The sequence below is a fragment of the Streptomyces sp. NPDC051173 genome, assembly GCF_040689515.1.
Taxonomy (GTDB): Bacteria; Actinomycetota; Actinomycetes; order Streptomycetales; family Streptomycetaceae; genus Streptomyces.
Genome location: NZ_JBFBBD010000013.1, coordinates 1 through 56,913, shown reverse-complemented (window position 1 = coordinate 56,913; position 56,913 = coordinate 1). Strand labels below are relative to the sequence as shown.

Sequence of the window (56,913 nt, the reverse complement as noted above, 5' to 3'; positions counted from 1 at the left end):
TCGCGGTCGGTATCGACATCGCCTTCTGGCTCGTGCGGTGGGCGGTCGACGCCAAGATGATGTTCGGCAACGGCGCGTTGTGGGTGCTTCTGGGCTATGCGGTCATCGCCGTCACGCGCCGCACCGGCCGGGAACGAATCCTGCTGCTGAAGGGCGTCGGCCTGGGTCTGCTTCTGGTCGCCGGCCGCAAGACCGGTGACACCTGGCTGCTCATCACGTCGAAGACCCGTCCGACGGTGCTCGACCAGTACGTGGCGACCGCCGATCACGCACTGGGAAATCCGTCGTGGGTGGTGGGCCGGATCGTCAAGGCCACCGGTCCGGTCGGCGACCACATTCTCGACTATGTCTACATCCAGCTCGCGGTGGCCGCGGTCATCGTCGCCCTGTACCAGCTGCGCAAGGTGGCGAGCGAGCGCCGCTTCCCGCGCCATCATCTGGTGCGCACCTTTCTGGTGATCGGCCTCCTCGGCCCGGGTATCTACATGATTTTCCCGGTGGTCGGACCGATCTTCGCCTACGGCGCCGACGGCAGCCACTGGGCGGTGGCCGACCTGTGGCCGAACACGCCGCCGCAGCTCAACGCGCCGCACCATATGCCATTCGACGAGATCACCCCGCGCAACTGCATGCCCAGCCTGCACACGGCGTGGGCCACTGCGATCTTCATCCATTCCCGCAAGGGCCCACGAATTCTGCGATACGCAGGCGCCTTCTGGCTGATCGCCACGCTCGGCGCGACGCTGGGATTCGGCTACCACTACGGCACGGACATCATCGCCGGCGTGGTGTTCACGCTCATGATCGAGGCAGCTCTGCGCTCGCTCGAACGTGGCTGGGACCGCTCGGGAACCCAGTTGGTCGCTTATGGCGCAGCGGTCTTCACCGCGCTCTTGGTGTCGTACCGCTATCTGCCGATGGAGATGGCCGAGTACCCGTGGGTGTTCGGACCGCTTCTCATTCTGGCGATGGCCTCCGTGATCTACGGCTACGTACGGACCACCAAACTCTGGGAATCGGAGAAGCCGAAGGTCCCACCGGCGCGGCAACCGGAACCACAGCTCGAACTGGTTTGATGCGTGTTGCGTCAGGTTGCGATCCGAGCGCTTCTTGAGTGAGGCCAGGGCATTGAACGCGTGCGAGTGCAGGCCTTCGCAATGCTCTTGAAGAGGCTGTGGGAGCGGGGCGGCAACGGCGACGGGGCCGCCCCTCCCGTCAGCCACTGGTCGCACTCTGAGGATCAGCGAACCCACGCCGACCTGTACAGCAGCAGCGGTCTTGAGATCAACGGCACCTGAAGAGCACGACGAAGGATTCCGTGAACAAGAGCGATCTGATAGCCATGGCACCTTCGATCGCGGCCGCTATGGCCGCAGCCGATGCGAACCCCGAGGTTCAGCTGACCCAGACCCTTTACCGGGCCGCACTCGTCTCCAGCTGGGGCATCCCGGCCGGAGTGAGGGTCCTGGAGGTCGGTTGCGGGCAGGGCGACATGACGGCCGTTCTCGCTGAGGCCGTCGGCCCGCAGGGCCGGGTTGTCGCCGTCGACATCGCGGACTCTTCGTACGGCACCCCGGTCACCTTGGGGCAGTCGGCGGAGCACCTGAAGGTGACGCCGCTGGGATCCCGCATCGACTTCCGCTTCGGTTTGGACATCCTCGACGAGGCAGTCACCTTTCCCGACAACGGGTTCGACTACGCCGTCCTGGCACACTGCTCCTGGTACTTCGCCTCCTTGGAACAACTGCGGGAAGCCCTCACCCGGGTCCGTCGCTGGGTGCGGAACCTGTGTTTCGCTGAGTGGGACCTCGCCCCGCGCTCGGCTGATCAGCTTCCCCATCTGCTGGCTGTCCTGATCCAGGGCCAGATTGAGGCGAGCGGTTCGCGGGGCGAAGACCCTGGACGTGGACCTGCTGATGGTGGTCGCCGCGATCGGTGCGGCGGCGATCGGGCAGGTGCTGGACGGTGCGCTGCTGATCGTCATCTTCGCCACCTCCGGTGCTCTGGAGGCGATCGCCACCGCCCGCACAGCCGACTCCGTACGCGGCCTGCTCGACCTCGCGCCCGCCACGGCGACCCGCATCGCGGATGACGGCGGCGAGGAGGCCGTGCCGAGCGCGGAGTTGAAGGCCGGCGACACGATTCTGGTCCGGCCCGGCGAGCGCATCGGTGCCGACGGGCGTGTGCTGGACGGGGCGAGCGAGGTCGATCAGGCCACCATCACCGGCGAGCCCCTCCCGGTCGTGAAGGAGTCCGGGGACGAGGTGTTCGCCGGCACTCTCAACGGCACCGGCGCGCTGCGGGTGAAGGTCGAGCGCGACCCTTCGGACTCGGTGATCGCCCGGATCGTGGCCATGGTCGAGGAAGCGTCCGAGACCAAGGCCCCCACTCAGCTGTTCATCGAGAAGGTCGAGCAGCGGTACTCGATCGGTATGGTCGCCGCCACGATCGTGCTGTTCGCCCTGCCGTTGTTCTTCGGCGCCGCCCTGCAGCCGAGCCTGCTGCGGGCGATGACCTTCATGATCGTCGCCTCCCCATGCGCGGTCGTGCTCGCGACGATGCCACCGCTGCTGTCGGCCATCGCCAACGCCGGACGCCACGGCGTGCTGGTCAAGTCCGCCGTCGTGATGGAGCGGCTCGGTCAGGTCGACCAAGTGGCGCTGGACAAGACCGGAACCCTCACCGAGGGCACCCCACGCGTCACCGACATCCGCCCCCTGCCCGCCTCCGGCCTCGACGAGGACGCCCTGCTGACCCTCGCGGCCGCCGCGGAGCACCCCAGTGAGCACCCGCTGGCCCGCGCGATCGTGGACGCCGCCCGCGCCCGGAGCCTGAAGATCCCGCTGGTGTCCGAATTCGCCTCGGCCCCCGGCACGGGTGTGACCGCCACCGTCGACGGCAATGCCGTCGCTGTGGGCAGCCCCGCACGCCTGCTCAACGGGCGGGACGGCCTCCCGGCCGCCGCAGCGGCGGCGGAGCTGGAACAGGCGGGCCGTACCGCGGTACTCGTCCAGCTCGACGGCACCCCCGTCGGCGTGCTCGGGATCGCCGACCGTCTGCGTGAGGAGGCCGCCGCCACCGTCACCGCGCTCGCCGTGTTGACGGGCTCCGCGCCGGTGCTGGTCACCGGCGACAACCCACGCGCCGCCGCACGCCTTGCCGACGAGGTCGGTATCACCGACGTCCGCGCCGGCCTCCTGCCGCAGGACAAGGTCGGCGCCGTGCGGGAGATGGAACAGGCGGGCCGGAAGGTGCTGGTGGTCGGGGACGGCGTCAACGACGCCCCGGCGCTGGCCGCCGCCCACACCGGTATCGCCATGGGCCGCGCCGGTTCCGACCTCGCCCTGGAAACCGCCGACGCCGTCGTCGTCCGCGACGAACTGGCCACCATCCCCGCCGTCGTCAGCCTCTCGCGACGAGCCCGCGAGCTGGTGGTGCAGAACCTGGTCATCGCCGGGACCTTCATCACCGGCCTGGTCGTCTGGGACCTGGCCGGCACCCTCCCGCTGCCGCTCGGCGTCGCCGGCCACGAGGGCTCCACCATCATCGTCGGCCTCAACGGCCTGCGTTTGCTGGCCGATGCCGCCTGGCGCCGCGCCCGCGACGAAAACGGCCGGTGAGCCGCCGCGACAACCGCCAAGCTGCCTCCGCCGTGGCGGAGGCAGCCCGCCGCACGGCTACCGTCTGCCGCGGCTGCCGCTGCGGCATCCTCAGGGTCCCCGGTGTCGACCACACCTGCCGCCTCGCACGCTGCGCTCACTGGCCAGGCTCAAAGGGCGCCTGCCCCTCCCTGCCTGTAGCACGGTTCGAACACGGCCGCGGTGCCGAGTCCACTCACTGGTCACGTGAGTTCACCGTCGTCCGCCGAGGCCGGGGCGACGGAGCGTGTCCTGCGTGTCGGCCGGCAGCCGGGCCGGCACGGTCCTGCTGCCGCTGGCTCCGGTGCTGTACGAGAGCGCCGACCGCTGACGGTCGTGAACGATCCCCGATCCAGGTGGTCACCGACCCATCGGGCACGGCCTGGGAGCACGGTGTCTTCGACGCTGACCGGCACCAGCTGGGGTGCACTCGCCTTCCACCGGGTGCGGCGGTGGCGGGTGTTGAAGCGGACATCTTCCGCTTGGGCACGGCCATGGGAACGGACTTCCGTAAGTGGCGCGTGCGTGTGGTCACGCTGCATGAAAACGGAAACTGTTGCCAAATGCGGCTCGCGCGGCGCTGTTGTGTCGGCAGGAGCACTATGGAAGTCCGGACGGCCTGATCACGAAGTGCCGGTGGGAGTCCGTCGATGGCGCGTGGAGGTTTGCGGATCTACCTCGGGGCCGCCCCCGGGGTGGGGAAGACCTACGCCATGCTCGCCGAGGGGCAGCGTCTGCGCTCCCAGGGCGCCGATGTGGTCGTCGGTCTCGTCGAGCCCCACGGGCGGCGGTTGACGGCGGCCATGGCCGAGGGGCTGGAGACGGTTCCACGCCGTGAGCTGGTCCACCGGGGAGTGGCGTTCACGGAGATGGACCTGGACGCGGTACTGGCCCGACACCCTCAGATCGTCCTGGTGGACGAGCTGGCCCACACCGATGTGCCCGGCTGCCGCAACGCCAAGCGGTGGCAGGACGTGGAGGAACTACTGGGTGCCGGCATCGACGTCGTGACCACGCTCAACGTCCAGCACCTCGAATCCCTCAACGACGTGGTCGAGCAGATCACCGGCATCAAGCAGCACGAGACGCTCCCCGACGAAGTCGCCCGCCGTGCCGACTTGATCGAACTGGTGGACCTCCCGCCGGAGCTCCTGCGCCGCCGCATGACACACGGCGACATCTACCCACCGGACCGTATCGAGGCATCCCTGACGCACTACTTCCGTGTCGGGAACCTCACCGCTCTGCGTGAGCTGGCCCTCCTCTGGCTCGCCGACCGGGTGGAGGAGGGACTCCAGCGCTACCGTGCCGAGCACGGTATTTCCGCTCCCTGGGAGACGCGGGAACGCATTCTGGTCGGTCTCACCGGCGGCCAGGAGGGGGAGACCCTCATCCGCCGTGCTGCCCGGATCACCGCGCGGACGCCCGGCAGTGAACTGCTTGCCCTCCACGTCGTCCCGGGCGACGGCCTCGCAGCGAGCAGCCCGGCGGCTCTGGACGACCAGCGCTCGCTCGTGGAGTCGCTGGGCGGCAGCTATCACCAGACCACGGGGGACGATGTCGTCGAAGCCCTGCTGGAGTTCGCCCGAGCCGAGAACGTCACCCAGATCGTGCTGGGCGCGAGCCGTCGGGGCAGGCTCTCGGCCCTGCTGCGGGTGGGTGTGGGCAGGCGCACGATCCGGGGCTCCGGACCCATCGACGTGCACATCGTCACGCACGAGGAGGCCGCCGGATCGTCCGTCCTGATGCGGCTGCCGCATCCGGTCCGGGGCACGGGCCGACGGCGGTACTGGTTCGCGATGGCCGGTACCGCCGTGCTGCTGCCGGTCTTGACGCTCGTTCTTACGGCGCTGCGCGACCGCCTCGATCTCTCCAGCGACCTGGTGGTCTATCTGCTCGCGGTCGTGGTGGTCGCCCTTGTCGGCGGACTCTGGCCCGCGCTCGTCGCGGCGGTCGCCGCAGGGCTGCTCGCCGACTACTTCTTCACTTCACCCGTGCACTCTCTGGACGTCACACACGGAAACGAGATCCTTGCGCTCGTGGTCTTCGTCGTCGTGGCCGTACTGGTCGGCACGGCAGCGGGTACGGCCGCCGGACGCACATGTCAAGCGCTCCGTGCCACATCGGAGGCCCGGGCACTGAGCCGGCTGGCGGCGGCGATGATGCACGGGCAGGAGCTGCCGGCGCTCGTCGAGCAGATCCGGGAGAACTTCGGCCTGGTGGCGGTCAGCCTGCTCGAACGGGATCCGGAAGCCACCACGACGCCGCGCTGGTTCGTCGTCGCCAGCGCCGGCGACCGGCCGCCCGAGCGGCCGTACGAGGCCGACCTCGAAAGTCCCGTCGACGACGACCTCACGTTGGCCGCTCGCGGTCACGGCTTGAGCGCCGACGACCACCGGATCCTCGCCGCGTGCGCCGCGCAGCTCGGGGTGGCGTACACCCAGGGCAGGCTCGCCCGGCGGGCCGCCGAAACGGACACACACATCGCCGCCGAGCGCACCCGGGCAGCACTGCTCCTCAGAGCGGGCCGTGACCTGCGGGCCTGCCTGGGGGCCGCCGACGAGCCCCTCGGGCGGTTGCGTGACCACACCGGGTACCTGGCTCGGGAGGAGGTCCAGCTCCTGGACGCCGCCCGGTCGTGGGTGCACCGCGCCGAACGGCTCGTCACCGATCTCGATGTCCTGAGCCGCTTGCACGGCGGAGCGCTTGATCTCTGCCTCCGCCCGGTCGAGCTCAGCGAGGTATTGACCACAGCCTTGGACGACTTGGGCCCCGGCGGCCATACGATCGTCCTCGACCTGCCGGAGGACCTGCCGGACATGATCGCCGACGCGGTTCTCCTCACCCGCGCGCTGACCGCTCTCGCGGCCGACGCGCTGAGGCACAGCCCACCCGCCTGCCCGCCCGTTCTCGCGGCCGAGCCCCTGCCCGACAGGCTGGCCGTCCGCGTGACCGACGGCGACGGTGAGCCGGCCGCGGAGGCGGATGCCCGCCGCACCGCCCCCGTTCCCGGGGCGCCCGGCGCACGGGCCGACAGCATCGCCCAACGGCTCTCCAAAGACCTCGTCGAAGCCATGGGCGGCACACTGACGTCGGCCGACATCGCCGGGAGGGCCTTCTCGGTGACGCTCGTTCTCCCGACGGCCGCCCGTCGCCCGGAATCGGCTTTCGAGTCCCGGGAGTGAGCCGCCGCACGCCGCGTGCCGGCTGTTGGTCAATCCCGGTCGACCATTCAGCAGGATGCGTACGTCCAATTGGAGGATATGTGTCGCGCATCCGCGTGGACATGTCCGATTGCATGGCCGGACGCGGCACGATCGGTGCGGTATCCGGTTCCGCAGCATCAGGTCGGTCAAGGAACGGACATGCCTCCTGAGGTGAGGCTTCCATGACGCTGTACGCGGGATCTGCGTGCCATCCGCCGAACCGGGGTGACCGGTGATGGACAAGGGAGCCTGGCCCGTGCGGGTGTGGATCGGAACACCCCATTGCATGCGATGCAGGCCGCAATCAAGTTCCGGTGCCAGTCATCAGGGGCGTCAAGGACTCTTCCCCGGTGGTGTCCTGGGAGCTTCGCCACCGGCACCGGATTCAAGTGATCCTCTCCGGTCGGGGTTGATTCCCCATGCCCCGTTCCCGGCCGGCGAGAACCTTTCTCCGACATTCTCCTCACGAACCAATGGGGTGCATCGCCCATGACGGATCTGGCGTTCGTCGTTCTCATCTTCCTGGCGTTCGGGCTGATCTCTCTGGCAGTCAAGGGGGTTGAGCGACTGTGAGCGCGGAGAACGTCATCGGCCTCGTCGTGGCCGCGTGCCTGATCCTCTACCTGGTGCTCTGTCTGATCTTCCCGGAGAGGTTCTGAATGAACGACACCCTCGCGGGCTGGCTGCAGATCCTCGCGCTGGTCGTCGCTCTCGCCCTGTCCTTCCGGCCGCTGGGTGACCACATGGCCCGCTGCCTGACATCCAGCAGGCACCTGCGCGTCGAGCGGGTCATGTATCGCGTCGGGGGCGTGGGCGCGGATGCCGACCTGACCTGGCCGGCGTATCTGCGGAGCGTGCTGGCGTTCTCGCTGGTGTCGATGGTGTTCCTGTACGCGTTCCAGCGGCTGCAGAACCATCTGCTGCTGTCACTGGGCATGAAGCCGGTCACCCCCGACCTGTCCTTCAACACTGCCGCTTCCTTCGTCACCAACACCAACTGGCAGTCGTACGCAGGCGAGTCGACGATGGGCCACCTGGTGCAGATGGCGGGACTCGCGGTGCAGAACTTCGTCTCGGCGGCCGTCGGCATCGCGGTGGTCGCCGCCCTCGTCCGGGGCTTCACCCGCAAGCGGACGGACCGGATCGGCAATTTCTGGGTGGACCTGACCCGGATCGTGCTGCGCGTTCTCCTGCCGATCTCGTTCGTCTTCGCGATCGTGCTCGTGGCGAACGGCGTGATCCAGAATTTCCACGGTATCCAGTCCGTCACCACGATCGCCGGTGCCCACCAGGACATCACGGGCGGGCCTGTCGCCTCACAGGAGGCCATCAAGGAACTGGGCACCAACGGCGGCGGTTTCTACAACGCCAACTCCGCTCATCCCTTCGAGAACCCCACTGCCTTCACCAACATCGTGGAGATCTATCTGCTGCTGGTGATCTCGTTCTCGCTGCCGCGCACCTTCGGCACCTTGGTCGGCGACCGGCGGCAGGGTTATGTGATCGTCGCCGTCATGGCTGTGCTGTGGACGGTCTCCGCGGCCTTGGTGACCGCCAACGAGCTCCACATCGTGAGCAGTTCCGCGGGCCATGCGGCAGGCGCGATGATGGAAGGCAAAGAGCAGCGGTTCGGTATCTGGGCTTCCGCGCTGTTCGCCGTGTCCACCACACTGACCTCCTGCGGTGCGGTCAATTCCTTCCACGACTCGTACTCGCCGGGCGGCGGCGGACTGTTGATCTTCAACATGATGCTGGGCGAGATCGCCCCCGGAGGTACTGGGTCCGGCCTCTACGGAATTCTCGTCCTCGCGATCGTCGCGGTGTTCGTGGCCGGGCTCATGGTCGGCCGTACGCCTGAATACCTGGGGAAGAAGCTCGGCAGCCGCGAGATCAAGTTCGCCTCCCTCTACATCCTCACCACGCCCGCCATCGTGCTGGTGGGCGCCGGTATCGCGATGGCCCTGCCGGGGGAGCGGGCCGCGATGACCAATACCGGTCCGCACGGCTTCTCCGAGGTTCTCTACGCTTTCACCTCCGCCGCCAACAACAACGGCTCCGCCTTCGCCGGGCTCCAGGCCAACACCGTCTGGTACAACGCGGCCCTGGGACTGGCCATGATCTTCGGCCGGTTCCTGCCCATGGTGTTCGTCCTGGCGCTCGCCGGGTCGCTGGCACGGCAGCGGCCGGTGCCGGTCACGGCGGGCACGCTGCCCACGCACCGCCCGCAGTTCGTGGGCCTGCTGACCGGCGTGATCCTCATCGTCGTCGGCCTCACCTACTTCCCGGCGCTGGCTCTGGGCCCCCTCGCGGAAGGGCTGCACTGATGCCCCTCGCCATGGCCGAACCTCCGGCACGGCCGGAGGGCTCTCCCTCTCCGCGCCCGCCGCGCCGGGTCTCGGGCGGGCTGCTGGACCCCGGACAGCTGCTGGCCTCCTTCCCGGACGCCGTACGCAAACTCGATCCACGCGTCATGGTCCACAACCCCGTGATGTTCGTCGTCGAGGTCGGCGCCGTGCTCACCACGCTCTCGGCAGTGAAGAATCCCGGCGTCTTCGCGTGGGTCATCACGGTCTGGCTGTGGTTGACCACGGTCTTCGCGAACCTCTCCGAAGCGGTGGCCGAAGGCCGGGGCAAGGCCCAGGCCGACACCCTGCGGCGTACGAGGACACACACGGCGGCCCGCCGTGTCATGGAATGGCGGCCGGGTGTCACCTCGCTGCAGGAGGAGGAAGTCCCCGCCGTGGAACTACGGTTGGGCGATCATGTCGTGGTCGAGGCCGGGCAGATCATTCCCGGCGACGGCGATGTCGTCGAAGGCGCCGCGTCTGTCGACGAGTCGGCGATCACCGGTGAGTCCGCGCCGGTGATCCGCGAGTCGGGCGGTGACCGGTCGGCGGTCACCGGCGGCACGAAGGTGTTGTCCGACCGCATCGTCGTCAAGATCACCTCCAGGCCGGGGGAGACCTTCATCGACCGGATGATCGCCCTCGTCGAGGGTGCGGCCCGGCAGAAGACACCGAACGAGATCGCGCTGAACGTCCTGCTGGCCTCGCTGACCATCGTCTTCCTGATCGCGGTCGTCACACTGCAGCCGTTCGCGACCTTCGCCGGCGCCGAGCAGAGCATCGTCGTCCTCGTCGCGCTCGTCGTCGCCCTGATCCCGACGACGATCGGTGCGCTGCTGTCCGCGATCGGTATCGCCGGCATGGACCGGCTCGTCCAGCGCAATGTGCTTGCCCTGTCGGGGCGCGCCGTCGAGGCGGCCGGGGACGTCAATACCCTGCTGCTCGACAAGACCGGAACCATCACCCTCGGCAACCGCCAAGCCGCCGAGTTCCTGCCCACGGGCACGGTGAGCGCCGAGGAACTCGCGGACGCCGCCCAGCTGTCCTCGCTCGCCGACGAGACGCCCGAAGGCCGCTCCATCGTCGTCCTCACGAAACGGCGGCATGCGCTGCGAGCCCGTACCGAAGGGGAGCTGGCGCAGGCCGAGTTCGTGCCGTTCACCGCGCAGACCCGGATGAGTGGTGTGAACGTGGGCGGGCGCCGCATCCGCAAGGGTGCGACAGCCGCTGTCACCAGATGGGTGGAGGATGCCGGCGGCAGGGTGGGCGACGAAGTGCACGACACCGTCGAGCGGATCTCGGAGAGCGGCGGCACCCCGCTCGTAGTGGCCGTGTCCGACGAGGACGGCGCTCGCGTGCTGGGTGTCATCCACCTCAAGGACGTCGTCAAAGAGGGCATGCGCGAGCGGTTCGACGAGCTGCGCCGGATGGGCATCAAGACCGTCATGATCACGGGTGACAACCCGCTGACGGCCAGGGCCATCGCGGAAGAGGCGGGTGTGGACGACTTCCTCGCGGAGGCGACGCCCGAGTACAAGATGGCGCTCATCAAGCGTGAGCAGGCCGGCGGCAAACTCGTCGCGATGACGGGCGACGGCACCAACGACGCGCCCGCGCTGGCCCAGGCGGACGTGGGCGTGGCCATGAACACCGGCACCTCGGCCGCCAAGGAGGCCGGGAACATGGTGGACCTGGACTCCAACCCGACCAAGCTCGTCGAGATCGTCGAGATCGGCAAGCAGCTCCTCATGACCCGCGGTGCCCTGACGACTTTCTCCATCGCGAATGACGTCGCCAAATACTTCGCGATCATCCCCGCGATGTTCGCGAGTGTGTATCCCGGTCTGGACAAGCTCAACATCATGCGGCTGCACAGCCCGACCTCGGCGATCTCCTCCGCGATCATCTTCAACGCACTGATCATCGTCGCGCTGATCCCGCTGGCCCTGCGCGGGGTGCGCTACCGCCCGTCGTCCGCGGCGGCACTGCTCGGCCGGAACATCTGGCTGTACGGGCTCGGCGGGCTCGTCCTGCCCTTCCTCGGCATCAAACTCATCGACCTCCTCGTGCAGTTCGTCCCCGGCCTCCGCTGACGGCATACAGAAGGCGACCATCATGCTCCTCCATCTTCCGCCCGTGTTCCGGCGGTACCTGTCCGCCCTGCGCATGCTTCTGGTGTTCACCGCCGTCACAGGCATCGCCTATCCGCTGGCCGTCACCGGCATCGCGCAGCTCGTGTTCCCACGGCAGGCGAACGGCTCCATGGTCGAGGACGCCGGAAAGCCCGTCGCCTCAAGCCTCTTGGGGCAGAACTTCGCACTCCCGAAGGAGCACCCCGGCGACCCCCGGGAGCCGCTGCGGCCCGACCCCAAGTGGTTCCAGCCCCGCCCCTCGGCTGCCGACGCGGGCAAAGGAGCGGGCCCGTACGACCCGGCCGATTCCAACGCCTCCAACCTTGGCCCCAACGACCGCGAACTGGTCACGACCGTCGAGGCACGCCGCGTGGCTGTGGCTGCCTTCGACGGCACTACCCCGCGATCGGTACCCGCCGACGCCCTCACAGCGAGCGGCTCCGGTCTCGACCCCGACATCTCCCCGGCCTACGCGTACGAGCAGGCGGCCCGCGTGGCCAGGGCCCGTGGCCTGGCCCCGGAACGCGTACGCGCGCTCGTCGCCCGCCATGTGCAGGGCCACGACCTCGGGTTTCTCGGTCAGACGCACGTCGATGTCGTGGAGCTCAACCACGAGCTGGCCGGGCTGGGATAGCACGGACGCTCAGTGGCCGACGTGGTGGGCGGAGTCGAGGACGGCCTGGAGCCAGTTCGGCTGTCCGATCGGTGCGCCGAGGCGTGCGGGTGGTAGCGCGAGGGTGTCGATGAGGGCGGGCAGGTGGGCGTGGACGCCGGCGAGCGCGCGGGGACGGGCGCTGTGGACGAGCCGGCCCTCGTCCGGAGTCAGGTCGGAGTGCTCGAGGTGCCAGCCGAGATCCTCCTCGATGCTGTCCAGGCTCAGGAGCTGGTGCAAGGCGGCCAGGGCAGGCTCATCGGGGGAGCCCGTCAGGGCGGCGGCCTGGTGGTGGAACCGTTCGAGAACCACCCGCTTGGTATGGGCGACGGCAAGGTCGACGAGCCCGGGGAGCAGAGGGTTCCACACGGCGAACTCATCGGAGGCATGACGACGGGGGCCGCTGTCGGCACTTGAGGTCTCGTCGAGCCGCCGTGCCAGATCCGTATGAAGGCGGCTTTCGCGAAGGCGGGCGAGGCTGACGGCGGTGCCGGGGTCGGCCACGTCGAAGGGGCCGGTCGGCAGCCCCGCTGCCGGCGGCGCGGGTTCGGCCAGCAGCGACTTGCCGGCGTCGAGGTGGATGAGCAGGGTGTCGCCCGCGGCCGCGTGGAAGATCCGTGCGAGGTCCTCGTAGTCGGTGATGCGGTTCATGGACAGCACGCCCTGTGCGCCGCAGCGTTGCCGGCACACGGCGGCGACCTGTTCCAGAGTGCGGGAGGTCCATGCCTTGGCCAGGGCGAGATCGCGGTGGGCCGCGCTCCAGGGGGCCCAGGTGGGCGGGGTGTCGCCGGCGGCGGGTGGCCTGCTGTGCGCCCCTCGTGCGAAGCGCTCGCGCTCCTCGTTGACCAGGAACGTCGCGGCGTAGGCACGGGCGAGGGCGCTGTAGAGGGCCTCTTGCTGGGTGCGGTATTCCAGGACCGGCAGCTTGGGCGCGAGCCGTCCCATGGTGGTGCGCCCGCCGGAGTAGCGCAGCGCGATGGCGACGGCGGCCCGGGCGGCCGCGGCCTGACCGGTGGCCGCGCCGACGGAGGCGTGGGCGGAGGCCAGGAGGGAGCGGACGAGCCGGTGGCCGCTGCCTCCGAGGGGGTCCTCGAAGCGTCCGGCATCGGTGATGTCCGCGCTGTCGCGCAGCCAGCCGTCGTAGGGGACCGGGGTGCCGTCGAAGCTGATGACGGCGTAGTCGAGCGGGACGAGGGACGTGGGTGGAAGCGGGGTGATGCGGACGCCGGGAGCTGTGGTGGCACCATGCCGCAGGCGCACGGCGAAGGGGAAGACGCCCTGCGCGCGGTCGTCGACGAGCAGTCCGGCGTAGACCACGGCGATCCTCGACCGGCCGGATGAGCCGGCTGGCGCCATGAACTTGGCCGCTTCGGGGTCTGGGGTGTGGAGGGTGAAGGTGCGGCTGGTGTGGTGGTAGCGGGCCTCGGTGGCCGGAGCGAGGTGGCTGCTGCCGTTGCCGAGTTCGGTGATGAGGATGCCGCCGACGGCGTCCATGCGGTCGAGGTCCTCGGTGAGGGACGCGAGGTGCTCGCCGGGCCGTCCGAGCTCGGCCAGCGTGCAGGTGACGACCGAGAAGTGGACCAGCGCCGTGAGGAAGAGACCGGGGTCGACGGTCGCGGCCCACTCCAGGGCGGTGAGCAGGCGCGACCGGTCACGGTGCAGGGCGAGGCTGCCGCCCGCGTCGAGTCCGAGAGCACGCAGCCTGCTGTACGTCTGCTCGTGCCGGGCACCGGCCGAGCCGGTCAGGGGAGTCCGGTCGAAGCAGGGCCGGTCGAGCAGGCGGTCGAGCCGGGTCAGATGGCGCAGACGGTCGCCGTGCAGCAGGTGCCGCATCGAGGCGGGTCCTGCCGTCTCCGGACCGGGGTCCGTCACGGAGCGGCCCGCTGGGCTTCCGGCGCAACACGAAGCGGGCTGTCGGCCGGTGGGCCGGGCAGCACGGTGGTGTCGAGCTTCCCGGCCTGCGCGGCGGGGTGTGCCGAGCGCTCCAGGGTGCGCGTGGCCTGGGCGTGTTCGACCGCGAAGATGTGTGCGGGGTCGAAGGCGTGCAGGCGCACCCGGCAGTTGACGCAGACGCGGTCGCTCTGGCGGACCGTCACCTCGGCTGCCAGTGGGATGCGGTGGTCCTCGGGGGGCCCGGTGATCCGCAAGGTGCCGTCGAGTTCGGCGGGGAGCGGGAAGACGAACCTCTCGAAGTCCGTCTCCAGGCCGTGCATCACGGCGTAGCGGTCACCGTGGCCGGGAAGGGGCGTGGTGAGTTCCGCGACGGCCCAGGTGATGAGCTGGGTGCATGCCTCGATCAGCAGCATGCCGGGGACGTGCTGCTGATCGGCCGTGTGATCACGGATCATCTCGGTGTCGTTGGGCACGGTCAGGCGGGCGCCGAAACGGCCGTCGGTGGCCCAGGCGTCCCCGATGAGGACGTTGTCCTGGGCGTGTTTGAGTACGCGATGGCGCGGGACGGGTCTCGGGGGGTGGTGGGTGTCCACGGGGCGGGCACCGGCACCGGTCTCGGCCATGCGCGCGCACAGGTCGGCCCAGGTGTTCTCGTCGATGCCCAGGCCCGGCACCACAGTGGGCCGAGTGCCGGGCTCCGGAGTGTGCCACGCGAGCCGGTCGCGCAGTTCTCCGGCGGTGACGACCTGGGGGTGGACGGTGGCGCGGGAGAAGGATTCCCCCACCACCCACAGGATCCGAGGTGTGGTCATGGCGTTCTCCTGAGCAGGTGCGAGGCCTGCGGTCGTGGCTCACGGACGGACGGAAAGGGGGAAGGCGAACGGTGGCCCGTGCGCGCTGAGTTCATCCGCGCAGCCGCCCGTACCGGTGCGGCCGGGCGCAGGCCGGGCTACGGGACGTACGCGCCCGCGGGGAGCGGGCTGCGTGCGGGTCTGGTCGTTCCGCTCCACGTCAGGACCGTGCTGCCCCAGGTGAGTCCGGCACCGAACCCGACCAGCAGCACCCGGTCACCCGCCTTGATCCGGCCCTCGGCCGCGGCGTGGGCGAGGCCGAACGGCAGCGATCCCGCGCCGATGTTCCCCACCTGGTCGCCGATCACCACCAGTCGGTCCGGATCGATGCCCAAGGACTCTCCTACGCCGCGCAGCAGAACAGGGTTGGGTTGGTGTGTGACCACCACATCCACTTCTCCCAGTGTCAGGTCCGCCTGTTCGAGCGCGGTCGCCACGGCCCTGGGCACGATGTCCACGATGAAGTCGCGGACGGCGCGCCCGTCCATGACGATGTGGTGCCCCCCGTCGGTGAGCGTGGCGGCCGAGGTCGGCCGTCGGCTGCCACCGGCCGGGATGAGGACGTCACCGGCCCGGCGGCCGTCGGAGCCGAGCGTGATGGCCCCGAAACCCTCACCGGCGGATACGGGTCCCATGACAGTGGCCGCCGCTCCGTCGGCGAAGAGCACGGCCGTGGGGCGGTCCGCGGTGTCGACGAACGGCGAGTAGACCTCGCAGCCCACGACCGCGGCGTACTGTGCGCCCGGGTCGCCGAGGAGCCAGTCGCGCGCGACGCGCGTGGCGAAGAGCCAGCCCGAGCAGGCCGCGGAGACGTCGAAGGCCACGGCCTTCCGCGCGCCCAGTGATGCCTGCACCCGGCACGCCGTGGAGGGGCCCAGTTCGTCGGGCGTGGAGGTGGCCAGGACCAGCAGGTCCAGCTGCTCGGCTGCGATACCGGCGCAGTCGAGCGCCTCACGGACCGCCTCGGCGGCGAGGTCCGACGCCGCCTGGCCCGGTCCCGCGATGTGCCGCTGCCGCACGCCGGTACGTTCGAGAATCCACTCCGGGCTGATCCCCGCACGAGCTCCCACCTCGGCATTCGTGCGGACCGTTGGCGGAAGGAACGCGCCCGTCCCCAGGATTCCGATGCGGTGTTCCATGGTCTGACTCTCCTTCAGCGGTCCGCCACGACGAGTGGACCAGCAGCACGCCGCAGGCGCCACCCGGCTCATGCCGGATGCGGCCATCCGGGCCTCTGGGTCGAGCGGAGCACCGTGCGGGCGCGCCGGCGGGACAGGAGCCCCGGTGCGGCCTCCCTCCTTGGGAGCTCTCGCGTTGCGAACATCCACGACCGAACACAGCATGACTAATTGTCGATAAAGACTCGCTTGCTGAGAGGTGGACGTGAGCCCCGACGCCTCTGGTGATGCCCGCCGCTCCGTCACCGTCAGCCTCATCGGCACCACATTGGTCTGGTACGACTTCTTCCTGTATGTCAGCGCCTCCGTGCTGGTCTTCAACCACCGGTTCTTCCCCTACCTGACACCTGTCGCCGGCACGCTCATGTCCGTGGGGCTCTACGGGGTCGGCCTCGTGGCCCGCCCGGTCGGCGGCGTGCTCTGCGGCCACCTCGGCGACCGTCACGGCAGACGCCCGGTCCTGGTGGCCACCCTGCTGCTCACCGGCGCCGCCACCGGACTGATCGGTGTGCTGCCCGTGTACGACCGGATCGGGCTCGCCGCCCCGCTGCTGCTGGTGGCACTACGGATGCTCCAGGGTCTCGGCCTCGGAGGCGCGTGGGGAGCCGCAGCCGTCGTCTCACTGGAATGCGTCCCACCGGAGCGCCGGGGACGCGTCTCCAGCTGGGCCCAGACCGGGGCACCGGCCGGGAACCTGCTGGCCTTCGGCGCGATGACGGCCGTATCGGGGTCGATGACGCCTGAACAGTTCGTGACCTGGGGCTGGCGGCTGCCGTTCCTGTTCTCGGCGGTGCTGGTGGCCGTGGGACTGTGGGCCCGCATGCGCATCGAGGAGACCCCTGTCTTCCGGGCGCTGTCCTCGGCCGGAGCCTGCCGCAAGCGGCCGGTCGTCGAGCTGGTGAAGGACCATCGGGGCAGGCTGCTGACCGCCGCGGCCGTGGCAGTGGGTGCGGACGTCGCGCTGTTCACGTTCTCGTTCGGCTACGTCCTCACCTTCCTCAACGTCGCGGGAGTGCCCTTCACCGCCCTGCTGGCCCTCACGGTCCTCAGCCCATTGGCCCTGATCGTGATGATCCCTCTCTTCGGCCTCCTGTCCGACCGCTGCGGCCGGCGTCGCGTCTGCCTGGTCGGCACGGCGGCCACAGCGGTGTGGGCCGTCGGGTTCCTTCCCTTGGTCCGCACCGGCTCGCTGCCGGTCCTGGTGGTGGCGTACCTGTTCGCGCTGATGGCCTTCGCGGCGATGTACGCGCCCCAGGCGGCCATCGTCGCCGGGCTCTTCCCCAGTCACCTGAGGCTCAGCGGCACGACGACCGGATATCAACTGGCCGGCCTCCTGGGCAGCACACTCGCCACCCTCCTGGCCACCAAGGCAGCCGGCTGGTTCCACACCCCCGCCGCTGTCCCCGCCTATGCCCTCGCCGCGCTCCTGGTCAGCGGCGGGGCACTCCTGATCACTCGCCATGCACCCGAAGGAGCAGACCTATGAAACGTCTCTGGCGGCTCCCGGCCGTCGCTGCGGCCGTCGCCCTCTTCACGGCACTCGCTCTCTACGACGTCTCGTCCGCGGGTGCGCCCACGGTCATCACCTGCGACAACACATGGACGATGAACTTCTCTCCAGCCCTGGCCGTCACACCGCAGAACGGCGTGACGGCCAAGGTCGGCGATCCGAACGGCGCACTGCGCAAGTGCACCGGCGATGCCGCCATGACCATGGGCGACTTCGTCGCCGAAGGCGTCGGCGACAACGTGACCTGCACCGTCGGCAGCTACACGAACAAACCCGGCACATCGCAAAGCGTCACCTGGAACGCCCAGGACAACCAGCCCACCAGCGCCTACACCTGGAACATGAGCCCCATCGGAGACCTGCTCAGTGCCCAGACCCCCCTCAACGGCGGGATCACCGAGGGCCGGTACAAGGACGCCACCTGGACCATGGCCATCGACGCGCTCCGATCCAAGATCGACCTCACCGACTGCAACAGCCCCACCGGCCTGAAGTCCATCAGCGTCGCCGGCACCTTGGTCATCACACCCGCCTCATGAGCCCGACCGTGGCGGAGCGGTGATCTTTGGAAGTGTCCCGTCACCGGATGCGGTAAGGATCCAACAGGCGGTCGAAGACGGTGAGTTGGGGTGACTCGATTCCCCCACGCGCGCCACCAGGACGGCGACGACGTCACCACCGGCCGCGCGGCCGATGATCCGGCTGCCCCGCTCGACCGGCGTACGCGGGTCTCACCGTGCAACGGACCTGCTCATTGCGGGCACCATCTCTGGTTGATCGTGCCGTTGCGGGGCCAGGTGATGACTTTGGCGCCCTTACCGGCGCCGTGCCCGCCACCAGCGCCGTCCAGGTAATACCCGGAGTCGCCGTTCTGCCAGGTGTCCATTTGCCACCAGTGGCCGTCGCTGCAGTTCGACGGTGGTGCGGCGGGCCTGGACCCGCTCGCGTGAGCCGGAGTCGCTCCCAGAGCGAGCAGCGCCGTCATGGCGGCGACTGCCGGTTTCGGGTGGATCCTCACAGAGTTCCCTCCCGCGACAGTGTCGGCATGTGCATGGCACGGTGTAGTCGTCGTGTGAATCCGCGTCAATCCCACGGTGCGGGCACGTGAGGTTCCGGGGTGGCCGACGACTGGTCATCGGCCGCAGAGTCAACGGGCATGGCTGACCTGCGGCGAGATGAACGCTCGGTAGGTTGCGCGGCCCGGGACGCCCTCTGGGCGGAGCAGGACCGCCTCGAACGGCTGTCGGCCGGCCAACCGGGTCCCACGATTGCCGCAGCGTATCCACACGGTCAACTGCTACAGTTGACGGAGCGTTAGTCGCATCGGCGTTGTGCGGTGCGGAGCAGGGTGATTCGATCAGACCTGCTCGTTGTCGTCATCGACCGTGGGCGGAGCGTCGGGCTACCAAGCCGGTCTCGTGGCGGTCGGCGAGACGGAGTTGAGCCCAACGGACCTCTGCGGCAGGCCGGACGTGAAGTCCGGGAAGAAGCCGGTCTCGTCGGTCGGGCTGCCGGCCGTCGGTGACACACCTCTCGGCCAGGAACCCCTTGCGGTATCCGATCCGTGTTCCATACCGAACCGATCGACTCGGCGCCTTGTGCCGCAAGCAAGCGAAATCATCACCGCCCATTGGTTGGCTCACCGGATCCGGCGTCATCGCCCGCCATGCCGAACCTGCGCAGCATCGCCTCGACTCGGCGTTCGGCCAAGAACATCGACAGCCCAATCCACCGAATACGTGAACTCGAACGCTGCCTACGAAAGGAACCACACCATGAAGAACCCGACTCGCACCACCGACGGCCCCGAGCGCCAACTGCTGGAGTACATGCTCGACCACACTCGGGCCGAGCTGATCGACACGGTGAGCGGTCTGTCCGAGACAGAGGCTCGCCGCCGTCTCGTCCCGTCCATGACGACGCCTATCGGGCTGGTCAAACATGCCGCGTTCGCTGAACGGAACTGGTTCCAGCGTGTCTTGGCAGGGTTGCCGGACTCCGAATGCGACGGTGCGATGGTGGGCGAGGCCAGTTTCGTGGTCGGTGACGACGAGACGGTGGCCGACGTGATCGCCGAATTCGAGCGCGCCAGCGCCCGCGCACGAACGATCGCCGCGGACATCGACCTCGACGCCATCCGACAGCATCCCCTCTTCGGCACCGTCAGCCTGCGATGGATCTACCTGCTCATGATCCAGGAATTCGCCCGCCACGCCGGCCACGGCGACATCCTGCGCGAGCAGACCGACGCCGCCCACCGGACGTGAGCCGGACCGCCAACTACCTGCGCGGGGTACAGGAGATGGCCCCGGTCGGCATGGCCGACGCCTTCGCCCAGATCACCGGCTGGCCCGCGCTCGTCAACCTGCGGCGAAGAAGGTCACCGAGCACTTCTCAGGTGCGGTCGGCCGGTTCGGCGATCAGCGCGGTGCCGATGCGGCGGAAGCCCGCCCGGGTGTAGACGCGGGCCACGTCGTCGTCGCCTGCCGAGAGGAAGACGGTCTTTGTGCCCAGGCGTTGCCGGGCGTCCGCCACCAGTGCCGCGGTGACCGCGAGGGCGAGACCGCGCCGTCGTTCGGTCGGCAGGGTGCCGATGCCGACGATCTCGCTGACGGAGCCCACGGGCTGGTGCTGACCCGAGCACAGCACCGTACCGTCGCGCAGAGCGACGGCGAGCACGGATACGCCGTCCTTGATCCGTGCCGCGACACGTGCCACCGAGCCGTCATCGGTCAGGGCGGCTGCTTTCTCGGCCAGCTGTGCCGGTCCCGTGGTACCGATGCCGGTGCCCGGTTCGGTGAAGGCGAGATGGGCGGCGGCGAGTGCGTCGGCGAGCATCGGGTCGTCCGGGCCGACAGTGCGGACCGTCACGCCCTCAGCTGTCACGGGGCCGGGTACGTCCGGGCCGAGCACCATCAACGGGTGTTCGTGCACGGCCAGTCCGGCCGCTTCGGCAGCGGTACGGAGGGACGGAGTGGTCTCGGCGACCCACTCCAAGCTCTCGGGCACCCCCAGTTCACGCTGCCGCGCGCGGACGCGGGCCACGTCCTCTGGGCCGACGGTGCCGGGCCCGCCGAAGGCCGGGCGGGCGTAATACGGCCAGCTGCCCCGGCCCTCCTGCACGAACAGGGTCAGCGGTCCGAAGTCCTCGGCCCGCGCACCGGTGCGGGGGACTGCGTCGTAGTACGCCTCGAGCTGGGCGAGCTGGTCGGAGAGCATGGTGGCATCCAAGCAGCCGCAGGTCGCGGCGCGCGACCGCATTCTTTGCTGAGGCCGGGGGCGGGCCGGAACCGACGGTTTCGAAGTGAGCCGGCGTATCCGGCTGTCTCTCACCCCCGGCGACTGATCGTTTCGCTACTGCTTGTCGCGCGCGGCGAGCCGTTTGGTGATCTCGGTCTTGACCGTCTCGTGCAGCTCGTCCGACGTGAAGCCCAGGCTGTGCAGGATCTGGGCGGCCGGGCTCTCCTCGGTGCGGATCAGGCCCAGCAGCATGTGTTCCGTGCCGACCCAGTCGTGGCCGAGGTCGGTCGATGCGCGGCGTGCCTGCTCGATGGCCTCCTTGCTCTCCGGCCGGAAGGCGATGTGACCCCGCAGCGCCTTCTCCCCGGCCGGCGGCATCGCTTCCTCGACCGCTTCGCGGATGCGCTGCTCCGAGCCGGCCTTCGCCACCAGGATCTCGTACGCCAGGCCCCGCGGCTCGCCGAGCAGGCCGAGCAGGATGTGTTCGGTGCCGATGAAGTCGTGCTTGTGCGTTCGGGCGGCCTCCTGCGCCAGCACGATGCTGTGCCGGTTCAGGTTGGTGAACCGCTCGAACGCGGCCGGCGCGTGGCGTTGCTGGGCGGCCTGTTTGGACACCCCGATGGCGTCGCCGATCTCGGTCCACGACGCGGCGGCCTGCCGGGCCTTGCTGACGTAGTGGTCGACGAGCTGGTCACCGAGATCGGACAGTGTCTGGGCGCGAAGTCGCGCCTCGCTGATGCGGGCCAGTTCATTGGCACCGGGAAGTTCCTCGTCGAGCCGGGCGATCAGGTCGGCGAGGCTGATGTCGAGTGGGCTCATGCGTCAATTTTAAGTTGACGATCTTGGGTCGTCAACCTGTAATTGACGATCGTTCCGGACCGGCCGGCTGTCTCCTCGATGTCCGGTTCGCCGTCAGGCGCGGCAACGCAGCATCTTCAGTGGGGGATTGGTGAGGAGGTCCTCCCAGAAGTCCGCGCCGAACTCGCGCACGCCGGCGTCGGACACCTCCAGCGGTACCCAGGTCACCTCGTGGAATCCGGCTGCACGCAGGCACTTTTCGTAGACTTCGCGGCGCGGGCAGGCGCCGACGAACGAGATCGGTGGGTCGAGCAGTGCCGTGACCCGTACTCGCGGTCCGGTCTCGATCTCCTCGCCGGTCGGCTCGCAGAGAAAGCCGTACTTGGCCAACGGCGGCCCGTCGAAACGGTAGTCGGGTGTCTGGGCGAGCACGAAGAACTCGGCGCCGGGCTCCAGGCTCCGGTGTACGTTGCGGCACATCCGCTCCATGGCGGCGATGTCCTCGGCGTAGTTGAGCAGCTGAACCCCCGTGGCGACGTCGAAGGACCGCTCAAGGGGCCGCAGCGCGGACACATCGCCCACCTCGTAGCGCACACCCAGCGGATCACGCTCCTCGAACGCCCTTGCCACGGCGACCATTTCACCGGAGATGTCGATTCCGAGCACTTCCGTGGCGCCACGCCGCTTGAACTCCCTGCTGTAGAAGCCGGTGCCGGAGGCCAGGTCGAGGACCGACTTGCCGCCCACGTCCCCCACCATGCTGAGGAAGCTGGGAACCTCCCCGTACTGTGCGAGCGGAAGGGACTTGAAGCCCTCGAACGCCTCACCTATCTCGTCATATTGCTGCCTGGCCATCGTGCTGTCCTCCCGGTGCTTCGTCATGCCCTTGGCCTCGAACTCCCCGTTCTGGGGCGCGCCGCAGCCTCTGGCGGGCAGTCTCTCCGCACTCTGGCGGACAGGCGTACTGGCAGAAGCCACAAAGATGCGGCCATCGTCCCGGCCTCCTGTACGGGCGGGCTGGGCAGCTCCTGCAGGTGCAGGTTGCGGCGGGCTCGCCGAGCCGGGCTACGGCGCGATCACCCTGCTGTTCGGCCCGTCCACCGAACGCCTTTGCCATCTGACGCCCGAGCACCTCAAGTTCGGTGACAAGCGCGTCCACCTGGTCCTGGGGTGCCACCCCTCCTGCCGCCTCCACGACTCGCCGAGCTCCTGCGGCGCCTCGCCGAACAACCCCGGCTGCGGCCGCAGCTTTCGCGAGTCCACCCAGGCCCTCGGTGGCTCCTCCCGGGCATGGTCCCGGGAGGAGCCGATCTCGACGCACGGCATGACCCGGAAACTCAACCGGCACGGCATTCCGGTCCGCACCGCCCGCCACGCGGCACTGGCTGCCCTCGCCGCTGATCTCCCCAGCCTGTTCCTCGCCGACATGACCGGGATGCACCGCCACACCGCACTCCGCTGGGTCGCCTACGCCCGACGCGACCGGGCCGAGTACCTCGCCGCCCGAGCCGAGGACAAATCCGGAGACATCGTTCCAGCCGTCGACTAGCCTCGCGAGGTTGTTCTTCGCACATCCAGGAGGAGACCGTCATGGACCGGCCGTTCCCGCCCATCGAACCGTACGCGCACGGCCTCCTCGACGTCGGTGACGGAAACCAGATCTATTGGGAGACCAGCGGGAACCTCCATGGGAAGGCGGCCCTGTGCGTGCACGGTGGGCCCGGCAGTGGGGGGCGCCGCGGCAGTCGCAAGGTGTTCGATCCCAAGGTCTACCGGATCGTCCTGTTCGATCAGCGTGGCTGCGGTGAGAGCCGGCCTCACGCCTCCGACCCGGCCGTCGGCCTCGATGCCAACACCACCGACCACCTCATCGCCGACATGGAGCGGCTCCGCGAGCACCTGGGCATCGAGCGCTGGCTCCTCTACGGCGGCTCATGGGGCTCGACGCTGATCCTCGCCTACGCCGAGCGCTACCCAGAGCGAGTCTCCGAGGTCGTCATCGGCGGCGTCACCATGACCCGGCCGGAGGAGACCGAATGGCTCTACCACGGTGTCGGACGTCTGCTGCCCGGCGCCTGGGAGACATACCGCGACGCACTGCCGGAGGCAGACCGAGGTGGCAATCTCGTGGCCGCCTACAACCAGTTGCTGAAGAGCCCGGATGAGGCGGTCCGGCTCAAGGCGGTGCGGGACTGGTGTGCTTGGGAGGACGCTGTCATCGCCCACGAGGCACTCGGTCATCCGGGCGCCTACAGCGACAAGCCCGACAACGCGCTGATGGCCTTCGTCCGGATCTGCGCGCACTACTTCGCGAACGATGCCTGGCTCGAGGACGGACAACTGCTCCGTGACGCACACCGGCTGGCCGGTATCCCTGCAGTGCTGATCCACGGCCGCCTCGACATCGGCAGCCCATTGAAGACGGCGTGGGAGCTGTCCAAGGCATGGCCGGGCGCGGAGCTGAAGGTGATCGACGACTCCGGACACACGGGCAGCCCTGCCATGCAGGACGCGATCCTGGAGGCGATTTCGCGGTTCGGCAGGAACGGGCGCTGACTGACTCGCACGTGGCGTCCTTCATCCACATCCTGGCTGAGGCCCGCCTGGTGGTGACCGCGTGAGCACGCCCATGGTCCCCGCCGTCCGGCACACCGTCGGCAGCGCAACCGCGAGACGGTGTACGGGAGATGGCGCGCGCCGGAAGAAGTTGAGCACGGTGCGCGCGTGTCTGGGGCGGTGGTGAACGGTGGTGCGCGTCCGGCCGCTAGCCGAAGAGGGTTCAGTCGTCGCTGAAAAGGATTGCGCCGATCCGCCGCAACGGCGAGCCTATGAAGCGCCACATGGCGGCCTGCTCCAGCGCAGGCCGGCGAGCACCTCTTCAGTGAAAGGGGCATCATGTTTCGCATCGCCAAAGGCACGCTTCTCGGTCTGTCCATAGTCGGTCTGAGCGCTGCGGGGTTCGTGGCCCCGCAAGCAGCCACCGCCGCCCCGTCGTTGAAGGGGTGCTGCCTGCAGGTCACCGTCCATACCGGCCAGTCCGACGCGATCAACGTCCATGGCACCAACCAGAGCGGCGCCTGGGTCAGCACGGACTGGCGCAACACCCCCAACGCCTGGACGCGCATCAACAACTGGTGGTGGAAGAAGGGCACCTACGTCAAGGTCGAATACCAGGGCAAGCACAACGGCTCCTACTTCCACGGCACCACCCCCTGCTACATCCAAGAAGGCGGAACCCCGAACTTCGCCGACTGCGCGGTTCGGTAACCCCGCACCCCACGCTTGAGGGGGGAGCGGCTGCGGTAGAGGAAATCCCGGCGGGATTGATCATGGTCGGTGAAGCCGCGAGGTCAAGGGCGAGGGCATCACTCGGCTCTCCCCACTCAAGGACCGGCGCATCGGCCCTCTTGGTTGTTGTCGGTTCAACATCCAGGTCGACGGCCCGGCCAGCGTCGGTGTCCTCTCCGGGGGCCGGGCCCCGGAGAGGACACCGAGGCCGAGGAGCGACACGCACCCGCTCCCGGCGCCGATCGTTGGGCACGGAAAGACCTGCTCCGGGACGGCTCACCCAGGCTCACCCACGAGAGACCGAAAAAATCGGACGGCGATGTCGAGAATCTGTGACCGGCTCCGTCCCCGTAATGAACGCGACCACAATGGGTCGCACCAGCAAGGAGAACCACGATGGCCAAATACCTGCTGCTCAAGCACTACCGCGGCGCCCCGGCTCCGGTCAACGACGTGCCGATGGACCAGTGGACGCCGGAGGAGATCTCGGCGCACGTGCAGTACATGAACGACTTCGCGGCCCGGCTCGAGAAGACCGGCGAGTTCGTCGACGGCCAGGCGCTCGCCCCCGAGGGGGCATGGGTCCGGTACGACGGTGAGGGGCGCCCGCCGGTCACCGACGGCCCGTTCGCCGAGACCAAGGACCTCATCGCCGGCTGGATGATCATCGACGTCGACAGCTACGAGCGCGCCGTCGACCTGGCCGGGGAACTGTCGGCCGCCCCCGGGGCGGGCGGCAAGCCGATCCACGAGTGGCTCGAGGTGCGCCCGTTCCTGGCCTGCCCGCCCACCATCACGGAGTGACCTCATCGATGGACGAGGCCCTGCTCCGCAGCCTCACGCCGAGCGTGCTCACCATCCTCTGCCGCCGCGGAGCCGACTTCGCGGCGGCAGAGGACGCCGTGCAGGACGCGCTGGTCGAGGCGGTCCGCGTCTGGCCCGCCGACCGGCCGCGGGACCCGAAGGGCTGGCTGGTCACCGTGGCCTGGCGCCGGTTCCTCGACGCGATGCGGGCGGATGCCGCCCGCCGTCGACGTGAGGACCTTGTCGACGAGGAGCCGGCGCCCGGACCCGTGCCCGCGTCGGACGACACGCTCCAGCTCTACTTCCTCTGCGCCCACCCGTCGCTGACGCCGTCGTCCGCGGTCGCGCTCACGCTGCGCGCCGTCGGCGGGCTGACCACCCGCCAGATCGCCCAGGCGTACCTGGTGCCCGAGGCGACCATGGCGCAGCGTATTAGCCGGGCCAAGCGCGCGGTCTCCGGCGTGCGGTTCGATCAGCCCGGCGACGTCGCCACCGTGCTGCGCGTCCTCTACCTGGTCTTCAACGAGGGCTACTCCGGCGACGTCGACCTCGCCGCCGAGGCCATCCGGCTCACCCGGCAGCTCGCGGCCCAGGTCGACCACCCCGAGGTGGCGGGGCTGCTCGCCCTCATGCTGCTCCACCACGCCCGGCGCGCCGCCCGGACCGCGTCCGACGGCAGCCTCGTACCGCTCGCCGAGCAGGACCGCGGCCGCTGGGACACCGGCTCGATCGCCGAGGGCGTCGCGATCCTCCAGGCGGCCCTCGCCCGCGACCGGCTGGGCGAGTTCCAGGCCCAGGCCGCCATCGCGGCCCTCCACGCCGACGCTCCCACCGCCGAGGAGACCGACTGGGCGCAGATCGTCGAGTGGTACGACGAGCTCGCGCGCCTGACCGACAACCCCGTCGTCCGGCTCAACCGCGCGGTGGCCGTCGGCGAGGCCGACGGACCGCGTGCCGGCCTGGCGGCACTCGCGGAGCTGGACGCCCTACTGCCCCGCTACGCCGCGGTGGCGGCGTACCTCCACGAGCGCGACGGCGACCTGGCGACGGCGGCACGGCTGTACGTCGAGGCGGCCCACAAGGCCCCCAACCTCGCCGAGCGCGACCACCTGACACGTCAGGCCGCCCGGCTCAACGCCCGCCGACGCCGCTGACGGGCCGTGCTCGGATCTTCCCGCGGCACTGGGCGCGCCCGTGGCCAGGACCAGGGCAGCACTGCTGAGTTACCACACCCCGCAGCGCTCTGTCAGCGACGCGTCGTGCGGCTGGTCTTGACCCGTATATTCCTGTCCGGCCCGCCAAGGCTTCCGACAGCGCAGGAGGTAGAAGCGTCATGGCCTGGTAGCGATACAGATGTTGTAGCGCCATGTCTCCTGGTGCCGGTACATTTCCACCCCGCTCATCGCGTTGACGAGACTGTCGCCGCGGCCGACGCCGCGCGCGAGCGCGTAGGGCAGCCGGCCGAGCACCGAGAAGCAGCGCAGCATGGGCAGGATCTTCTCCGTCGCGTCATAGGCCGATTCGACGATGAATCCGGTCTGCTGGAGGAGCCGCTCCAAGTGCCCGTGGGTCATCGTGAGCATGCCCGGCATACCGGAGAGCTCACAGACCCTCAGCAGCGCGGACCGCGCCTGCGGTAGTAAATGGGCTTGCGGAGTGCTCGAGTACTCGCACATCACCAGCCTCCCGCCGGGGCGCAGGACACGGAAGAATTCGGCGAGCCCCTGTGGTGGGTCGGGGGAGTGGACGAAGGATTCCATCGTGTAGATGCCTTCGAAGGAGGCGTCGGCGAAGGGGAGGGCGTGATAGTCGGCCAGGAGGAATCGCGTGCGCCGGCCCGGTTCGTCGGCGCGGGCCGACCGCTGCCGCGCGATGGCGATGTCCGGCTCGATCCCGTCGATCCCCGTGACGTGTACGCCTTTCGCCCGTGCGACCGTGCGTGCTGTGTCGCCGACCCCGCATCCGGCGTCGAGCACCGACGACGCCGGGGGCAGGGCCAGCTTCCGGGCCACGACGAGTTCCATGCGCCGCATGGCTGCCGCGAATTGCCAAGGGGAGTGGCCCGGTTCGTACCAGCCGAAGTGACGCGTGCGCCCGAGCAGCGCCGCATACCCGAGGCGTGACTCGAACGCCTGGTAGTACGGCAGGACGTGTCGCCGGTAGTGGGTGTCGGTCACGTGGGCCATCACTCCTGCCTCTCAGCCGGTCGCCTGTCCTGCCCGAGGTCTTCACGAAGAGCAACGACCAGACGTTTCCGCCGGTCGCATGGCCCGATGCCTTGGCGTTCCTTACCTCCTCCGACGGCGCTCAAACCGGCCGGACGGCAGGAGCGGCCGGCAACAGCAGGATCCTCGCCGTTCACGTCATCGGCCGCAGGCGTCGGCATGCGCGAAGACCCGGCCGTCGAACCGATCGGCCGGGTCTTCGCTCTCGTCGCCACGGCACCGCGCATCTCATCCGGGGCCCTGGCCCGGACGGAAGGCTGCGCCCTCGCGACCGTTCAGATGCGGTCGGCGGCGATGAGCAGGTAGTGGAAGCTGCCTTCGCGGTATGCCGTGAGGAAGGGGTCCTCGACCCCCGTGGCCACCGACGACTTGGTCCGGAGTTCCCAGTACGGGATCGCGGTGGGCGTGAGGTCCACGACGTGCATCGGCACGAGGCCGTTGGCCACCATGGCCTTGAAGTACGCACTGCGCGGGTGGATGTTGCAGGTGTAGTGCTCGTCGATGCGGCTGACCGCCTTGGAGCGGCCGCCCGTCACGTCGTTGGAGCAGCCCGTGATGGTGACGTAGCGGCCGCCGCGCGCGAGCTGCCGGGCGTGCTCGGCGAAGAGCTCGTGGAGGTCCACGTACATGGTGGACTCGTTGTTCCAGATGCCCTGGAAGTCCCCGGTGGGGAAGCCGGTGTCCAGCATGTTGCGGAAGTGGTAGTGCACCTTGTCGTCCACGCCGCGCCTGCGGGCCTCCGCGTTGGCGAAGTCGACCTGCGTCTGGGAGATGGAGATGCCGTCGACCTGGCAGCCGAAGCGGGCGTTGGCCATGATGCTGCTGCCGCCGCGGCCGCAGCCGGCGTCGAGCAGCCGCTGCTCGGGGGCGACGGGACCGAGGTGGTCGAGGAGGACGTCGGCCTGGGCCGACTCCAGGCGGTGGAGCTCCTCGATGATGCGTGCGTCCCGGGTCTCCTCCGGGCCCTCCAGGACGGACGGGTCGTAGTCGCCGAGGCCGTAGTGGTGGTGGTAGAGGTCGTCGACCTCGCCCAGCCGCAGGTTCACCGGGTCCTTCTCGTTGTTCCAGTAGTCGGCGACAGCCTGCTGGTACGCCGTACGCAGGACGGTGGCGGGGGCTTCCGGGGTCGTGGTCATGGTGGAGACTCCTTACAACGTGCCGTTGACTGCAGGACGTTCAGGTGGTTCGGGTGCAGTGCGCTGCGCAGCAGGCACTGACGTGGTCATCGGGGTGGGGAGCGGCCGTACGGGGCCGGAGCGCAGCCTCTCCTCCGGCGTGACCCGTAGCGGGCGGGGCTCAGGTGCGGGAGGTGCGGCCGACCTCGACGTTCTCCAGGACGCCGAGCGCGTCGGGCACCAGGACCGCAGCCGAGTAGTACGTGCTGACCAGGTAGGAGATGAGGGCCTGGTCATTGATGCCCATGAACCGCACGTTCAGGCCCGGCTCGCGCTCCTCCGGGATCCCGGTCTGCCGCAGCCCGACCACTCCCGAGGCGTCCTCGCCGGTACGCATCGCCAGGACCGACGTGGTGCCCTGCTCGGAGACCGGCAGTTTGCCCAGGGGAAAGATCGGCACGCCGCGCCAGGCGGGGATGCGGTGGCCGTTGACGTCGGCGTCGCCGAAGTAGAGGCCGCGCTTGTTGCACTCGCGGCCGAGGGCGGCGATCGCCTTGGGGTGCGCGAAGAACGCCTTGGTCCGGCGGCGCATGCTCAGCAGTTCGTCGAAGTCGTCCGGAGTGGGCGGGCCGGAGTGGGTGGAGATGCGCTGCCCGTGGTCGGCGTTGTGCAGCAGCCCGAAGGCGCGGTTGTTGACCAGCTCGTACTCCTGGCGCTCGCGCAGCGCCTCGATGGTCAGCCGCAGCTGCTGCTCGATCTGGTTCATCGGGTCGTTGTAGAGGTCGGCGACCCGTGTGTGCACCCTCAGGACCGTCTGGGCCACGCTCAACTCGTACTCACGTGGCGCGAGTTCGTAGTCGGCGAACGTGCCGGGCAGGGCCGGTTCCCCGGTGTGGCCGGCGGCCAGCGTGATGTCGGCTTCGCCGCGCTTGTTCCGCGGGCGTTCCCCTTCGGCCTGGCGGCGCTGCACGTGCTCGCGCAGCGGCCCGCTCCGCCCGGCCACCTCCTCGTACGCCTGCCGGGGCAGCACCAGCACCGTGCACGCCGTCAGTGCCCGCGCCGTGAACTCCCACGCGCCGGGCTCGTCCGACACCACCTGTCCACCGAAGAACCCGCCGTCGGCGAGCACCCCCAGCCGCGACTCGGCCTCGTACTTCCCGGGGCCCGTCCTCTCCACCTTGCCGTGCGCGATCAGGACCACCCGGTCCGCCGGCTGCCCGGCCTGCGCCAGGACCTCGCCCGGCTCGTACTCGCGCTGCTCGAACCGCCCGGCCAGGGACCGCAGCACCTCCGGTTCGTCGAACCCGCGCAGGAGCGGCAGTTCGCCCAGCTCCGCCGGCACGACCCTGACGTCCGCGCCTTCCTGGACGAACGCCACCCGCCCGTCGCCCACCGCGTAGGCCAGGCGCCGGTTGACCCGGTACGTGCCGCCACTGACCTCCACCCAGGGCAGCATCCGCAGCAGCCAGCGCGAGCTGATGTTCTGCATCTGCGGAACGGTCTTGGTGGTGGTCGCCAGATTCCGCGCGGCCGCGACGCCGAGGCTCAACTGGGCTCGCCCCGCCTCTCCTTCACGCTGCTCCGATTGATCCGGCGTCACTGCACTTGTCATTCCGGTCCCTTCCGACAACGTGGGGGCGCAGGGTGCGCGCAGCTCATGCGGTGGGCCGGGCCTGCTTCCGCGGATGCGCGCCGCAAGTGAAGCAGCGGGCAAGGATGTTGGTCGAGAGTGGCGAAACGTGCACTGTGAGTTTGCGCCACCGGATGCCGCCCGGAAGTCGTGTCAGGCGGCCAACGACGCCTTGAGAGAGCGGAATTCGCCGCTCCTGAGGATGACCTGATATGCGCGAACTGATGTCCCGTGTCGTCCGAATGGCCGAACGAAGGCGGGTTGTGGCAGGCGTCATCGAGCCACTTGGCTCCTGGCCGAACGGGCCGTCGGCCGACGGCGGGGCGGCCATGATCGGGCAGGCGTGGCCGCTTCACTCTGACGAGTGAGCAGCCTTGTTGAGCACGCGCCATAGGTGCAGGTCAGGCCCGTGAGCGAGGGGGAGACTCTTGTTGCCGTTCCGCGCGCCGTGCTATCCCTTCGGCGACGAATGAGACAAGTCCAGTGCCTATGAACGGAGTTGTGGATGACCTCTCCACCCCCCAATGCGGCCGATGTTCCCGAGGCCGCTGTCGGCTCTTCCCGACTCCTGGCCCGACTGCTGTCCGGGCCGACCGGCATCGGGACGGACTCCCTGCGCCTCGCGGCCGGCTCGGAGCCGGGCGCGGCCGTGGAAGTGCTGGCGGCAGCCCTCCCCGCACCGGCGGAGTCGCAGCCGTCGTCGCAGCGGATCGAGGGTCTCTACTGCCCGCCGGCCGTACGGGACGACCGCGGGCTGGCCGATGAGGTCAACGACCGGCTCGTCGAGTGGGCCGAGAAGGAAGTGGACCTCTACCCGGACACCGATCTCAGAGAGGATCTCGTCGCCTTTGACGCGGGGCGGTCGGTGGTCCTGTGCCACCCGGACGCGCCCGACGTCGACCACCTCATGGTCGCCGCCCGTCTCCTGATCGGGGAGAACGCCGTGGACGACTACTTCTGCGAAGCGGAGTACGGCGGCAGCGCGGACCGCCGCGGCGCGGCGCTGGCGGTCGCCCAGTCCGCGATCGACCCCTCGCACAACACCCCGCGCTACGAAGCCGACTGGCGGACCGGGGTCGATTCCCACCCGGCGCTGCGCTCCATGCGGTCGGCCATGGACTACTTCTACGCGCTGGCCACGCCGGCACAGGCGCATCGTTTCCGGCACGACATCGCCAACCTCTACCTCGGGTACAACGCGGAGGGCGACTGCATCAGCCGGCACCGTACCCCTCCTGTGTGGGAATACTTGGTGCAGCGGCAGTTCAACAACTTCCGTCCCTGCCTGACTCTCACCGACTCCGTCGGTGGCTATGAGCTGCCGGCCCATGTCTTCGCGGAGCCCGCGGTGCAGCGTGCTGTCGCCTTGTCCTCCAACGCCTCGACCATTTGCAACGACCTCTACTCGCTGCGCAAGGAGCAGGCCAGCGAGCGCTTCCACTACAGCCTTCCCACCGTGATCGCGGCCGAGGAGAAGTGCTCCATCGACGACGCCTTCCAGAAGGCGATCGAGGTCCACAACGAGATCGTCCACCTCTTCGAGGAGCAGGCCGCCGCGCTCTCCGCCACCAATCCGCTCGTCGCCCGCTTCATGGCCGGGCTGTCGAACTGGATGAGCGGCAACCACGAATGGCACGCCGGGAACGTCGGCACCCGCTACGCGACTTCCCCCTGAGGACTCCGCTCGCGGTGGCGGGTGCGTAGGTCCCCGACGGCAGGGGAGGGCCGGGGTTCGCGGAGCCGGTGCGACAGGTGCTCCGCCGGCGTACTGACGCCGCCGAGGGCGTCGTTCGGATGCCGGTGGTCGACGTCGTTGTCGAGCCATTTCCCGAAGTGGGTCAGTTCACCGTAGCCACGGACGAATCCGACCTTGCCGAGGCCGTCGTCGTCGGCCGAAAGTGCCGACGCGACGGCGTAGTTGTGTCCGTGCGACCGACCGCACGGACGGTCGCTCGCCAAGCCCTCCAGCCGGTGGCCGACGGCGGCGTGGACCGCCTCGCTGATCCGGAATCCCCTGGTGGACCTCCTCGGGCCAGTGTGCGGCCGGACCCCGCGCCACCGCATCACGGCAGCCACCGTGGGGCCGGTGCGCGCGGCACCGACACTGCGGCGCGTCCCCACCGAAGGCACCGTCGGCGCGGCCGACCGCATCCGGGCCGGATGCGGCGCATCCCAGGGCACCCGTATCTCTCCGCCGGGTAAGGTGCCCGCATGCATTTGCTGATGTCGCCTCCGCCGCCCGCCATCTGAGGCGGGCAGTCACGTAACACCATCCCGGGATGCCGGGGTGGCTGCGTGGGTTGCCCACGAAGACTTCGTGCCGGCAATCGAGCGAGGAGACCTCCTTTGCAGTCCTCTTCCGCCCTGCCCGCGTGGCGGGGTGTCCTCTATGTCGCGATCGCGGCCACGGCTTGGGGCACCGGCGGTGCCGTGGCCACCGAGATGTACGACGTCGCCGGGATCGGCCCCGTCGCCGTTTCCTTCTGGCGGTTCCTGACCGGGCTCGTGCTGCTCCTGGTGGCCCACACCATCTGGCGGGTCCGGCGGCCCGAGACGGTGCCCCCGCTGCGCGCGATGTACGCGGCGAACCCCCGGCGGGCCCTGATCACGGGCATCGGGATGGCGGTGGCCCAGACCGCCTACTTCGCCGCCGTGCAGCAGGCCGGACTGGCCGTCGGCACGGTGGTGACCCTGGGCTCGGGCCCGGTACTGGTCGCCGTCGGCGCCCGGCTGACCCTGGGTGAGCGCACCGGTGTCGCCGGAACCGCCGCGGTGGCGAGCGGTGTTGCCGGTCTGGTGCTGCTGATGGGAGGGGCCGACGGGAGCACCGGCCCCGATCCCCTCCTGGGCATCGGATACGCGCTGCTCTCCGCCGTCGGCTACGCCGGTGTGACCCTGCTGGGCCGTTTCTCCGGGCGGAACAGCGCCGGTGGTGTTTTCGAGTCCACGGTGCCCGGCATCACCGTGGGCGCGATCTGCCTCCTGCCGCTGGCCATGTGGGAGGGCTTGGTGCCCGGCATGGACCGTCCGGCGTGGACCCTCTGCCTGATCCAGTATCTGGGGGCGGTGCCGACGGCACTGGCGTACATCCTGTTCTTCATCGGCCTCCGGGTGGTCCGGGCGACCACGGCCTCCGTGATCGCCCTGGTCGATCCGCTCACCGCGGCGGCCATCGGCGTCCTGGTCTTCGGCGAGCGGCTGAACGCGAGCGTCCTCGCCGGCACGGCCCTGCTGCTCCTCGCCGTGCTCTTCCTGGCGGCCCGCGAGGGATCGGGGCAGCCGCGCTCCCGGAGGAGCCCCGACCCGGACCGGGGCCGTGAGAGGCGTGCCCCGCATCCGTCCGCACGGATCGAGGAGTGATCGCGCGGGTCAGGTGAGGCGCGTGGGCAGTGGGTCTCCGCGACCCGCTGCCCGTCGGTTTTCCGCCGGATTCGTCGATGGCATCGCGCCATTGTCATTTCACCGCGGTCGCGTCCCCCTACAAGATGTGTCAAGCCTTGCCTTCACGCCAAACTCCTGATGCGATACGGCTCTTGAGGTGGCACAGTATCAGCGTTCAACAGATGCCCATGCCATCGGCATGGGCAGCCGACATATGGCAGGAGGCGGTATGAACACAGACGCCCACTTACTCGATCAGAAGTCAGCTGTGGACGCCTTTCCGGTCGTGGAGGAAGTCTCCTCGCTGCTGAAATGTCCCGCGGAAGACCTTGACGCATCAGTGACCATCGCTGAACGGACGGCGCTACGGGCGGCCGTCAATGATCTCAACGCACGGTCGGCAGTCGGTGACACGGCGGCGTTCCACGGCCAGCAGCTGCTGCTCTCCCGTATCTACGAGCTCTGCACCCAGCTCCCCGACGGGCCCACCGCCGAGGGCTCCGCGTTCGTCCACGAGCTGCTCCGCCTGCTGGAACAGGCGACCATGGCCGCCCAGGACGCCACGCTGGAGCCGGGCATGCTCGACGCGGCACCGGCCGAACCGTCCGCGTATCTGTCCTGGCTGAAGAAGGCCGCGCGCGAACACCGCGTGTACAAGCACCCGTACTACCGGGAATTCATCCGTGACCGGGCCACGGCGGACGATCTACGGAACTATGTGATCCAGGAATCGGTTGTCGACGGTCGATTCGACGATCTTCTCGCCATGATGCAGGTCGGCACCAGCGGCGAAGCGAAGATGGAGATAGCCGAGAACTTCTGGGACGAGATGGGCAACGGTGACCCTTCGCAGGTGCACACCCATCTCTTCAACCAGATCTTCCGGGTCTTCGATATTCCCGCCCAGGAACTGGAACGGTCGCTCACCGCCAACGCCTTGCTGTCGGGAAACCTCGCCGTGTTCCTGTGCCGGTACCGGCACCTGTATCCGGAAGCCGTCGGATTCCTCGGGATGACCGAATGGCTGGCGCCCGAACGCTTCGTCCATGTCGTGCACGCCTGGGAACGGCTCGGGCTGCCCGACGTCGGCATCGTCTACCACAAGCTGCACATCACCATCGACTCCCGGCACGCGGCCGGCTGGTTCCACAACGTGGTCGTCCCCGCCGCCGCCTCCGAGCGCATGCGCCGGGCGATCGCCCGAGGAGCACTGTGGCGGCTCAACTCCTCCGCCCGCTACCTCGACGAGCGCATGCCCGATCTCGCCGCCCACCGACCGGTCTGACAGGAAGGAATCAGTGCCATGACAGTCGGCCCCCAAGGCTTCTCGATCATCGATCTCCCTCCGGCGACACCGGAGACGCTGGACAGCTACGACAATCTCCCCGTCGACCCGTTCATGGGCAACGGCACGCGCCACAAGCGGTTCACGCAGTACCGGCTCTCGCCGAAGCCCGGACCGGACGGGCGCTGGACCTACGAGAAGCTGCCGCACCGCGACTACATCACCTACACCAAGTACAACAACGTGGCCGGCGGCATCCGCCGCCCCTACGAGCCGGTCACCGTCGACTTCACCCCGCTGGTCACCGTCGGCGCGGAGGCACTCGATCTGGACCGCAGCCACGACTGGCAGATCAACATCCATCAGAACCGCAGCACGGCCAGTGGCGAGCGCTGCGCGCCGATCACTCCGGAGGGTGTGCACAGCGACGGGCACGAGTACATCATGATCGCCGTGCTGTGTCGGAACAACGTCGCCGGAGGCGAGACCCGCCTGTGGATGCCGGACGGCGACACACCGTTCTGGACGGGCACACTGGCGGCGGGGAAGGCCGTCCTCCTGGACGACGCCGCGGTCAAGCACGAAGCCACCGACGTCACCTCCGCCGACGGCGGCCCCGGCCACCGGGACATCGTGATCGTCGCCTACTCCACCTGGGAGAACAGGTGGTACGGCGAGGAGTACGAAGAGGCTGCCCTCACCGACGGCCCGACGAACTGACCTGCGGCGAAGGCCGGTTCATGGGCGACTTCGTGAAGTACCAGGCACTCGGCAACGACTACCTGATCGTCGACCCCCGAAGCGGCGGTACAGGTCTGGGCACGGAGCCCGCCCCCGAGGCCGTCCGGCTGCTCTGCGACCGGCACCGCGGAGTCGGCGCCGACGGACTGCTCTTCGGACCGCTGGAGGAGCCCCGGCCCGGCACCGCCACACCGCTGCGCATCTTCAACGCGGACGGCAGCGAGTGCGGGATGAGCGGCAACGGACTGCGCATGTTCGCGCTGTACCTCGCCGCACGCTATGTCAAGGAGTGGCGTACGGGGATGCGGTTCACCATACGCACGCCCGGCGGTGACGCGGCGGTCCGGATCACGGACGTCACCGACGGGCGGGTGCGCGTGGGCATGGGCCGGGCGCGCTTCACCACCGGCCAGGGCACGGGCGACGGTGGCGCGGCGAGCACCGTCGTCCCGCTGGCGGGCGCCGGACCTGGCGACGAGGTCACCGTCACCGACCTGCACCTCGGCGTTCCCCACACCGTCGTCTTCAGGGACGCGATCGACGGTGAGCTGGTGCAGCGCCTGGGCCCCGCCCTGGCCTGGCACCCCCGCCAACCCGAGGGCACCAACGTGGAGTTCGTGCGCGTCCACGACGACCGCACGCTGGACATCGCGGTCTGGGAGCGGGCCGCCGGCCCCGTACCCGCGTCGGGCAGCGGTGCGTGCGCCGCGGCGGCCGTGGCACACGCACGCGGCCTCGTCGGCCCCGACGTGACGGTCCGCATGCCCGGTGGCGAGATCGACGTCAGCGTGGCGCGGGACGGCCGGATCAGCTCGACCGGCACCGCGCAAGAAGTGATGACAGGAGTGCTGTCGCCGTCACTGCGCAAGGAACTGGCCCGGCGGGGCGGGGGGATCGAGCCGTAGGGAAGGCTGGGAAGGGACGGGAAGGGAGGGGCACATGAACATCACGAACCTCACACAGGTCCCCGGGGCGTGCCCGCTGGACTGCCCTGACGGCTGCAGCTGGCAGGTGACGGTCCAGGACGGCGAAGCCGTCGCGCTGCGCGGCACCCCGGACCACCCCTACACCCGGGGCACCTTGTGCGTGAAGGTCAACCAGTTCCTGGAGCACACCCGCGCCCCCGACCGGCTGCTCCACCCCCTGCGGCGCGTCGGCCGCAAAGGGGAAGGCCGGTTCGAGCGCATCAGCTGGGACAGCGCCCTCGACGAGATCGCCCGGAGGCTGAAGCAGACGATCGAACGCCACGGCGGCGAGGCGATCTGGCCGTACCAGGGCACGGGCACCCTGGGCTTCCTCCAGGGCCTCCAGGGACGCGCCGGCAGCCGGCTGTGGAACGTCCTGGGCGCCTCGCGCCACGACATGACGATCTGCTCCATCGCCGGTCTCGTCGGCCTCCGGTACACCCTCGGCGTCAGTACGGGCATCGACCCGGAGAGCCTGGTGCACTCCCGGCTGGTCCTGCTGTGGGGGAGCAATCCCCTCACGAGCCACCACCACCTGTGGAAGGTGGTCCAGCGCGCGCGCAAGAACGGCGCGCACATCGTCGTCGTCGACCCGGTCCGCAGCCGTTCCGCGGCCCAGGCCGACGAACACATCGCGCCCCTCCCGGGCTCGGACGCCGCGCTCGCCCTGGGCCTGATGCACGTCGTGCTGCGAGAGGGCGCCGAGGACCGGGAGTACCTGGCCGCCCACACCGTGGGGTGGGAGGAATTCCGGCAGCGGGTGCTGGAGTACGACCCCGAGCGCACGGCGCGGGAGACGGGCGTGACCGAGGAGGAGATCGTCCGACTCGGCCGGCGCATCGCCCGCAGCAGGCCCACCGCCCTGCGGGTGTCGCAAGGCATCCAGCGCCACGCCGGCGGCGGCACCGCCCTGCGGACCCTCGCCTGCCTGCCCGCCGTCACCGGGGACTGGCAGCGGCCCGGCGGCGGACTCCTCTACTCGACCGACGGCTACTTCGGCGCGAACCGCGAAGCCCTCTACCGGGACGACCTGCTGCGCCACCCCGTGCGCACCCTGTCCATGACGCGGCTGGCCGAAGGGCTGCTGGAGACGGACGACCCGCCCGTCGAAGCGCTGGTCGTCTACGGCGCCAACCCGCTGACCAGCTCCCCCGACCAGAACCGGATCCGCCGCGGCCTCGCCCGCGAAGACCTCTTCACCGTGGTCATGGACCACTTCCAGACCGACACCGCCGACTACGCCGACATCCTGCTGCCCGCCACCATGCAGACCGAGCACCTGGACGTGCACGACGGCTACAGCCACCTGTACATCGCCTGGAACGAACCGGCCGTCGCCCCGCCGGGGGAGTGCCTGTCCACCACCGAGACCTTCCGGCGCCTGGCCCGGGCCATGGAGCTGACGGAACCGGCGCTCTACGCCGACGACGAAGAGCTGGCGGCCGAACTCCTCGACTCACCGCACCCGTCCCTGAACGGCATCACCGTCGACACGCTGCGCACCAAGGGATGGGCCCGGCTCGCCTACCCGGACGAGTTCGTACCCTTCGCGAACGGATTCCCCACCCCCTCGGGAAAGCTGGAGTTCGTCTCGGAGACCGCCCGCGCGGACGGCCACGACCCCGTGGCCGGACACGTTCCGGCGAGCGAGACCGACGACGCCGAACTGGCGCGGTCCTTCCCCCTCGTCCTCCTCTCCGTCGCGAACCACTTCTTCCTGAACACCGTCTTCGCGAACAAACCCGAACTGCGCCGCCGGGCCGGCCCGCCGTACGTCGTACTGCACCCGAAGGACGCCGCGGTGAGCGGCATCTCGGCCGGCGACCGCGTCCGGGTCGGCAACCAACGGGGCGCCTTCGAAGCCCTGGCCAGGATCGACGACGTGGTGCGCCCCGGGGTCGCCATGACGACGAAGGGCCACTGGCTCAAGTTCACCGGCGGCTCCGGCCCCAACGCGACCATCGACGAACGTGACGCGGACATGGGCGGCGGAGCGGTCTTCCACGACAACCGCGTACGGATCACGCCCCTCGCCCGGAGCGAGGACGACAGCAGTGAGGACGGCGGATGAAGTTCCGACGACTGGGCCGCAGCGGGCTCCAGGTCAGTGAGATCGCCTACGGCAACTGGGTCACACACGGAGCCCAGATCGACGACGACCGGGCCGTGGAGTGCGTGCACGCGGCACTGGACGTCGGCATCACCACCTTCGACACGGCCGACATGTACGCGGCCACGGCCGCCGAGACCGTGCTCGGCAAGGCGCTGAAGGGGCAGCGCCGGGAGTCCCTGGTGATCTCGACCAAGGTGTTCTTCCCCACCGGCCCCGGACCGAACGACGGCGGCCTGTCCCGCAAGCACATCACCGAGGCCGTCAACGCCTCGCTGACCAGGCTCGGGACCGACTACATCGACCTCTACCAGGCACACCGCTTCGACGAGCGGACCCCGCTGGAGGAGACGCTCAGAACCTTCGACGACCTCGTGCGGCAGGGCAAGGTCCTCTACATCGGCGTCTCGGAGTGGACCGCCGACCAGATCGCCCGGGCCGTGAAGCTCACCGGTGAACTGGGCCTGGAACGGTTCGTCTCCAACCAGCCCCAGTATTCGATGCTCTGGCGCGTCGTCGAACCGGAGATCGTGCCCCTGTGCGAACGGGAAGGGCTCAGCCAGATCGTCTGGTCGCCCCTCGCCCAAGGCGTGCTCACCGGCAAGTACCTGCCCGGACGGCCGCCGCCCGCGGGGTCGCGCGCCACGGACGAGGCGGGTGCCCGCTGGGTGAAGACCTTCCTGCGCGACGAGGTGCTGGAGCGGGTGCAGCAACTGGCCCCCGTCGCCCGGGAGCTGGACCTGACCCCGGCCCAGCTCGCCGTAGCCTGGACGCTCCAGAACCCGAACGTCGCCGCGGCCATCGTGGGTGCCTCCCGGCCGGAGCAGGTACGCGACAGCGCGAAGGCGGCGGGCGTCACCATCGACCCGGCGGTCATGCGGCGTATCGACACCGTCCTCGGCCCGATCGTCGAACGCGATCCCGCCAAGGTGGACAGCGCCGAATAGAACCCGCCCTTCCCACCTCCATTCCGCCGAGTACCTGGGGACGCCCATGACCTTCGACCCGTTGGAACTGCTCGAGTGGCGGCAGGGGCGGGAAGCCGACGCCACGTACAGCCTGGCCGACAGCGGCTGCCGGCCGATCCGGCTGCGCGAGCTGCTCGGCGACGAACAGACGCTGGGCCGGCTCCTCGACAGCGAGCTGAGCTATCCGCCGACGTGCGGCACGGACGAGCTGCGCGCGCGGATCGCCCAGTGGCACACCGGGAGCACCGACCACGCACCGCAGGTCATCGTCACCGTCGGGGCGGCCGAGGCCAACGCGGTCACCGTCGACACCCTGATCCGCCCCGGGGACCACTTGGTGGCGATGTCGCCCGGCTACCGCCAGATCTGGGGTGCGGCCCGGAACCTGGGCGCCGACGTCGACGAGGTCCCCCTGGACCCCGAGCGCGGCTGGCGGCCCGACATCGACGCCCTGGCCCGCGCGGTCCGCCCGGACACCCGGGCCATCGTGGTGACGACCCCCAACAACCCGGTCGGCACCGTCCTGACCGAAGAGGAGATACGGGCGATCGTCTCCGTCGCCGACCGGGCCGGCGCCTGGATCTTCTCCGACGAGGTGCACCGCGGCACCGAATTCCGCACCGACGAGCTCAGCCCCACCTTCTGGGGCCACTACGACCGCGTCGTGTGCGTCGGCAGCCTCTCCAAGGCGTTCGGCATGCAGGGGCTGCGCCTCGGCTGGCTGATCGCACCACCCGGACTCCTCCCGCGGCTCCGCCAACGGCACGAGTACGCGACCCTCTCCGCCTCCGGGACGGCGATGACGCTGGCGGAGCTGGCGCTCGAACCGCCCACCCGCGCCCGGCTGCTGGACCGCTACCGCGGCTTCCTGCGCGAAAGCTGGACCCATATGCAGCAGTGGGTCGACTCCCATGCCCCCCTGCTCTCGGTCGTGCCGCCCCAGGCCACCGCCCTGGCGTTCGTCCGCTACCACCTGGACCTGCCCAGCACCGATGTCGCCGAGGCCCTGCTGGCCCACGGCAAGGTGCTGGTCAGCGCCGGGGCCCACTTCGGGACCGAGCACCACCTGCGGATCACCTACGGGCAGGAACCGACCCAGCTGGCGGCGGCGCTGGAGAAGACCTCGTACGCACTGAAGGAACTGAGCGCGTGAACCCCACCAAACTCCCGCTGATCGACGCCGAGGAACTGGCGCGCCGCCTGCCCATGCCACGGGCGATCGAGGCACTGGACCGGGCCCTGCGCGCCGGGCTGGACCCCGAGGCGGACGTTCCGCGCACCGCGCTCGACACCCGGGCGGGCCAGCTCCTGCTGATGCCGGCAGCGTCGTCCTCGTACGTCGGGGTGAAGATCGCCGCGGTCGCGCCCGACAACCCCGCCCGCGGCCTGCCGCGCATCGTCGCCTCCTATCTCCTCATGGACGCGGCCACGCTCTGCCCGACGGCCCTGATCGACGGCTCAGCCCTGACCCTGCTACGGACGCCCGCGGTCTCCGCCGTGGCCGTGGACCATCTGGCGCCCGCGGACGCCGAACGGCTCGTCGTCTTCGGAGCCGGACCCCAGGCATGGGGTCACGTGGAGGCGGTCAGGGCCGTACGCCCCATCTCCTCGGCCGGTGTCGTCGCGCGCCGCCCGGAGCGGGCGGCCGAACTGGTCGAGCGCTGCCGGGCGTCGGGTCTGCCCGCGGAGGCCGTCCCACCGCAGGCCGTGGCGACCGCCGACGTGGTCGCCTGCTGTACGACGGCGCGGACGCCGCTGTTCCCCGCCGCGGCGGTCGCGGACCACGCGGTCGTCGTGGCGATGGGATCGCACGAACCGACGGCCCGCGAGGTCGACGGTGCCCTCGTCGCCCGCGCCACCGTCGTCGTCGAGGCGCGCACCGCGGCGCTGCGTGAGGCGGGCGACCTCCTGATCCCCTTGCGTTCGGGCGACGTCGACACCGGGGTGATCGCGGGCAACCTGTCCGAACTCGTGCGAGGAACGGTGGACGTCGCGCCCGGGCGGCCAAGGCTGTTCAAGGGCACGGGCATGGCGTGGCAGGACCTGGTGGTGGCGGCTGCCGTCGTCGACGGGGCCTGGTGAGCGAGCGGGGTGGAGGGGCGCGCTCCGGGCGATGACATTCCGTACCCGACGGTGCGGGACTTCACCGCTGTCCGGAGCGAGGAGACCGTGGCCCGGGGCGGTGCGCCCGTCGGTCAGACCTGGTCGGGCCCGCGATAGGGCAGTGTCTGGCTGTAGACGACGCTCGTGGTCGTGCTGCCGAAGCCCGCCAACTCGTCCACGAGCGTTTCCAGATGCTCCATGGAAGTCGCGGCCACTTTCAACGTGTAGCAGTCGTCGCCGGCGGTGCGCAGGCACTCCAGGATCTCCCGGCGCTCGGCGAGGAGCCGGCGCAGCGGTTCGTGGCGGTTCCCCGGGTACTTGAGCCGGACGACGGCGAGCACGGGGTAACCGGGGTTGCCGCCGCAGTCCGTAGGCATGGCCGACGGGCCGCTCGCCTGAGGCAGCGGGATCACACGGTCATCTCCGCGCTGGCACCTTGCTCGGCGAGAGCCGGGCCGAGCAGGGTGACGGCACGTGGAGCGTCATGGACGGGGCTGCCCTGTGCCGTACCCGGATTCGTGACCTGCCTCAAGGGCTGGGAACAGCACAGCGCATGACGTGAGTTCAGCCGCCGTGGGCGGCCGACAGCTCGGCTGTCTCCTCCACGATCGACCGGGCGAGCAGGTCGAGGTCCGGCACGGCGACCGCGTCGGCGAGCAGGCCGTAGCAGACGCGGTCCTCGTAGGTGGTGATGCCGACCGCGAGGGACTGTCCGGGTGCGAGCGGGGCGAGGGGGTAGGCCTCGCGGACGGGGCTGTTCGCGAGCTTGAGGCCATGGACGCCGCGCAGCGGGACGCTGGAGACGAGCAGGTCGTAGAAGAGGCGGCCCGAGCGGGCGATCAGGCGGCCGCCGAAGCGGTGGCCGAGGGGCGGGATGAAGTCGGCGAGCAGCGCGACGGCGCCCGCGCCGTCGGCGGGCCCCGCCTGCTTGTTGCGCTCCATGGCCTCGCGTACGGCGCGCAGGCGGGCGAGGGGCTCGGCCTCGTCGACGGGGAGCCGGGTCAGATAGCCGGAGAGCCTGTTGCCCGAAGCGCCCGGGTTGCCCGGGTCGCGCAGCGACACGGGGACGAGGGCCCGGGGGCGTACGCCGTCGCTGCCGTCGCCGCGCTTGTCGAGCCAGCGCCGCATGCCGCCCGCGAGGACGGCGAGGAGGATGTCGTTGAGGGTGCCGCCCGTGGCCGCGCGGACGCGGTTCACGTCGCGCAGGTCGACGGTCACCCCTTCGGCGCGGCGGGCGCCGGTGCCGCGGGAGACGAAGGCGGGGGAGGAGTGCACGTCCCAGGCGGCGCCGACCATGGCGGAGGCGATGGACAGGCCGCGTTCGGCATCGGTGACGGCGCCGCGCAGCAGGCCGGGCAGGGAGCGCGGATCGGGCAGGCGCAGCAGGCCGGAGCCGCTCTTCCGCGGCTGTGGCGCGGCGGTGCCGGCCGGAGCGGGTGCCCCGTCGAAGAGCGACAGGACGTACGAGGCCGCGCGCAGGCCGTCCGCGTGGGCGTGGTGGAAGGTGAAGAGGACGGCGAAGGACGTGCCGTCCGCGGCGGGCAGTACGTGCGCCGCCCACGGCGGCCGCTCCCGGTCCAGGGGCTGCTGCATGAGGGTTCCGGCGGCCGCGTAGAAGTCCCGCACGGGCGCGCTGAGATGGATGTGGTCCAACGGGTCGAAGTCGGGGGCGACATGGCGGGCGGCGGCGCCGACGGGAATCAGGACGGAGCGTATGCGGGTGTTCAGCCCTGGGGTACGGGCGGCGCGGGCGGCGAGCAGCCCTGCGGCGCGCTCGGCGGCGTCCGGGGTGTCGGCGTCGAAGACGAAGAGCCCGCCCATGTGCAGGGGATGACCGGCGGACTCGATGTTCCAGAAGGCGAGGTCGAGCGGGGTGAGCGGTTCGGGGAGCACTGCAGAGGTCACGGGGTGTCTCCGAGGTTACGGGGCATGGGGGCGGCTCGCGCGTCGGGTGTGCCGGAGGGCGACGCTGTTGGGCGCAAACGACCAGAAGTCAAACGCCGTCGGTCGACTACGGTCAAGTACGCCCAAGGCACGCTGGGTTAACAGCGCATTACGGGCGACTGTTTCCAGCCCCCGCCCTCGCTTCCGCGTGAACGGAGTTGGCCTGGAAAGGCGCGGCACTCAGTGCCACGCTGATGGTAGGCCGACGAGAGGGGTTACCCGTGGTCGACGGATCGCTGATGGTGGCGGGTTCCGGAATCAAGGCTTCGCTGCCTCTGCCGCGGGCGGCCACCGGCCGGATCGGGCGAGCGGATCATGTCGTGTGCTGCGTGCCCGACCCCGTGGCGGACGTATGGATTCGCGAGCACGGCAGGTCTTCGGACGACCTGTACCGGCTGTACGGCAAACGGCAAGGCGGCCGGGATCCGGAGTGGGGCCGGCGGTTCTCGCTGTCGGCCGCGCCGACCGGAAATGGCTATGGGCCGGCTCACAGTTGAGGTTGACCTTGGGGCAGGGTGGAGGCTCCTCGCATCGGCACGACGCCGACCTGGGCACCACGACGCGAAGGAGCCAACCACCATGTGCACCACTGTTTCCGGCCGGACACAGGACCGCCCGGAGCTGCGGAAGGCGATCGAGGAACTGGTCGAGTCCGGCTTCCTCGGGGTCCAGCTCCGGGTGAACGACGACCAGGGCGAGTGGGTCGGCAGCGCCGGCGTGCGCGAGCTGGGCCGGAGTGACAAGCCGCTGACCGACGGGCACTTCCGTATCGGCAGCACCACCAAGAACTTCATCGCCACCTCGGTGCTCATGCTTGTGGCCGAGGGAAGGATCGGCCTGGACACCCCGGCCGGTGACTACCTGCCCGAGTTCGGTCTCGACCCGCGGATCACTGTGCGGATGCTGCTCCAGCACACCAGCGGGATCTTCAACCACACCGGCGAGCTCTACGAGGACGGGACGATCGTGCTGGGGGTCCCCTGGCAGGGCAAGGAGTGGGTGGACAACCGGTTCAAGACCTACCTGCCCGAAGAGCTGGTGCGGCTGTCGTCGTCCAGGCCGGCGCGGTTCGCGCCGGGCACGGGCTGGAGCTACGCGAACACCAACTACGTGCTGGCCCGGCTGGTGGTCGAGAAGGTCACCGGCCGTTCGTTCGCCGAGGAGTTGCAGCGGCTGATCCTGGGACCCCTGGGAATGACCGGCACCGTGGCCCCGGGCACCTCACCGGAGATCCCCGAACCGCACAACCACGGCTACTACCGCTACGAGGACGCCGGGCAGGAGCGGACGGTCGACGTCACCCGCCAGAACCCGTCCTGGGTCGGCGCCGGTGGTGACATGATCTCGACCACCCGGGACCTGCACACGTACTTCTCCGCACTGATGGGCGGCAAGCTCCTGCCTGCCGAGCTGCTGGCCGAGATGCGCACGCCGGAGGCGACCGTCGGCTACGGCCTGGGGGTGTTCGCGCAGGAAACGGAGTGCGGCACGGTCTTCCACCACAACGGCGCCACCATGGGCTCGGCGGCGCTGATGTACAGCACGGCCGACGGCAGCAAGACCCTGACCGCCGGGCTGACCTGGGTGGACGACGCCGACCTGTCGATAGCGCCGGCATTCCTGACCGCCCAACAGCGTTTCGTCCACGAGGTGTTCTGCGGCAAGCTGTGCTGATGAGGAACGGGATCACGATCGGGCAGGCGGCGGCCTTCGTCGGCGTCACGGTGAAGACGGTGCGGCACTACCACAAGCTCGGCCTGGTCGAGGAGCCGGAACGCGACAGCTCCGGCTATAGGCGGTACGGATCCGGCGAGCTGCTGCGGCTGGTGCAGGTACGGACGTTGGCCGCCGCGGGCGTGCCGCTGGCCGGGACCGGCCCCATGCTCGACGCCGACGCCGCGCGGTTCGGCGCCGGGCTCGCCGACGTCGAGCGGCAGCTCACCGAACGTATCGACGAGCTGGTCGCCCGCCGCGACACGCTGCGCCGGCTCGCCGACGGCGACCGGGCCCTGCTGCCCGACCGCGCCTGCGCGGTCCTGGACCGGATGCCCGGCCTCGGCTTCGGCCCCGACTACGTGGCCGCGCAACGGGAGGCCCTGGTGCTGGCCCGGGCGCTGGTGCCGGAGGGCTTCGACGGCTTCCTGACCCAGCTCGAACACCGGCTGGACGACCCCGAGTACGTCGACCTGACCAAGCGCGGCTGGGAGGCTGAGTCCTGGGAACCGGACGACCCGCGGATCGAGGAACTCGCGACCGCCATGGCCGACCACTACCTCGCCAACCCCGCGGTGCAGGGGGATCCCGCCGGCCTGCGGGCCTGGGCGAAGGCGTCGGCCCAGTACAAGCTGATCAACACCCACCGCCAGGACCAGGCACCGGTCGCGGCCCGGCTGACCGCGCTCACCGAGGCCAGGCTCCGTGCTGCGGGCGTACCCATGCCGCACCGATGACGGAATCCTCAGCACCTGGCCGAGGGCTGTTTCGAAACACTGGCGGCGGGGGGCGGTCAGTCCTGCGCGGCGTCCAGCAGGTTGTCGAACGCGGCGGCCACCGCGAGGCTCTTGGCGATGTTCTTGGGGCTGGCCTCCGGGTTGAGGCCGCCGTACCAGACGTTCGCTTGCACCTGGTACTTCGCGATGTACGGGATCGCGTCGTCGGAGGCCAGGCCGGGGTAGCCGACCGCGACGTCGGTGAACATGTAGTCGATCCAGGGGGTGGCGAAGCGGATGACGTCGATGACGTAGGGCTTGAACTCGTCGCTGTAGGTCGCGCAGAAGAGCACGTGCCGGCCGTCGTTGACGAGTGCGACACGCAGGTCGTGGACCGTCCCGAGGCGGCTCTCCCAGTAGGGCGCCTCGATGCAGGCCTTCTCGGCGCGCTCCAGGAAGACGGCAGGGCCGGTGGGCTGGATGACCGGTGCGAGCAGGGTGAACTCGGACCGGTTCACCGCTCGCAGGCCGACACCGTCGGTCTGGGTGCGGGGGCTCTGGAAGTTCTTGGCGATCTCCTCGACCGGTACGTCCGGGGAGATGGGTTGGTAGGTCGACGGGTCGAAGTCGTACATCGGGGTTCTCTTTCGACAGGGTGCGACGGGGTTCGGCGGGATTCCACAGGATTCGACAGGAGACGTCAGGACGGGTCGGGAAGCACGTCGGCTGCCGTGGCCGGTTCGGCGCGGTGCTGGCCGTTCAGCTCGTGACGCAGCACGGACGAGCGCCGGTACACCTCTTTGCGGACGGTCTGGATCGGGCCGATCGGTACGTGCTCCGGCGGGCAGCGCCAGGGCGTGAACGAGAGGGCGTCGGCGGCGGCGAGGTTGTCCTCGCCGCCGATGTCCTGGCGGGGGAAGCGCAGTCTGGCGACCGTCACGAACGGGGACTCGTGTTCCTCCCATTCGACGGTGAGGTCGTCGACGGGCATGGACTCCAGGGACGCGCACAGCTGCACCTGGAAGTCGAACTCGTGGTCGGACCGGGAGAGTTCGTCGACCAGGGCGGGCCGGAAGACCTCGTCCCGGCTCATCGGGTCGAGGTCGCGGGCCTGTACGCCGGCCGCGGACCTCTCCGTCGGGCGGATGCGCAGTTTGGCGATGTAGTCGCCGTGGCGCACCGCGCCCATGGAGAAGAACGAGCTGAGGAGGAGGTTCTGCCAGCGTGCCTGCGCGCCCAGCCGCAGCATCGCGCCGAGCTCGTCCCAGGCCCACTCCTCCGGTGGCAGTGTGCCGTACCCGGTCACCCAGTCGTAGTACATCCGGTGGTTGCCCCGGCGGCCGTCGAGCCGGTACTTCGGCAGGTCGATGAAGAGTTTCGAGAGGAAGGTGTAGTGGGCCGCGGTGTTGCAGAAGAAGACGGGCCCGTTGATCATGTTGAAGTCCATGGTGTGGCTCGCGGTCTCGTCCGGCAGGGTGGTGGTGGAGTCCACCCCGAAGACCTTGGTGGCCATGCCCACGATGTTGCCGAGCATCCGGTCGGCGCCCAGGTGGGACAGCCCGTTGGAGTAGCGGACCAGCGCGTCGTGCGTCCCGGGCCTGCCGTAGAGGCCCTGGGCGTACTCCGGCGGGACGCCGTCGAGGATCTCGAAGGTGCCGCGCACCAGTCCGTACGCCTTCGCGTGGGCGAAGCGGACCGCGCGGTTCTCGCCCTCGCCCTCCATCGAGCCTTTCTCGAAGTTCTCGACGACGTCGATGGCCTGTTGCAGGTGACGGTCGAAGTCCGGTTCCGGCGGCACGGCATCGGGTGAGTACCGCACGGGGGTGAAGTGCGTCTTGGGCGGTGTCACCTGTCGTCCTCCGGTCTCGATGAGGGGCGCGTGGCGGATGGGTCGTCAGCCGGGTCGGGCAGCGTGGTGAGCCACTTGAGCGCGGTGAGGCCGGGCAGGAAGCAGTACTCGCCACCGCGCACGGTCACGAACCGGGGCAGCCCGGTGAGCCTGCGGCGGACCGGCCGGGCCGGGACGGTGTGCACGCCGGTGCCGTCGTTGTTGCCGACCAGCGGGTCCCGCTCGGTGCCGAGGCCTGCGAAGTCGCCGTCGTTGAGCCACACTTGTTGCACGAACTCGTACTGCCGGGACAGGCTGGCGCCCATGAAGACGAAGATGATCCCGCGCTCCGCGCCGTCGTCTTCGAGGATCCCGTCGGGCAGCAGCGGGCCGTACGCGGCGCCGCGCCGCAGCACGCGGTGGATGCCGGTCGCGACCACGCTGTCCGTGAGGCCGTCCCTCGGGTTGGCGCGCCGGATGTGAGCGCCACGCGGCACGCACAAGCCGCGTGGGTCGTCGTGGTAGCGGAAGTCGTTGTTGCGCATCGGGTCGGCGCCCAGCTCCGGATCGTCGTGGTCCGGCGCCAGCGCGAGCGGCGCGCCGCTGCGCCAGCGACCGACGATCTTGGCCGCGAGCAGTTCCTCGTCCTCGGCCGAGCGGGCGTTGTCGTGCAGGTACCGGCGGAACCCGGCGACGTCGGCGTGCAGCTGCCGGAAGGCCAGATAGCAGCCGTTGCGGCCGAGCACGTCCGGGGCCGGACCCTTCGGTGGCGTTCCGGATTCGTCCGGGTGGCCGAAGAGGAACTCGCCGGGCTGGACGGCGTCCTGACCGGGCAACGGCTGATCGGCGCTGCCGGTCAGGTACGGGCTGGAGATGCCGTCCCGGAATCCGAAGTGCTCGCGCCCGGTGACCGGGACGCCGACGTCGAGCCGGTAGACCAGCTTCACCCCGGCCAGCCGCCCGGCCGTGTCCACCGGCTCGCGCAGCCCCTCGAGGGTACCCGCGATGATCATCACGCCGATGTGTACGTCAGGGCCGCCGAGCGGGGGGATCCAGCCGCTGGGGTCATTGGCACCGAGGTCGCCGAGTACTTCCTTGCGGGCGGCCATGCCGACCCGGAACTCCTCGGAGAAGGAGGCGAGCGAGTCCTGCGGCACGCCCAGCCGGGCCAGTCCCCGGTAGCTGAAGGCGATGTTGAGGGTGAACGGGCGGGGCCGCTCCCAGTCCTCCGCGCTGGTGATCTTCGGCAGGACGTCGCTCAGCGACCGCTTCGTCGCGGCCGGGTCCTCGATCCGGTACAGGAGGTAGACACCGTGGTAATCGTCCGGGCGGCGGCGCAGCACGGTGCCCTGGATGTCGTCCAGCTCCAGGGCCGGCGCCGCGCCCTGACTGAGTCCGCTCACCCCTGCGGGTCGAACTGCCGGGTGGTTTCGAACATCGGGGAACCTCCTCGATATTCCTGCAAATGTGGACATATTATGCGCCGCGGGTGCCGGCATCGACGAGAATCCACTCGCCGTGTCGCGATGGCGGGACCCGTGCGCTTCATCGCCACTCGGATGGCCCGGCCGGTGCGTCGCGGCACGCCTGAAGGCTGGGGCTGTTCGGGGGACGGGCGGCGCGCGGTGCGTGCCGCCGCGGGATGTGGCGGGCGCGGTGTGCACGGTGGTGTGTATGAAAGAACGGGCCGGTGGGCTGGGGGAGAGGCTGCTGCGGGAGCGCGACCGGCCGCGGTGGGTGCGCGAGTCGGCGTACTCGTGGCAGTTGGTGGTACTGACCGTCTGCGTCGGCGCTTTTTCCAGGCGGCCGGCCAGGCGGTCGGCCTGGCCGTCGGCCTGGCCGTCGGGCCGACACTGGGCGGCGTCCTGGTGGCCACGGTGGGCTGGCGCTGGGTGTTCTGGATCAATGTGCCGGTCGGCATCGCCGCCGTGGCCATGGGCCGCCTCTTGCTGCCGCCCACGGGGCGACGGTCCACTGACATCCGTGTGGACCTGCCCGGCATGACCTGGCTGGCATCAGGGGCGGCGGCACTGCTGGGCGGGGTGTCCGTGTTCTCCGGCCTGCCCGTGCCCGGCTGGGCGGGCGCCGCACTGGTCGTCGCCTCGTCGGTGCTGTGGTGGGGATTCGTACGGCGTGAGCGCCGCGCCCCCGCACCGCTGGTATCGGTAGGGCTGATGCGCGACCGACGGATCTCCTGGGGGCTGCTCGGCGCGCTCGCCGGATACCTGGTGCTGTTCGGGCCGCTGGTGCTGGTACCGCCGGCGCTCGTCAGGCACCCCGGTGCGGACGAGATGAGGGTGGGTCTGCTGCTCAGCCCGCTGGCGGTCGGGTTCGCGCTCGCGGCCAACACACAGGAGGCGGTGCTGCCGTCGCGGCGGCGGGCGGGCGCCCCGGTCCCTTCACGGACCCGGGGCGCCCAGGCGCCCACGCCTCGGCCTGACCGTGGTGGTTCAGATGCGGTCGGCGGCGATGAGGAGGTAGTGGAAGCTGCCTTCGCGGTACGCGGTCAGGAACGGGTCCTCCACGCCGGTGGCGAGGGAGGACCGGGCGCGCAGCTCCCAGTACGGGATCGTGGCGGCCGTGAGGTCGACGACGTTGATGGGCACGAGGCCGTTCGCGGCCATGGCCTTGAAGTAGGCGCTGCGGGGGTGGATGTTGCATGTGTAGTGCTCGTCGATGCGGCTGACCGCCTTGGAGCGCAGGCCCGTGACGTCGTTGGAGCAGCCGGTGATGGTGACGTAGCGGCCGCCGTACGCCAGCTGGCGGGCGTGCTCGGCGAAGAGCTCGTGGAGGTCCACGTACATGGTGGACTCGTTGTTCCAGATGCCCTGGAAGTCCCCGGTGGGGAAGCCGGTGTCCAGCATGTTGCGGAAGTGGTAGCGGACCTTGTCGTCCACGCCGCGCTTGTGGGCCTGGCCGTTGGCGAAGTCGACCTGGGACTGGGAGATGGAGATGCCGTCGACCTGGCAGCCGAAGCGGGCGTTGGCCATGATGCTGGTGCCGCCGCGGCCGCAGCCGGCGTCCAGCAGGCGCTGATCGGGCGCGATCGGGCCCAAGTGGTCGAGGAGGACGTCGGCCTGGGCCGACTCCAGGCGGTGGAGCTCCTCGATGATGCGTGCGTCCCGGGTCTCCTCCGGGCCCTCCAGGACGGACGGGTCGTAGTCGCCCAGCCCGTAGTGGTGGTGGTAGAGGCCGTCGACGTCGCCCAGGCGCAGGTTCACCGGGTCCTTCTCGTTGTTCCAGTACTCCGCGACGGACTTCTGGTAAGCGGTGCGAAGGACGCCGGCGGGGGCGGGCGTGGTCGTCATGGGTGCTCCTTACGACATGCGTGATGCATGGGGGGATGTGTGTGGTGACAGGGGAGAAGGGCGCAGGTCTACGCGCCGGCGTAGCGAGGGCTGCCGCTGTGCCATTCGCGGTTGCCGCCGAGCCAGGCCCACACCCCCGCGAGGAACCGGCGCAGCTGGGGCGATCCGGTGAGGGCGAGGACCGCGGCCTCCGCCTCGTAGGCGCGCACCAGCTCGTCGTGGATCTCCGCGCTCCGCTCGATCGCCTCGCGCGGCGAGCACCGCTCCTCCTCGGCGATCACGATGGGCAGGTTGAACTCCACGCCCGAGGAGTCGTGTTCCTTCGTCATCGAGTAGAGGTCGTTGACGAGCGTGCTGGCCGTGGCGGCCATCGTCACGGCACGGCGCACGCGCGGGTCGGCGTACTCGGTGGCGGGCAGCGCGTAACCGCCCACCACGTCGGTCAGCGCGATGCAGGGGAGGAAGCTGTTGATCTGACGGTGGGCCAGGTATTCGTGGACGCTGGGCATGTGCCCCCGGGACCGCCAGGAGCCCTCCTGGCCGTAGCCGACGAAGAGGACCGCGACCTCGTGCCGCAGCCGGGCCACTTGGGACGGCTCCGCGTACCGGCCCAGGTGATCGAGGCCCGAGCGCAGGGCGACGCGTACGGGGTCGCCGCGCATGTCCCTTTCCCACGCCGGCACGTACCGGGCCGGGAGATGGGCCGGGTCGAGGGCCGCGTAGGCGAGCCCGAGCTGTGAACCGAGGAGTTCGGTCCTGGAGCCCATGGTCTCGTCGTCGCAGTAGTAGTCGTCCGTGGCCCATTCCGCCAGCGCGCACTTCCCCGCCGCCAGCAAGCGGTCCGGGTCGTCGGTGTCGGGGTGGGCCAGCATCATCAGGCGCCCGAAGTCGGCCGCGCGGACGCGGTCGAGCCGCCCGGCGTAGATACCGACCTCGTCGGCCCACTCGATCAGCCGGCCGTTGACCGCCTGGCCGAGTGCCGGGTCGTCGCGGAGCGCGGGCGGGCAGTACAGCTCCGGGACGCCGGTACCGCGCTCGTGCGAGGCGCCCGGGGTGCCGTCGGCCGGCTTCCGGGGCGTGATGCGGGCGGCCGAGGTGCCCAGCCCCGTCGGCCCGGTGGGCACGGTGGCGCCCGTCGGGCGCGGGGCGGTGCTGGGCAGCGCCTTCGGCGCGGAACGGCGGACGCCCTGGTGGTGGGTGAGCAGCGCGGCCGCGAGCCGCGCCGCGTCATGGCGGGCCGTGGGCGCGGTGATCCGGGACAGCAGTGACACAGGAGGCTCTTCTCTCCGTTCCGGGGGCCCGTCAGGACGGGGTGTGGAAGACCTCGACGTTCTCGAGGACGCCGAGCGCGTCGGGGACGAGAACGGCCGCCGAGTAGTAGGTGCTCACCAGATAGGAGATGAGGGCCTGGTCGTTGATGCCCATGAACCGGACGTTCAGACCCGGCTCGTACTCGTCGGAGATCCCGGTCTGCCGCAGGCCGATCACACCTTGCTCGTCCTCGCCCAGACGCATGGCGAGGATGGCGGAGGTGCCCTCCTCCGAGACGGGGATCTTGCCGCAGGGGAGGATCGGCACGCCGCGCCAGGCGGGGACCGCGTGGCCGCCCACGTCGGCGCTGTCGAAGGACAGGCCCCGCTTGTTGCACTCGCGGGCGAAGGCGGAGACGGCCCGGGGGTGGGCGAAGAACGCCTTGGTACCCCGCCGCATGCTCAGCAGCTCATCCATGTCGTCGGGGGTCGGCGGGCCGGAGTGGGTGGAGATGCGCTGGCTGTAGTCGGCGTTGTGCAGCAGACCGAACTCGGGGTTGTTGACCAGCTCGGACTCCTGGCGCTCGCGCAGCGCCTCGATGGTCAGCCGCAGCTGCTGCTCGACCTGGTCCATCGGGTCGTTGTAGAGGTCGGCGACCCGGCTGTGCACCCGGAGGACCGTCTGGGCCACACTCAGTTCGTACTCGCGGGGGGCGAGTTCGTAGTCGACGAAGGTGCCCGGGATCACCGGCTCGCCGGTGTGGCCGGAGGCGAGGGCGATACTCGCCTCGCCCTTCTTGTTCTGCGGGCGCGCCTTCTCGGCCTGGCGCTCGCGGACGTGGGCCCGCAGCCGCTCGTTGCGGCTCACCACTTCCTGGTACGCGGCCCGGGGCAGGGCCAGCACCGTGCACGCCGTCAGCGCGCGCGCCGTGAACTCCCACTCGCCAGGCTCCTCGGCCACCGCCTGCGCGCCGAAGAACGCGCCGTCGGCCAGCACGCCGCGCCGGATCTCCTCGCCGTACTTCCCGGTGCCGGCCTTCTCCACCTTGCCGCGCGCGATCAGGTAGACGTGGTCGACGGCCCCGCCCTGCTCGGCGATCACCCGGCCCGGCTCGTACTCCTGCTGCCGGCAGCGCTCGGCCAGCGCCCGCAGCGCCTCGTCGTCGTGGAACCCGCGCAGCAGCGGCAGTTCCCCGAGCTCCGCGGGGATGACGCGGACCGCGGCCCCGTCCTGGACGAAGGTGATCCGGCCGTCGCCGACCTCGTACGCGAGGCGCCGGTTGACCCGGTACGCTCCGCCCTTCACTTCCCGCCAGGGCAGCATGCGCAGCAGCCAGCGCGAGCTGATGCCCTGCATCTGCGGGACGCTCTTGGTGGTCGTCGCCAGGTTCCGCGCAGCGGCGATCCCCAGGCTGAGCTGTGCCATTCCGGCCTGCTGTTCAGGCTGCTGCCGGTGCGCTGCGGTCGACATCCCGGGACCTTCCATCTGGGCGGTTGCGTCAAGAGGGAGCCCCTGAAGTCACCTGATCAGGCGACGTGGAGCTCCCGCCGCGCAAGTGAAGCAGCGCCTGTTGATGTTGGTCGAAACGGCCGGGGAAGCATCGATGCATCTGAGCCACTGGGCGGATAGGGATCGCGTGGTCCGCTCAGGGTTCCTGGGGTGGCCAATGGTGGTGATTGCGTCAGCTATACAGTGGTAAACCCCATTTTGATCAAGTCAGGACAGGGGTACTCGCGACGGGTCCCGCGCAGCAGATCCCGTGGCCGAGGTGGCTGATAATGGTCTGTCGGGGCGAAGCGGCCACCCGTAGATGTCGCTGGAAACCGCCGGGACGACGACTCTCCGTGCACCTTGCCGGCCCGCCACGTGCAGGGATCCGCGGCAGCGGGAGGCGCGCCTAGGCTGGCACCCGGTACCGGCCTCGACCCAGGAGCGCACATCATGTTCGACCCCGGACAGACGTATCCGTATCCCGACGCCCTGCGGCCGGACGAAGCACCCGCGCCGCACCCGCTGCTCGCGCCGCTGACCGGATTCCTGGGCACCTGGACCGGCCGGGGCCGCGGCGAGTACCCGACGCTCGCCGAGGAGTTCTCGTACGCGCAGGAGGTCACCTTCAGCCACGACGGGCGTCCCTTCCTCCACTACGAGGCGCGCGCCTGGCTGGTCGACGCGGACGGCACCCCGCTGCGGCCGTCGGCCCGGGAGAGCGGCTGGTGGCGGGTGCAGCCCGACGGACGGGTGGAGGCATTGATCACTCAGCCCACCGGCATCGCGGAGATCTCGGTCGGCCGCGCCGGTGACGGCGTGGTCGACCTCACCACCCATGAGGTGGCCCTCGCGCCCACCGCCAAACAGGTCGACGCCACCCGCCGCCGCTACACCCTGACCGACGAGGACACCCTCGACTTCGTCCACGACCTCGCGGCGGTCGGGCAGCCGCTGCAACATCACCTTTCGGCGCGGCTTCGACGCGGGGGCGGACGGTAGGCCGCACTTCCGGGTCGCGGGCGGGGCGGCCGGCCTCGCGAACCGGGCGGGCGCCCTGATCCGCGCGACATGGCTACGGGCCGCCTGGCTTCGCTCCGGCATGCGGGCTTTGCCCCGTATGAAGTATCAAGTCGGCGTCTCCGCACCGGATTTCGGCTGAACAGAACCGTCCGCACGCCACCGCGCGTCGTCCGGCTGGAGAGTGGCGGTCCGAGCCCGGAGGAGCGAGACGGTGAGCACGGAGATCTACTTCGCCAGCAACTACCGCGATCTGTGCGAGCAGTACGGAACTGCGGCCGGCTTCCAGTTCGAGTTCTCCTGCTGGCGCTGCCACGACACGTGGCGCTCGCCCTTCGAGCCGTACCGGGGCGGGCGGCTGGCGAGCTGGCTCGGCCGGGCCATCGGCATGGCGTCGGGCGCGCTCGGCCGGGTCGGCGGTGGGGTGTCCACCGCCGCCGACGGGCTGGCCGGCTCCGGGTGGGGCAGCGCGCGCGACGCCTCCTTCCAGCGGGCCATCGGCAAGGCCACGTCCCACTTCAACCGCTGTGGGCGCTGCAGTGTCTACGTGTGCCGTCGCTGCTGGAACCAGGAACAGGGCCTCTGCCACAACTGCGCCCCCGACACCGCGGGCGAGATGATGGCGGCCCAGCAGCGCGGCCTCAACGACATGGTGACCCAGCACGCGTACGACCAGGGCCAGAAACAGGGACAGGGCTTCGACGCGCGCACTCCCCGGCAGCTGGTCTGTCCGCAGTGCCGTACGGAGGCGCAGGGCGGACGCTTCTGCCCGGGCTGCGGCTTTCTGCTGGCCCAGCAGACCTCGTGCAAGGGGTGTCAGACCCCGCTGCCGGAGGGGGCGGCGTTCTGCCCGGGCTGCGGGCAGCGGCGGTAGCGGCCGGGGAGTGCCAGGGCGTCGCGTCGGGCCCCTGGCCGAACCCCGGTGGGAGCCGGTACGCGCGGTGCGGGGTGAACGGGCAGGTCCGTTCACCCCCGGATGTTGCCGGACGCGCGGGTTACTCGTGGTGGGCGGCTCCGGGAGAATGCCTGACGATGGTCAGGTGTTCCGCATGCCAGCCGTTTTCGTCTTCTATAGGCACGTAACTCACCCGCAGGCCCTCGACGACGAAGGTTGCGTCCTCGATGGCCCGGCTGTCCACCCTCACCTCACGGCCGTCGTCCCCGTCTATGTACCCGAACCCCCGGGCCTGGTTGTACCACCGGACCACGCCGCTGACCCTGTCGGCCATGTCTTTCTCTCCCAACCCTGCTTTTCGCGCAGACTGTTGACTGTCGCACGAGTCATTCCCGCACGACGCGGTGTGCACCCTGGGCGAATGCATCAACTCAGCTACAGTCGCAGGTGCTCAGCAGTCGCGCCTCGGCTTTCGCGTACAAGCCGCGGGGCGCGGGTGAGCCGGGGGGAAGCCCGCCGGACCTGACGCTGTCACCTGGGTGATGACTGCCCGTCAGGCGTTGTGCCGGGATGCCGTGAGAGTCCCGCGAAGCGTCTACTTGCCGGTGCCCTGGTGGAGCCATGGCGAGGAGGTGGCCCAGAAGATGATATCCGCTCCCAAGTAGTCGTTGGCGAAGTCGACGAAATCCTGC

General features: G+C 70.0%; 48 protein-coding genes and 4 pseudogenes (1 of these 52 only partly in view). 32 read left to right on the top strand and 20 right to left on the bottom strand.

Annotated features, from left to right (window positions below; genetic code table 11):
* From AB0435_RS10670 to AB0435_RS10655, 4 genes and pseudogenes are all read left to right on the top strand, one after another.
* On the top strand, positions 1 to 1,076 hold the 3' portion of the coding sequence (locus AB0435_RS10670) for a phosphatase PAP2 family protein (RefSeq protein ID WP_366002846.1). 205 nt of this gene lie to the left of the window's left edge; 1,076 of the gene's 1,281 nt are visible here — the last part of the coding sequence; its start codon lies off the left edge, out of view; the stop codon is at positions 1,074 to 1,076.
* Positions 1,077 to 1,157: 81 nt separating this feature from the next.
* Positions 1,158 to 1,298 (top strand): hypothetical protein, encoded by a 141-nt coding sequence (locus tag AB0435_RS10665; protein ID WP_366002845.1) that lies wholly within the window; start codon positions 1,158 to 1,160, stop codon positions 1,296 to 1,298.
* A gap of 20 nt (positions 1,299 to 1,318) precedes the next feature.
* Positions 1,319 to 1,891: pseudogene (locus tag AB0435_RS10660) on the top strand (class I SAM-dependent methyltransferase); the annotation flags it as partial.
* A gap of 25 nt (positions 1,892 to 1,916) precedes the next feature.
* Positions 1,917 to 3,620: a heavy metal translocating P-type ATPase gene (locus AB0435_RS10655; RefSeq protein WP_366426725.1), complete on the top strand. Its 1,704-nt coding sequence runs from the start codon at positions 1,917 to 1,919 to the stop codon at positions 3,618 to 3,620.
* Between the two features lie 416 nt (positions 3,621 to 4,036).
* Here the strand turns inward: AB0435_RS10655 and rpmF are convergent.
* Positions 4,037 to 4,134: pseudogene (gene rpmF, locus AB0435_RS10650) on the bottom strand (50S ribosomal protein L32); the annotation flags it as partial.
* A 154-nt stretch (positions 4,135 to 4,288) separates the two neighbouring features.
* On the opposite strand from rpmF, the gene AB0435_RS10645 reads away from it, so the two are divergent.
* The 5 genes from AB0435_RS10645 to kdpC all read left to right on the top strand — a co-directional run bounded on the left by AB0435_RS10645 (position 4,289) and on the right by kdpC (position 11,955).
* Positions 4,289 to 6,823 carry a DUF4118 domain-containing protein gene (locus tag AB0435_RS10645; RefSeq protein ID WP_366426695.1) on the top strand — a complete coding sequence of 845 codons (2,535 nt, stop codon included), beginning with the start codon at positions 4,289 to 4,291 and terminating at the stop codon, positions 6,821 to 6,823.
* A 590-nt stretch (positions 6,824 to 7,413) separates the two neighbouring features.
* Positions 7,414 to 7,503, top strand: coding sequence for a potassium-transporting ATPase subunit F (locus AB0435_RS10640; protein ID WP_366004375.1), 90 nt, complete (start codon positions 7,414 to 7,416; stop codon positions 7,501 to 7,503).
* The gene (gene kdpA, locus AB0435_RS10635; RefSeq protein ID WP_366426694.1) at positions 7,504 to 9,168 is read left to right on the top strand and encodes a potassium-transporting ATPase subunit KdpA; all 1,665 of its coding nucleotides are present in this window, start codon (positions 7,504 to 7,506) and stop codon (positions 9,166 to 9,168) included.
* 11 nt (positions 9,169 to 9,179) lie between these two features.
* Positions 9,180 to 11,282: a potassium-transporting ATPase subunit KdpB gene (gene kdpB, locus AB0435_RS10630; protein WP_366426724.1), complete on the top strand. Its 2,103-nt coding sequence runs from the start codon at positions 9,180 to 9,182 to the stop codon at positions 11,280 to 11,282.
* A 22-nt stretch (positions 11,283 to 11,304) separates the two neighbouring features.
* The gene (gene kdpC, locus AB0435_RS10625) at positions 11,305 to 11,955 is read left to right on the top strand and encodes a potassium-transporting ATPase subunit KdpC (protein ID WP_366004377.1); all 651 of its coding nucleotides are present in this window, start codon (positions 11,305 to 11,307) and stop codon (positions 11,953 to 11,955) included.
* Positions 11,956 to 11,964: 9 nt separating this feature from the next.
* On the opposite strand, the gene AB0435_RS10620 is transcribed toward kdpC, so the two are convergent.
* The 3 genes from AB0435_RS10620 to AB0435_RS10610 form a co-directional block, all read right to left on the bottom strand.
* Positions 11,965 to 13,806: an acyl-CoA dehydrogenase gene (locus AB0435_RS10620; RefSeq protein WP_366426693.1), complete on the bottom strand. Its 1,842-nt coding sequence runs from the start codon at positions 13,804 to 13,806 to the stop codon at positions 11,965 to 11,967.
* 35 nt (positions 13,807 to 13,841) lie between these two features.
* Positions 13,842 to 14,678, bottom strand: coding sequence for an AfsA-related hotdog domain-containing protein (locus tag AB0435_RS10615; RefSeq protein ID WP_366004379.1), 837 nt, complete (start codon positions 14,676 to 14,678; stop codon positions 13,842 to 13,844).
* A 137-nt stretch (positions 14,679 to 14,815) separates the two neighbouring features.
* Entirely contained in the window at positions 14,816 to 15,856 is a 1,041-nt protein-coding gene (locus tag AB0435_RS10610; RefSeq protein ID WP_366426692.1) for a ketoacyl-ACP synthase III, read from the bottom strand.
* Between the two features lie 244 nt (positions 15,857 to 16,100).
* On the opposite strand from AB0435_RS10610, the gene AB0435_RS10605 reads away from it, so the two are divergent.
* The 3 genes from AB0435_RS10605 (at position 16,101) to AB0435_RS10595 (ending at position 19,672) form a co-directional block, all read left to right on the top strand.
* Positions 16,101 to 17,381, top strand: a complete 1,281-nt coding sequence (locus tag AB0435_RS10605) for an MFS transporter (protein ID WP_366004381.1) — start codon at positions 16,101 to 16,103, stop codon at positions 17,379 to 17,381.
* Complete coding sequence (locus tag AB0435_RS10600) at positions 17,378 to 17,944, top strand: hypothetical protein (protein ID WP_366426691.1); 567 nt, start codon at positions 17,378 to 17,380, stop codon at positions 17,942 to 17,944. Before AB0435_RS10605 ends, AB0435_RS10600 begins: the two co-directional genes overlap by 4 nt.
* A 1,236-nt stretch (positions 17,945 to 19,180) precedes the next feature.
* Positions 19,181 to 19,672, top strand: a complete 492-nt coding sequence (locus AB0435_RS10595) for a DinB family protein (RefSeq protein ID WP_366426690.1) — start codon at positions 19,181 to 19,183, stop codon at positions 19,670 to 19,672.
* Between the two features lie 127 nt (positions 19,673 to 19,799).
* Here AB0435_RS10595 and AB0435_RS10590 read toward each other — a convergent pair whose 3' ends face one another.
* From AB0435_RS10590 to AB0435_RS10580, 3 genes are all read right to left on the bottom strand, one after another.
* Positions 19,800 to 20,624, bottom strand: coding sequence for a GNAT family N-acetyltransferase (locus AB0435_RS10590; RefSeq protein ID WP_366426689.1), 825 nt, complete (start codon positions 20,622 to 20,624; stop codon positions 19,800 to 19,802).
* Between the two features lie 135 nt (positions 20,625 to 20,759).
* The gene (locus AB0435_RS10585; RefSeq protein WP_366426688.1) at positions 20,760 to 21,464 is read right to left on the bottom strand and encodes a Clp protease N-terminal domain-containing protein; all 705 of its coding nucleotides are present in this window, start codon (positions 21,462 to 21,464) and stop codon (positions 20,760 to 20,762) included.
* Positions 21,465 to 21,557: 93 nt separating this feature from the next.
* A complete protein-coding gene (locus tag AB0435_RS10580; RefSeq protein WP_366426723.1) occupies positions 21,558 to 22,298 on the bottom strand; it encodes a class I SAM-dependent methyltransferase in 741 nt (246 codons plus the stop codon).
* 127 nt (positions 22,299 to 22,425) lie between these two features.
* Between AB0435_RS10580 and AB0435_RS10575 the strand changes: the two genes are divergently transcribed.
* The 5 genes from AB0435_RS10575 to AB0435_RS10555 all read left to right on the top strand — a co-directional run bounded on the left by AB0435_RS10575 (position 22,426) and on the right by AB0435_RS10555 (position 26,689).
* On the top strand, positions 22,426 to 22,992 hold the full coding sequence (locus AB0435_RS10575) for a hypothetical protein (RefSeq protein ID WP_366426687.1): 567 nt from the start codon (positions 22,426 to 22,428) through the stop codon (positions 22,990 to 22,992).
* Between the two features lie 41 nt (positions 22,993 to 23,033).
* Positions 23,034 to 23,999: a prolyl aminopeptidase gene (gene pip, locus AB0435_RS10570; RefSeq protein WP_366426686.1), complete on the top strand. Its 966-nt coding sequence runs from the start codon at positions 23,034 to 23,036 to the stop codon at positions 23,997 to 23,999.
* 339 nt (positions 24,000 to 24,338) lie between these two features.
* Positions 24,339 to 24,710, top strand: coding sequence for a hypothetical protein (locus AB0435_RS10565; RefSeq protein WP_366426685.1), 372 nt, complete (start codon positions 24,339 to 24,341; stop codon positions 24,708 to 24,710).
* 417 nt (positions 24,711 to 25,127) lie between these two features.
* Positions 25,128 to 25,535, top strand: coding sequence for a YciI family protein (locus tag AB0435_RS10560; protein WP_366004389.1), 408 nt, complete (start codon positions 25,128 to 25,130; stop codon positions 25,533 to 25,535).
* An 8-nt stretch (positions 25,536 to 25,543) separates the two neighbouring features.
* On the top strand, positions 25,544 to 26,689 hold the full coding sequence (locus AB0435_RS10555; protein WP_366004427.1) for a DUF6596 domain-containing protein: 1,146 nt from the start codon (positions 25,544 to 25,546) through the stop codon (positions 26,687 to 26,689).
* Positions 26,690 to 26,866: 177 nt separating this feature from the next.
* On the opposite strand, the gene AB0435_RS10550 is transcribed toward AB0435_RS10555, so the two are convergent.
* From AB0435_RS10550 to AB0435_RS10540, 3 genes are all read right to left on the bottom strand, one after another.
* A complete protein-coding gene (locus AB0435_RS10550; protein WP_366426684.1) occupies positions 26,867 to 27,721 on the bottom strand; it encodes a methyltransferase domain-containing protein in 855 nt (284 codons plus the stop codon).
* 314 nt (positions 27,722 to 28,035) lie between these two features.
* Positions 28,036 to 28,896, bottom strand: coding sequence for a geranyl diphosphate 2-C-methyltransferase (locus AB0435_RS10545; RefSeq protein WP_366426683.1), 861 nt, complete (start codon positions 28,894 to 28,896; stop codon positions 28,036 to 28,038).
* A 160-nt stretch (positions 28,897 to 29,056) separates the two neighbouring features.
* Positions 29,057 to 30,487 (bottom strand): family 2B encapsulin nanocompartment shell protein, encoded by a 1,431-nt coding sequence (locus tag AB0435_RS10540; RefSeq protein ID WP_366426682.1) that lies wholly within the window; start codon positions 30,485 to 30,487, stop codon positions 29,057 to 29,059.
* A 523-nt stretch (positions 30,488 to 31,010) separates the two neighbouring features.
* Between AB0435_RS10540 and AB0435_RS10535 the strand changes: the two genes are divergently transcribed.
* Positions 31,011 to 32,180: a family 2 encapsulin nanocompartment cargo protein terpene cyclase gene (locus AB0435_RS10535; RefSeq protein WP_366004393.1), complete on the top strand. Its 1,170-nt coding sequence runs from the start codon at positions 31,011 to 31,013 to the stop codon at positions 32,178 to 32,180.
* On the opposite strand, the gene AB0435_RS10530 is transcribed toward AB0435_RS10535, so the two are convergent.
* The gene (locus AB0435_RS10530) at positions 32,162 to 32,626 is read right to left on the bottom strand and encodes a 6-carboxytetrahydropterin synthase (RefSeq protein WP_366004394.1); all 465 of its coding nucleotides are present in this window, start codon (positions 32,624 to 32,626) and stop codon (positions 32,162 to 32,164) included. The genes AB0435_RS10535 and AB0435_RS10530 overlap by 19 nt on opposite strands.
* Before the next feature lie 225 nt (positions 32,627 to 32,851).
* Between AB0435_RS10530 and AB0435_RS10525 the strand changes: the two genes are divergently transcribed.
* The 8 genes from AB0435_RS10525 (at position 32,852) to AB0435_RS10490 (ending at position 42,037) form a co-directional block, all read left to right on the top strand.
* Positions 32,852 to 33,865, top strand: a complete 1,014-nt coding sequence (locus AB0435_RS10525; RefSeq protein ID WP_366426681.1) for an EamA family transporter — start codon at positions 32,852 to 32,854, stop codon at positions 33,863 to 33,865.
* A gap of 361 nt (positions 33,866 to 34,226) precedes the next feature.
* Complete coding sequence (locus tag AB0435_RS10520; protein ID WP_366004396.1) at positions 34,227 to 35,171, top strand: iron-containing redox enzyme family protein; 945 nt, start codon at positions 34,227 to 34,229, stop codon at positions 35,169 to 35,171.
* Between the two features lie 18 nt (positions 35,172 to 35,189).
* Positions 35,190 to 35,891 carry a 2OG-Fe dioxygenase family protein gene (locus AB0435_RS10515; RefSeq protein ID WP_366426680.1) on the top strand — a complete coding sequence of 234 codons (702 nt, stop codon included), beginning with the start codon at positions 35,190 to 35,192 and terminating at the stop codon, positions 35,889 to 35,891.
* A gap of 20 nt (positions 35,892 to 35,911) precedes the next feature.
* Positions 35,912 to 36,817 (top strand): diaminopimelate epimerase, encoded by a 906-nt coding sequence (dapF, locus tag AB0435_RS10510; protein WP_366004398.1) that lies wholly within the window; start codon positions 35,912 to 35,914, stop codon positions 36,815 to 36,817.
* A 34-nt stretch (positions 36,818 to 36,851) separates the two neighbouring features.
* Complete coding sequence (locus tag AB0435_RS10505; RefSeq protein ID WP_366004399.1) at positions 36,852 to 38,948, top strand: molybdopterin-dependent oxidoreductase; 2,097 nt, start codon at positions 36,852 to 36,854, stop codon at positions 38,946 to 38,948.
* Positions 38,945 to 39,934 (top strand): aldo/keto reductase family protein, encoded by a 990-nt coding sequence (locus AB0435_RS10500; RefSeq protein WP_366426679.1) that lies wholly within the window; start codon positions 38,945 to 38,947, stop codon positions 39,932 to 39,934. Before AB0435_RS10505 ends, AB0435_RS10500 begins: the two co-directional genes overlap by 4 nt.
* 46 nt (positions 39,935 to 39,980) lie before the next feature.
* On the top strand, positions 39,981 to 41,108 hold the full coding sequence (locus tag AB0435_RS10495) for an aminotransferase class I/II-fold pyridoxal phosphate-dependent enzyme (protein ID WP_366004401.1): 1,128 nt from the start codon (positions 39,981 to 39,983) through the stop codon (positions 41,106 to 41,108).
* Positions 41,105 to 42,037 carry an ornithine cyclodeaminase family protein gene (locus AB0435_RS10490; RefSeq protein WP_366426678.1) on the top strand — a complete coding sequence of 311 codons (933 nt, stop codon included), beginning with the start codon at positions 41,105 to 41,107 and terminating at the stop codon, positions 42,035 to 42,037. Before AB0435_RS10495 ends, AB0435_RS10490 begins: the two co-directional genes overlap by 4 nt.
* A 113-nt stretch (positions 42,038 to 42,150) precedes the next feature.
* Here AB0435_RS10490 and AB0435_RS10485 read toward each other — a convergent pair.
* Positions 42,151 to 42,408: pseudogene (locus tag AB0435_RS10485) on the bottom strand (Lrp/AsnC ligand binding domain-containing protein); the annotation flags it as partial.
* Between the two features lie 214 nt (positions 42,409 to 42,622).
* Positions 42,623 to 43,951 carry a wax ester/triacylglycerol synthase family O-acyltransferase gene (locus AB0435_RS10480; RefSeq protein ID WP_366004428.1) on the bottom strand — a complete coding sequence of 443 codons (1,329 nt, stop codon included), beginning with the start codon at positions 43,949 to 43,951 and terminating at the stop codon, positions 42,623 to 42,625.
* Between the two features lie 272 nt (positions 43,952 to 44,223).
* On the opposite strand from AB0435_RS10480, the gene AB0435_RS10475 reads away from it, so the two are divergent.
* The 3 genes from AB0435_RS10475 (at position 44,224) to AB0435_RS10465 (ending at position 46,452) form a co-directional block, all read left to right on the top strand.
* The gene (locus tag AB0435_RS10475; protein WP_366004403.1) at positions 44,224 to 44,499 is read left to right on the top strand and encodes a hypothetical protein; all 276 of its coding nucleotides are present in this window, start codon (positions 44,224 to 44,226) and stop codon (positions 44,497 to 44,499) included.
* Between the two features lie 82 nt (positions 44,500 to 44,581).
* The gene (locus AB0435_RS10470) at positions 44,582 to 45,676 is read left to right on the top strand and encodes a serine hydrolase domain-containing protein (protein WP_366004404.1); all 1,095 of its coding nucleotides are present in this window, start codon (positions 44,582 to 44,584) and stop codon (positions 45,674 to 45,676) included.
* Positions 45,676 to 46,452 carry a MerR family transcriptional regulator gene (locus AB0435_RS10465; RefSeq protein WP_366426677.1) on the top strand — a complete coding sequence of 259 codons (777 nt, stop codon included), beginning with the start codon at positions 45,676 to 45,678 and terminating at the stop codon, positions 46,450 to 46,452. Before AB0435_RS10470 ends, AB0435_RS10465 begins: the two co-directional genes overlap by 1 nt.
* Positions 46,453 to 46,508: 56 nt before the next feature.
* On the opposite strand, the gene AB0435_RS10460 is transcribed toward AB0435_RS10465, so the two are convergent.
* From AB0435_RS10460 to AB0435_RS10450, 3 genes are all read right to left on the bottom strand, one after another.
* Positions 46,509 to 47,066, bottom strand: a complete 558-nt coding sequence (locus tag AB0435_RS10460; RefSeq protein ID WP_366426676.1) for a hypothetical protein — start codon at positions 47,064 to 47,066, stop codon at positions 46,509 to 46,511.
* Positions 47,067 to 47,131: 65 nt separating this feature from the next.
* Complete coding sequence (locus tag AB0435_RS10455) at positions 47,132 to 48,280, bottom strand: catalase family protein (protein WP_366426675.1); 1,149 nt, start codon at positions 48,278 to 48,280, stop codon at positions 47,132 to 47,134.
* Complete coding sequence (locus AB0435_RS10450) at positions 48,277 to 49,662, bottom strand: Dyp-type peroxidase (RefSeq protein ID WP_366426674.1); 1,386 nt, start codon at positions 49,660 to 49,662, stop codon at positions 48,277 to 48,279. Before AB0435_RS10450 ends, AB0435_RS10455 begins: the two co-directional genes overlap by 4 nt.
* 75 nt (positions 49,663 to 49,737) lie before the next feature.
* Between AB0435_RS10450 and AB0435_RS10445 the strand changes: the two are divergent.
* Positions 49,738 to 50,217: pseudogene (locus AB0435_RS10445) on the top strand (hypothetical protein); the annotation flags it as partial.
* 492 nt (positions 50,218 to 50,709) lie between these two features.
* On the opposite strand, the gene AB0435_RS10440 reads toward AB0435_RS10445, so the two are convergent.
* From AB0435_RS10440 to AB0435_RS10430, 3 genes are all read right to left on the bottom strand, one after another.
* Positions 50,710 to 51,567 (bottom strand): geranyl diphosphate 2-C-methyltransferase, encoded by an 858-nt coding sequence (locus AB0435_RS10440; RefSeq protein ID WP_366004410.1) that lies wholly within the window; start codon positions 51,565 to 51,567, stop codon positions 50,710 to 50,712.
* Between the two features lie 68 nt (positions 51,568 to 51,635).
* On the bottom strand, positions 51,636 to 52,838 hold the full coding sequence (locus tag AB0435_RS10435) for a family 2 encapsulin nanocompartment cargo protein terpene cyclase (protein ID WP_366426673.1): 1,203 nt from the start codon (positions 52,836 to 52,838) through the stop codon (positions 51,636 to 51,638).
* Positions 52,839 to 52,869: 31 nt separating this feature from the next.
* Positions 52,870 to 54,288 (bottom strand): family 2B encapsulin nanocompartment shell protein, encoded by a 1,419-nt coding sequence (locus AB0435_RS10430; protein WP_366426672.1) that lies wholly within the window; start codon positions 54,286 to 54,288, stop codon positions 52,870 to 52,872.
* Between the two features lie 471 nt (positions 54,289 to 54,759).
* Between AB0435_RS10430 and AB0435_RS10425 the strand changes: the two genes are divergently transcribed.
* Positions 54,760 to 55,308: an FABP family protein gene (locus AB0435_RS10425; RefSeq protein WP_366426671.1), complete on the top strand. Its 549-nt coding sequence runs from the start codon at positions 54,760 to 54,762 to the stop codon at positions 55,306 to 55,308.
* A 232-nt stretch (positions 55,309 to 55,540) separates the two neighbouring features.
* Positions 55,541 to 56,200 carry a zinc ribbon domain-containing protein gene (locus AB0435_RS10420; protein WP_366426670.1) on the top strand — a complete coding sequence of 220 codons (660 nt, stop codon included), beginning with the start codon at positions 55,541 to 55,543 and terminating at the stop codon, positions 56,198 to 56,200.
* Positions 56,201 to 56,321: 121 nt separating this feature from the next.
* Here AB0435_RS10420 and AB0435_RS10415 read toward each other — a convergent pair whose 3' ends face one another.
* Entirely contained in the window at positions 56,322 to 56,555 is a 234-nt protein-coding gene (locus tag AB0435_RS10415; protein ID WP_366004415.1) for a cold shock domain-containing protein, read from the bottom strand.
* Between the last annotated feature and the right edge of the window lie 358 nt (positions 56,556 to 56,913).

Bases quoted from the DNA above. Each gene is read 5' to 3' on its own strand.
- dapF (WP_366004398.1), top strand. From the start codon at position 35,912: ATGGGCGACTTCGTGAAGTACCAGGCACTCGGCAACGACTACCTGATC.
- AB0435_RS10545 (WP_366426683.1), bottom strand. From the start codon at position 28,896: ATGACCACGACCCCGGAAGCCCCCGCCACCGTCCTGCGTACGGCGTAC.
- AB0435_RS10620 (WP_366426693.1), bottom strand. From the start codon at position 13,806: ATGCGGCACCTGCTGCACGGCGACCGTCTGCGCCATCTGACCCGGCTC.
- kdpC (WP_366004377.1), top strand. From the start codon at position 11,305: ATGCTCCTCCATCTTCCGCCCGTGTTCCGGCGGTACCTGTCCGCCCTG.
- AB0435_RS10580 (WP_366426723.1), bottom strand. From the start codon at position 22,298: ATGGCCAGGCAGCAATATGACGAGATAGGTGAGGCGTTCGAGGGCTTC.
- AB0435_RS10430 (WP_366426672.1), bottom strand. From the start codon at position 54,288: ATGTCGACCGCAGCGCACCGGCAGCAGCCTGAACAGCAGGCCGGAATG.
- AB0435_RS10470 (WP_366004404.1), top strand. From the start codon at position 44,582: ATGTGCACCACTGTTTCCGGCCGGACACAGGACCGCCCGGAGCTGCGG.
- AB0435_RS10610 (WP_366426692.1), bottom strand. From the start codon at position 15,856: ATGGAACACCGCATCGGAATCCTGGGGACGGGCGCGTTCCTTCCGCCA.
- AB0435_RS10500 (WP_366426679.1), top strand. From the start codon at position 38,945: ATGAAGTTCCGACGACTGGGCCGCAGCGGGCTCCAGGTCAGTGAGATC.
- AB0435_RS10555 (WP_366004427.1), top strand. From the start codon at position 25,544: ATGGACGAGGCCCTGCTCCGCAGCCTCACGCCGAGCGTGCTCACCATC.
- AB0435_RS10565 (WP_366426685.1), top strand. From the start codon at position 24,339: ATGTTTCGCATCGCCAAAGGCACGCTTCTCGGTCTGTCCATAGTCGGT.
- AB0435_RS10505 (WP_366004399.1), top strand. From the start codon at position 36,852: ATGAACATCACGAACCTCACACAGGTCCCCGGGGCGTGCCCGCTGGAC.
- AB0435_RS10550 (WP_366426684.1), bottom strand. From the start codon at position 27,721: ATGGCCCACGTGACCGACACCCACTACCGGCGACACGTCCTGCCGTAC.
- AB0435_RS10665 (WP_366002845.1), top strand. From the start codon at position 1,158: ATGCTCTTGAAGAGGCTGTGGGAGCGGGGCGGCAACGGCGACGGGGCC.
- AB0435_RS10590 (WP_366426689.1), bottom strand. From the start codon at position 20,624: ATGCTCTCCGACCAGCTCGCCCAGCTCGAGGCGTACTACGACGCAGTC.
- AB0435_RS10655 (WP_366426725.1), top strand. From the start codon at position 1,917: ATGGTGGTCGCCGCGATCGGTGCGGCGGCGATCGGGCAGGTGCTGGAC.
- AB0435_RS10540 (WP_366426682.1), bottom strand. From the start codon at position 30,487: ATGACAAGTGCAGTGACGCCGGATCAATCGGAGCAGCGTGAAGGAGAG.
- AB0435_RS10645 (WP_366426695.1), top strand. From the start codon at position 4,289: ATGGCGCGTGGAGGTTTGCGGATCTACCTCGGGGCCGCCCCCGGGGTG.
- AB0435_RS10515 (WP_366426680.1), top strand. From the start codon at position 35,190: ATGACAGTCGGCCCCCAAGGCTTCTCGATCATCGATCTCCCTCCGGCG.
- AB0435_RS10465 (WP_366426677.1), top strand. From the start codon at position 45,676: ATGAGGAACGGGATCACGATCGGGCAGGCGGCGGCCTTCGTCGGCGTC.
- AB0435_RS10460 (WP_366426676.1), bottom strand. From the start codon at position 47,066: ATGTACGACTTCGACCCGTCGACCTACCAACCCATCTCCCCGGACGTA.
- AB0435_RS10600 (WP_366426691.1), top strand. From the start codon at position 17,378: ATGAAACGTCTCTGGCGGCTCCCGGCCGTCGCTGCGGCCGTCGCCCTC.
- kdpA (WP_366426694.1), top strand. From the start codon at position 7,504: ATGAACGACACCCTCGCGGGCTGGCTGCAGATCCTCGCGCTGGTCGTC.
- AB0435_RS10440 (WP_366004410.1), bottom strand. From the start codon at position 51,567: ATGACGACCACGCCCGCCCCCGCCGGCGTCCTTCGCACCGCTTACCAG.
- AB0435_RS10575 (WP_366426687.1), top strand. From the start codon at position 22,426: ATGCGGCCATCGTCCCGGCCTCCTGTACGGGCGGGCTGGGCAGCTCCT.
- kdpB (WP_366426724.1), top strand. From the start codon at position 9,180: ATGGCCGAACCTCCGGCACGGCCGGAGGGCTCTCCCTCTCCGCGCCCG.
- AB0435_RS10535 (WP_366004393.1), top strand. From the start codon at position 31,011: ATGACCTCTCCACCCCCCAATGCGGCCGATGTTCCCGAGGCCGCTGTC.
- pip (WP_366426686.1), top strand. From the start codon at position 23,034: ATGGACCGGCCGTTCCCGCCCATCGAACCGTACGCGCACGGCCTCCTC.
- AB0435_RS10425 (WP_366426671.1), top strand. From the start codon at position 54,760: ATGTTCGACCCCGGACAGACGTATCCGTATCCCGACGCCCTGCGGCCG.
- AB0435_RS10415 (WP_366004415.1), bottom strand. From the start codon at position 56,555: ATGGCCGACAGGGTCAGCGGCGTGGTCCGGTGGTACAACCAGGCCCGG.
- AB0435_RS10560 (WP_366004389.1), top strand. From the start codon at position 25,128: ATGGCCAAATACCTGCTGCTCAAGCACTACCGCGGCGCCCCGGCTCCG.
- AB0435_RS10495 (WP_366004401.1), top strand. From the start codon at position 39,981: ATGACCTTCGACCCGTTGGAACTGCTCGAGTGGCGGCAGGGGCGGGAA.
- AB0435_RS10595 (WP_366426690.1), top strand. From the start codon at position 19,181: ATGAAGAACCCGACTCGCACCACCGACGGCCCCGAGCGCCAACTGCTG.
- AB0435_RS10615 (WP_366004379.1), bottom strand. From the start codon at position 14,678: ATGACCACACCTCGGATCCTGTGGGTGGTGGGGGAATCCTTCTCCCGC.
- AB0435_RS10585 (WP_366426688.1), bottom strand. From the start codon at position 21,464: ATGAGCCCACTCGACATCAGCCTCGCCGACCTGATCGCCCGGCTCGAC.